The sequence below is a fragment of the Streptomyces sp. NPDC086989 genome, assembly GCF_044745505.1.
GTDB lineage: Bacteria > Actinomycetota > Actinomycetes > Streptomycetales > Streptomycetaceae > Streptomyces.
Map to the genome: position 1 here is coordinate 322,819 of NZ_JBIVAL010000009.1, position 52,887 is coordinate 375,705.

Sequence of the window (52,887 nt, forward strand, 5' to 3'; positions counted from 1 at the left end):
GATCGGCGCCACGCGCCGCCAGGTGGTCCGCTCCCTCCTGTGGGAGGCCGTGCTGATCGGCCTCGTCGCGTCGGCGGCCGGCTTCCCGCTCGGCCTCGGCATCGCCGCCGCACTGCCCGGCCTGCTGAGCACCCCGCAGGACACGCTCCCCCACGGGCCCCTGGTGATCGGCCCGCTGCCCGTGCTGGCGGCGTTCGGCGTCGGCGTGGGCGTCACGGTGCTCGCCGCGTGGCTGCCGTCCCGCAAGGCGGCCGAGGTCGCGCCGGTCGAGGCGCTGCGCGCCGCCGGGCAGCCGCCGACCGCGACCGCTTCCCGGGTCCGGGGCGTGGCGGGTCTGGTCCTGCTGGTCCTCGGCGGCGGGCTGCTGGTGTCGCTGACGGGGGCGAAGGACGCCTCGGAGGGCAACCTGCGGAACGCGATGGCCGGCTGCGCCCTGCTCGTCGTCGCCATGATCGTGCTGGCTCCGCTGCTCGCCGTCCCCATGATCCGGCTGTGCGGGTGGCTGACCGGCCGGTTCGGGATCAGCGGGCACCTCGCGACGAAGAACGCCCTGCGCGACCCGCGGCGCACCGCGGCCACCGCCGCCGCCCTGATGGTCAGTACGGCCCTGGTCGCAGGGCTCGCCGTCATCGGGAACTCCACCGGTCAGGCCCTCGACCGGCAGGCCGCGGCCGGACTCGGCGCGGACTACGTGATCAGCAGCCGCACCACCATGACCGCCGTCGACCCGGCCGCCGAGAAGCGGGTGGCCGGCATCCCCGGGGTGCGGACGGCGGCCGCGGTCGCGGACTCCACCGTGTTCACGGGCGGCGGTGTCCGTACGATCGCCGGCGTCGACCCGGCCACCGCCGGCGACGTCATGAGGCTCGACTTCACCAGCGGCTCCCTGAAGGACCTCGGACCGGGCCGGATCGCCGTCTCCGCCGCCGTCGCCCGGGAACAGGGCCTGCGCGCGGGCAGCGAGGTCAAGGCCCGCATCGGCCGCAACCAGGAGTTGCGGCCGTACACCGTCGTCGGCGTCTACGAGGACAACCCGACGGCGGGGGACGTGCTGGGCGCCCGTTCCGAGGTTCAGCGGGACGGCTACCTGCCGGGCTCCGTCCAGCGGATCCTCGTCCGCACCGACGCGGGCGCGGTCTCCCGGTCGACCGCGGACCGGCTGCGCGCCGCCACCGGCAACAGCCCGCTGGTGCGGGTCAAGGACCGGCAGGAACTCGTCCACGAGGCCGCCGGCTCCCTGGCCGGCCTGCTGACGCTGATGTACGGACTGCTCGCGATCGGCACCGTGATCTCGCTGCTCGGCATCGTCAACACCCTTGCCATGTCGGTCTCGGACCGCACCCGCGAGATCGGCGTCCTGCGCGCCGTCGGCATGGACCGGGCCGGCATCCGGCGGATGATCGGCCTGGAGTCGGTGACCGTCGCCGCGTTCGGCACGCTCCTGGGCCTGGCGGGCGGGTTGTCCGGAGCCTGGGGTGTCGGCTCGCTGACCAACGGGGCCATGAAGGAGTACGCCCTGGCACTGCCCTGGGGGACGCTGCTCCTCGTCTGCCTGGTGTCCCTGACGGTCGGCGCGCTGGCGGCGGCCCTCCCGGCCCGCCGGGCGGCCGCGCTGAGCCCGCTGGAGGCCGTCGCACAGGCGTGAGGCGCGAGCCGCCGGGGGGCAGGGTCCGTACGGCCCTGCCCCCCGGCGCCGTGTCACCAGAGCACGGGCATCCGCTCCGGGATGCGCTTCATGAACCCGGTGCGCCACACGAGTTGCTCGATCGGCACGGCGAGGTCGAGGCCGGGCAGCCTGCCCAGGAGCACCTCGATGGCGATCTGTGCGTGGCGCTTGCCGAGGGCGGTGGCGGGGCAGTAGTGGCCGCCGCCGCCGAACGACAGGTGCGCGTTCGGGTTGGGCCGGTCGAGGCGCACGGTGTGCGGGTCCTCGAATTCGGCGGGGTCGTGGTTGGCCGCCTCGACGAGGACCAGGACCAGTTCCCCCTTCTGCACGGTGACGTCGCCGAGCTGCATGGTCTCGGTGGCGATCCGGGGCAGGCCGTCGGCGATCGACAGGTTGATGCGCAGCAGTTCGTCCACGGCGGCGGGGATGAGCGCCGGTTCGGCGATCAGCCGGGCCTTGAGGTCGGGGTGCTGGATCAGGGAGACGAGTGCCATGGTGAGGAAGCCCATGACGCTGATGACTCCGGCGCCGAACATCGTGACGCCGACGGTGGCGAGCATCTCGTCGGTCAGGTGCGCGTAGTCGGGGTCGCCGCGCAGGGCCGCGAGTTCGGCCATGAGGCCGGTCGTCGCGGGGTCGTCGAGGCGGGCGACCATGTGCGCCATGTCGCGGTCCCAGTTGATGCCGGCCGCGGGGATGGTGCGGGGGCTGTTCATGAACGCGACGTGCAGCGACCGGTAGAGGTCGGGTCCGTCGCTCTGGGGGATGCCGAGGATCTGGCAGTGCAGCCCGGTGGAGTAGGGGACGGTGAAGTCGCGGCGCAGGTCGGCCGGAACGCCCTTCGTGAGCATCGTGTCGACGAGAGCGTTCGCGTGGCCGGTCAGCCACGCCTCCAGTCCGGGGGCCTTCGGGTTGAGGGCCTTCATCACGGCCTTGCGCAGTCCGGCGCCCGTGATGTTCCCCATGTTGTTGACCACCTCCGGGGGGATGGTCAGCGCGTACTGGCGGGGCGCGCCCTCGGCGGAGGTGTCCTTGAGGGAGAACCGGGCGTCGTCGAGCACCTGCCTGCACAGTGGATAGGAGGAGACCAGCCAGGCCTCCGCCCCCGCTATGGTGCGGACCCTCTTGACCGGTTCGTGGGTGAGCAGGTGGGCGATCTCGTCGGGCAGCCGCGTGCCGTTGGCGTCGAACGGGAACCGGGTGAGCTCGTCGGCCGCGGCCGGCGTGGTGGGGTCGATGGTGGTGGTCATGCGGAGCGGTCCTGTTCTTCGGCGGGCGTGATGACGGCGTGGCCCTGGTTGCGCGAGGCGCGCAGGCCCCAGCCGCGTGCGTAGAGCAACTCGGCCAGCGGCAGCGCCTGGTGGTAGCAGTTGAGCGAGGAGGAGACCCCGAGGATCGCCGGGGTGTCGAGGAACAGCGGCACTTCGGCGCACACGTACTTGATGCACACCTCGCGCTGCAGCTCGGTGGGCGGCTGCCCGTTCAGCTTGTCGGCGAGGAACCGGGCTGCGAGCTGGTCGCACACCTCACGGAACTCGGGATCGTCCGTCATGAGGGTGTCGAGCCGGGAGCGGATGCGCTGGTAGGCGGGGAGCTCCAGGAGGGCCGACATGGGGCGGCCGCGCAGCCGCTCGCCCTCGGGATCCAGGGCGGCGACCGCGGAGGTCACCTTGGCGCGTACGCCGCGGAGGTTCTTCACCGCCTTGCGCTGCGCTTCGATCTCGGGGTAGCCGAGGGCCACGAACATCTCGGCCACGTGCATGTCCGTCCAGATGAGGTCCACCTGCCGGAAGTGGTCGAGTCCCCAGCGGGCGAGTTCGAGCACGCGGTCGTGCGTGAAGTAGGAGTTCCCGGAGGAGATGCCGATGACGGCGTGGTCACCCTCGTCGTGGATGACCTGGCAGTGAGGCGTGTAGGGACGGACGGCGAAGATGCCTTGGATGGCAGTCGTCAACGTGAGTAATTCCCCTGCACCGCAAGTCCCGGCAGGGCCGTGTGCCCTGGGTGTGGCGGCGCGAGCACGACGGTAGCCGAGAACATGTCAGATGATCCAGAGCTACCGGGCGGTCACTCTGTGAATGTGGGGCCTACGGAGGGTGTGGTTCCGGTTACTGTGGCGACAGATGCCGCATACCGCACGACACTTCTGTCGAAACGCACCCCAATGCATGAAGGCTCCCACGATCCGTGCACCGCGCCGCATTGTGCCCGTGGGCGCCACGGCCGTCGCCCCGGGCGCATGGGCGCGCACCGCACGGGCAGCCTCAGGGCATGACCGTGCGTGTCGGCACCTCCGGGTGGCAGTACCGGGACTGGTCAGGGGTCCTCTACCCGCAGGGCCTGCCCCGGCGGTCGTGGCTGGAGGCGTACGCGGAGCAGTTCGCCACGGTGGAGAACAACAATGCGTTCTACCGGCTGCCCTCCCCAGAGGTCTTCGCCCGGTGGCGGGAACGCACGCCCCCGGATTTCGTCATGGCGGTGAAGGCCAGCCGATATCTGACGCACATCAAGCGGCTGCACGACCCGGTGGAACCGGTCCACCGGCTGATGACGCAGGCGGCTGCCCTGGGCGACCGGCTGGGGCCGGTCCTGCTCCAGCTGCCACCGACGCTGCGGGCGGATCCGGACGCGCTGGACGCATGCCTGGCCTGCTTTCCCTCCGGCACCCGCGTCGCCGTCGAACCCCGGCACGCGTCCTGGTGGAGCGCCGCCGTGCGCGGCGTCCTCGAGGACCGCGGGGCCGCCCTGTGCTGGGCGGACCGCGGCTCGCGCCCGGTGACCCCGCTGTGGCGGACCGCCGACTGGGGATACGTACGGTTCCACGAGGGGCGCGCCGCTCCGGCGCCCCGCTACGGGCGGACGGCGCTGCGGTCCTGGACGGACCGGATCGCCGGTACCTGGCCCGCCGACGCCGAGGTCTTCGCGTACTTCAACAACGACCACGGCGGTGCCGCCGTCGTCGACGCCCGCGCCTTCACCCGGCTCGTCCGCGCGGCGGGAAGGTGATCGGTCACGCCCCCCGGAAAGGTGATCGGCCGTCCCCCGGGAAGGCGACGCCCACGCCCCCGGGAAAGGTGACCGGCCGTGCCCGCGCGCCGAAGGGGCCTCCCGCTGTGCAGTCGGCGGCTGCCGCGCGGGCCGCAACTACGCCGTTCCGGGGGGCTCGCGGGACCGGACGGGTGGTCGCCGCTGCGCCGACATGCACGGGGGCGGTGCCGCCGTCAGGATGTGCCTGCTCCGCCCATCGACAGGAGGCTTTCCCGTGCTGGAACGCAAGCGCCGCAAGGACCGTACCGAGATCACGTTCGTACTGCCGGCGGACGTACCGCCGGGACCGGTGAGCGTCGTCGGCGACTTCAACGACTGGCAGCCCGGCGCCCATGAGCTGCGGGCCCGCAAGGACGGCAGCCGGGCGGTCACCGTCGCGCTCCCGCGGGAGAGCACGCACGCCTTCCGGTACCTGGCAGCGGGCGACTACTGGTTCGACGACGAGAGCGCCGACGGCCACGACGGCCACAACAGCCGCCTCAGCACGTGACCGGCTGCGTCGGCGCCCGCTGACGCCGGCTCGCTCCGGACCGGGTTCGGACCGGGTTCAGACCGGTCGGATGACGAAACCGCTGCGCGGCCGGGTGGGTACCCGGCGCAGCGGGATCGTCAGGTCCTGCTCGGGGACGGTGTGGTCGAGCCGGCCGAGCCCGGTCGCGAAGGCGGCGAGCACGCCGGCCACGATGTCCTCGCCCGGGCAGCGGTGTCCGGTCCGGGCGTCTCCCCCGCCCTGCGCGATCAGCTCGCCGGGGCCCGGCTCCCGGCCGAGGAAGCGGGTGGGGTCGAACCGGTAGGGCCGGGCGAACAGTTCGGGATCGTGGTGGTGCCCGTACACGTCGAGGAGCACGAGCGTGCCCTCCGGGATCTTCTCCCCCCGGTGTTCGAGGTCGTGGGCGGCGAGGCCGCCGACGAACGGCACGAACGGGTAGAAGCGCCGGACCTCGTGCGCGAAGGCCCTGGCGTAGGAGCCGTCGTCCGTGCGCAGCCGGGCGCGCACGGCGGGGTCTCGCCGGAGCGCGTGCCCGGCGAAGGCGGCGAACCAGGCGATCGCGACCGTGGGCCGGATGATGTTGAGCAGCTCGACCGCGGCGGTGTGCGGGTCGAGCGGCATGCCGTCGGCGTCGTGGTGGCGGGCCACCGTCTCCAGCGCGCTGCGGGCCGGGCCGGGGCCGGCGCCGACCGGGACGGCGAAGGCACCGAGGTGCGAGACGCCCGCGCGTACCTCGGTCACCATGCGCGCCAGGCCGTGCTCCTGCCGGGCCCGGGCCCGGCGGGCCTTCCGGTGCCGGGGGCCCGGCGTGGCGAAGCCGTCGACCATGGCCACGCAGTCCTCGGCGATCTCACGGGCCGCTTCCTGGGGGACGGCCAGGCCCACCCAGTCGCAGACCGCCTCGGCCAGCACGCTCGCCGCCTCGTCGAAGACCACGATCTCGCGGCCCCGGGCCCGGGTGAGGGCCTCGCGCCAGTGCGTCTCGACGCGGTCCACCAGCGCGGCGACGCCGTGGGGGGACATCAGGAGGGAGACGAACATCGCCTTGCGCGTCCGGTGCGCGTCCCCGTCCAGGGTGTGGACGGCGCCGCGGCCGAACAGGGTGTCGAGCACCGGTCCCGGCAGCGCGTCGTGCCGCAGCACGTGCCGTTCGTCGTAGAAGAAGGCGACGTCCGCCGGGCCGTGCAGGACGACCGCCGGCCGCCCGAGCAGTCGGGTGCGGACCGGGCCTTCGCCGTTGCCCGGGCGCCGGCGCAGGTCGGGCAGCCACGCGTAACCCCGGGCCCACAGGGAGAGCGTGTTGTCGATCACCGGCGGGGAGCCTTGCGTACCGGTCCCGGCGCCTCGTGTGCCGTCTCGTCCGGCCGGTCCAGCCGGCTCGCCTCGTCGGTGTCCTCCCGGCGGACGGGCTGCCGGTCCGGGCCCTCGGCCCCGGTGCGGGCGGTGCGTGGGGCGACGTGCGGGGCGCGGCGCCGTTGCTCGTCGTCGTGGCCGTGCAGAGGGGCGCCTCCTGCGCCGCCTTGGTCTTCCATGACGTGTCCTTCCCGGTGCGTCGTACGTCCCCGAGTGCGTCCCCCGGTGCGTTCCCTTACGCGCGCCTGCCCGGTCGCCGCTCCGGAAAACGTGTCGGTCGCGCTCACCGGTTCCCGGCCTTGCCGCGCAGCAGCGTGCTCGGCAGGACGAGCCAGCAGACCGCGAACCAGCCCGTGACGAGGGCCGTCACCGGCCAGGCGATCCAGTGCGAGGTGGCGACCCGCAGCAGGAGCAGCACGGAGAACGTGACCGTCAGGGCGAGCAGCACGATGCCGACGGAGACGAGGTGGCCCGCGGCCCGGACCAGCTGCGGCTTGAGGTGGTGCCCGGCCAGCAGCTGGTGGTAGGCGACCGGGGCGATCAGCGTCCCGGTCGCCAGGGCGCCCAGGGCCACGGTCACGACGTACAGGGCGCGGTCGAAATGGCCCAGTTCCGCGAACCGGGGTGTGAAGGCGACGCTGAGCAGGAAGCCGAAGAGGATCTGAGCGCCGGTCTGGGCGACGCGGACCTCCTGGAGCGTCTCGTTCCAGCGGCGGTCGGCGCGCTCCGCCGGGGTTTCGTCCCGGTCGTCCGGCATCGATCGGACCTCCTGTGCAGGGGGACACGGCGGGGTCACGGGTACCCGCAACGGCGTGGATCATTCTCCCTGCAGCGGCCGGCCCACCGGATGGCCCCACCCCGGCCGGTCATCCGGCCGGGCGCTCACCGCCCACCGGGACGTGGCCCTGTCGCGGCCCCCGGCGGCGTGCGGGCGGGCCGCGAGAGGGCGGCCGCCGCCGCGGCCGACCTCAGACCTCGTGCCGTGATCCCCACGCGGCTCCCGCATGGGCGGCAGCGCGGCGGGCAGGCGCGACGGCATGGGCCACCGCGTCACCACTACGTCATCCCCCACGGCTCCGGAGGGAACATGACCCAGACCGAGGCGAGGACGGGCGGGGCAACCCCCGCCGAACGGGACACCGAGACGCGTCTGACCGTCTGGGTGGCCCTCGCGGCGAATCTGGTCATCTGCGTGGCCAAGGCCGTCGGCGGCGTCTTCGCGGCCTCTCCCGCGCTGCTGTCCGAGGCCGCCCACTCGGTGGCCGACAGCCTCAACGAGGTGTTCCTGCTGGCCTCGGTCAGGCGCAGCCGGCGTCCGGCCGACCGGCGCCACCCGTTCGGCTACGGCAAGGAGCGCTTCTTCTGGTCGCTGCTCGCCGCCGTCGGCATCTTCGTCACCGGCGGCTGCTTCTCGGTGTTCCAGGGCATCGAGGCGTTCCGCTCGGGCGGCAACGAATCCCATGAGGGATATCTGGTCGGCTTCGCCGTGCTCTTCGTGGCGCTGCTCGCCGAGGGGGCCTCCCTCCTGCGCGCCGTCCGGCAGGTCCGCGCCGCGGCCGCGGCGGCCGGGCACGGCATGCGCGAGGAGGTCCGGGCGGGCCGGGACCCGGCGCTGCGCACCGTCCTGGCGGAGGACAGCACGGCCTGCGCCGGCGTCCTGCTGGCGATGGCGGGGATGGGCCTGCACATGGCCACCGGGCAGGTGGCGTACGAGGCGTGCGCCTCGATCCTGATCGGTGTCCTGCTGGTGTACGTGGCGTACACGCTGGGCAAGGGTGCGCGGGCCCAGCTGATCGGGGAGGCGGCCGATCCCGCCGTACAGCGGGGGGTGCGGGAGCTGCTGGGGCGCCAGCCGGAGATCGACTCGGTGACCTCCCTGCTGACGATGCGCACGGGCCCGGACTCGGCGCTGCTGGCCGCGGGCATCGACCTGACTGCCGGGTACGACAGTGAGACCGTCGAGGACGCGATGGTCCGCATCAAGTCCGAGCTGAAGAGGCGCTGGCCCGAGCTGGACCAGGTGTTCCTCGACGTGACGGACGCCGCGTCGGCCCGCCGGGCGGCCGCACCCGACGGAGCCGCGCCGGGGCCCTGACGCCCGCCCGCGCCGGGGGCCACCCGTCCGGGGGCGGATCACGATGATCTGAATTACCACCTTTTTCTGAATTCCGCAGTGGCCGGGAGAGTTCTGCGTGTTCTCGTCGCCGTGCGGTCCGCGGTGCGCGACCATAACGGACGCCCAGCAGTCAGCAGAAGGAAACACCGAGACAGGAAGAAGGGCGGACGTGTCCGGCAGCGAAAGCGAGAACCCAGCAATCCCCTCCCCGACCCCCGCGCCGACTCGACCACGAACGAACCAGGACTGGTGGCCGAATCAGCTGGACCTCCAGGTTCTCCACCAGCATTCGCCCCTTTCCGATCCGATGGGCGCGGACTTCGACTACGCGCAGGAGTTCGCGGGCCTCGACGTCGACGCGCTGAAGCGGGACGTCTTCGAGGTCATGACGGCGTCCCAGGACTGGTGGCCCGCCGACTACGGCCACTACGGGCCGCTCTTCATCCGGATGAGCTGGCATGCCGCGGGCACGTACCGGATCGCCGACGGCCGGGGCGGCGGCGGGGCCGGCGCGCAGCGCTTCGCCCCCCTGAACAGCTGGCCGGACAACGCGAGCCTGGACAAGGCACGCCGTTTGCTCTGGCCGGTCAAGCAGAAGTACGGACCGAAGATCTCCTGGGCCGACCTGCTGGTCTTCGCCGGCAACTGCGCAATGGAATCGATGGGGTTCAAAACGTTCGGATTCGGATTCGGGCGGCAGGACACCTGGGAACCCGAGGAAATCTTCTGGGGGCCCGAGGACACCTGGCTGGGAGACGAGCGCTACAGCGGCGACCGGGAACTCACCGGCCCCTTCGCCGCCGTGCAGATGGGTCTGATCTACGTCAATCCCGAAGGGCCCAACGGAAATCCGGACCCGTTGGCCGCGGCCCGCGACATCCGCGAGACGTTCAAGCGAATGGCGATGAACGACGAGGAGACGCTCGCGCTCATCGTGGGCGGTCACACGTTCGGCAAGTGCCACGGCGCGGTCGATCCCGGGTACATCGGCCCGGAACCCGAGGCGGCCCCCCTCGAACAGATGGGCCTCGGCTGGAAGAACACGTTCGGCAGCGGCAAGGGCGTCCACTCGCTCACCAGCGGGCTCGAGGGTGCGTGGACCACGGAGCCGACGAAGTGGGACAACGGCTACCTGGACAACCTGTTCGGATACGAGTGGGAGCTGACGACCAGCCCCGCCGGCGCCCAGCAGTGGAAGCCCACGGATCCGGCGGCCCAGGACATCGTGCCCGACGCCCACGACCCGGCGAAGCGGCACGCCCCGATGATGCTGACGACGGACCTCGCACTGAAGGTGGATCCGGTCTACGCGCCGATCGCCAAGCGCTTCCACGAGAACCCGGACCAGCTCGCGGTCGCGTTCGCCAAGGCCTGGTACAAGCTGCTGCACCGCGACATGGGGCCGCTCTCGCGTTACCTCGGCCCCTGGATCCCCGAGCCGCAGCTGTGGCAGGACCCCGTTCCCGCGGTTGACCACCCGCTGGTCACGGACGAGGACGTCGCCGCCCTCAAGGGCAGGATCCTCTCCTCGGGGCTGTCCGTCCCCCAGCTGGTCACCACCGCCTGGGCGTCCGCGGCGAGCTTCCGCGGCACCGACAAGCGCGGCGGGGCCAACGGGGCCCGGATCCGGCTCGCGCCGCAACGGGACTGGGCTTCCAACGCCGTGCCCGAGGTGGCTCAGACGGTGCAGACCCTCGACGGGATCCGGCAGGAGTTCAACGACACGGCGGCGGGCGGGACGAAGGTGTCCCTCGCCGACCTGATCGTCCTGGGCGGGTGCGCCGCCGTCGAGCGGGCCGCGAAGGACGCCGGGCACGACATCACGGTTCCGTTCGCGCCGGGGCGTACGGACGCCTCGCAGGAACAGACCGACGTGGAGGCGTTCGCCGTGCTCGAACCCCGGGCGGACGGGTTCCGCAACTACCTCCGGGAGGGCGAGAAGCTCTCGCCGGAGACCCTGCTGCTGGACCGCGCCAACATGCTGACCCTTACCGCCCCCGAGATGACGGTGCTGGTCGGTGGCATGCGGGCCCTGAACACCGGTTTCGGACAGTCCTCGCACGGCGTCTTCACCGAGCGGCCGGGGACGCTGACCAACGACTTCTTCGTCAACCTGCTCGACATGGGCACGGAATGGAAGGCGTCGGCCACCGCCGAGAACGTGTTCGAGGGTCGCGATCACGCCACCGGCGAGGTGAAGTGGACCGCGACCGCCGTCGACCTCGTCTTCGGTTCACACTCCCAGCTCCGGGCCCTGTCGGAGGTGTACGGGTCCGACGGCGGGCAGGAGCGCTTCGTACGCGACTTCGTGCGCGCCTGGGACAAGGTGATGAACCTCGACCGGTTCGACCTCCGCTGAACGTCTGCCCGGGGTCCCGGCCGGCCGCTCCCCGGCGGGCCGGGCCCCCGGGCGCCGCCCGTCCGATCCGCCCGCAGGAGCTCAGTCCTCGGGTACGTGGATGTCCATGACGCACACGTCGTCCCGCCCGACGGGCTGCAGGGCCGCCAGGAGCTGCGCCAGCGGCTCGGGGGAATCCCCGCCCATGGCGCGGGCGGCGGCCTCCGCGAGCCGGTCGAGTCCGCGGTCCATGTACTCCCCCGGTACTTCGATGAGCCCGTCGGTGTACAGGAGCAGGTGGTCGCCCGGTTCCAGCCGCAGCGTCTCCTCCGCGTACGCGGAGTCGAAGGACGCCCCGAGGAGGTTCCCCTCAGGCAGGGGCAGGAACCGTGCCACGCCGCCGCGCACCAGCAGGGGCGGCAGGTGCCCGGCGCGGGCCCAGGTCAGCAGCCGGTCCGCCGGCCGGTACCGGGCCATGACCATGGTGGCGGTGGTGGCGGACGAGGGGTCCGCGGCCGTGTGCAGCAGGAGCGAGTTGAGCCGGCGCATGGCATCGGGCAGGGACGATCCGGTGATGATCATGCCCTTGGCGGTGAACCGCAGCTGGGCCATGGTGCCGACGGCGTCCAGTCCGTGCCCGGCGACATCACCGACGACGAAGAGGGCGCCCTTGTCCGGGAGTTCGATGGCGCTGTACCAGTCGCCCCCGACGTTCACGCCGGTGTCCGAGGGTGCGTAGGCGATGTCGACGCGCAGCCCCACCAGGTCGATCGACTGCTCGGGGATGGGCAGCAGGGCGTGCTGGAGGCGTGCGGCGATGGCCCGTTCGGCCTGCAGCACGCCTTCCTGGATGAGTACGGACCGCTCGCTCTCCCGCAGGGCGAGCTCCGCGCCCCGCTGGGCGGAGAGGTCCTGGAAGAAGCCGTGCACCTCGACGGGGGCGCCGTAGGCGTCCACCTCGGCTTCGGCGACGATGCGCAGGTGCCGGACCCCGTCCTCGGTGCCGATGCGGAACGGCTGGTCGATCGGGGACCCGTCGCCCAGCAGCCGCCGCACGGCCGCGGCGAGCGCCGGCCGGTCCTCCGGTACGACGTGCTCGGGGAGCTCCTCCATCCTCATGGGCCCCCGCTCGGGCGCCCGGTCGAAGATGGCGTACAGCTGCTCCGACCAGTCGATCGTGTCCGTGGTCAGGTTCCAGTCGGCCCAGCCGAGGTTGCCCAGGCGCTGCATGGTGGCGAGGCGGCGGGCCTCGCGCGCTCCGATGTCGTGGCGGACCCACGAGACGACCAGCCGGCCGGCCAGCCGGGTCGCGCGGACGGAGTAGACGGACGTCTCGGGAACGCCCGCGACCACTTCCCGGTACGGGAACGGCTCGCCGTCGTAGGTGACACCGGTGGCCAGCGCGTCGCTGTAGCCCTGCCACAGGGCCGTGCCCGCCACGGTGGGATAACTCTCCAGGACGCGCCGGCCCACGAGTTCCTTCCCGCGGCGGCCCGCCACGTCCGTCGACTCCGGGGCCGCCGCCTCGATCAGGTAGTCCTCCACCTCTCCGGCCGGGGAACGCAGGGGCGAGAGGAGGACGGCCGCCCCCGGCAGGGTGTCGAAGACCGTCTGGACCGCGGCCACCTCGTCCTGCGCCGGATCGGCGTCGCGGCGCTCGAAGACCCGCAGGGAGCCGCCGCACAGCTGTACGGCCTGCCGGAGCAGCTCCTGGTCGGCGTCGTCGAAGGGGACGGGGGCCGCGCGGAAGAACCCGATGGCGGTGGTGACCGGCCGCCCGCCCGGGACGGGGATCCACGCGCGGGCGGGCCAGCGCTCCGGCGGGCCGATGAGCTGGTAGCGCGCGGCGTCCCGTTCCGGGTCCGTCAGCCAGAGCGGCTCACCCGAACCGATCACCTCCAGGGCGGCGACGCCGGCCAGCGGCGGAACGTCGCGCCACTGGGCGGCCAGGGCGGCGTCGATCCCCGCGTGGCCGAGGAGCCGCAGCTTCCCGGCCCCGTCCAGCCGGTAGATCATCACGCCGTCCACGCCGAGCGGGGCGCGCAGTGCCTCGTGCAGGATCTCCGCCGTGTCGCCGGCGCTGCGGGCGCCCGCCAGCGAGACGGCCAGGCCGGCCAGCAGCAGGTGCGGGGCGGCGTTGTCGCGTTCGGCCGGGGGGAGCGGACCCACACCTGTCGGATCCGTGGCCCGGCTCTCCGCGCGGGGCTGCGGGTCGGGCCGCGACCGCACCGAGCCGAGGGTGATCCAGCACTCTTCCAGGAGCGTCCTGTCCCCGCGCACGGCCCCCTGGACCAGTGCCTCGTGGGCGGCCTCCGCGGACAGTCCGTCCAGGGCCATCAGGACGCCCGTGGCACGCTCCAGCACCGCCGCGGACGCGCCGAGGCCCTCCAGGTCCGCCACCTCGGCCCGCAGCCTGGCCACGACCCTCGCCAGGGCGATTACCTCGGGCGACGCGCTGTCGCCGGATGAGGGCGTCGGATCTTTCTCCACGCTACGAGCATGTCATGACCGCGGTGCGGCCGGGACCGGCTGCCCACATACGCGCCAGCCGGGCGGTGCATTCCGGCATCCCGACCTCGCGGAACGCGTCGGGGCCGGAACGGCACCAGGCGCCAAATGAACCAGATGGTGCTAGCTTCATTAGCATCATGTTGCTGAGGCTGAACATCGCGGACAACCGCCCCCTCCACGAGCAGGTGGCCGGGGCCGTCCGGCGCGCCATCGCCGAAGGCGAGTGCGGGCCGGGCGACCGGCTGCCGCCCGCACGGGACTTGTCGCAGGCCCTGGGCGTCAACACGAACACCGTCCTGCGGGGGCTGCGCGCGCTGCGCGACGAAGGGCTGCTGGAGTTCCGCCGGGGCCGCGGAGTGACCGTGGCCGACGGGGCCGACGGGCGGTCGGCGCTGCTGGAGCGGGTGCGGCAACTGGTGGCCGACGGGGCGCGCCTGGGATACGGCAGGGCCGAGCTCATACAGATGATCAAGGAGACGCAGTGAAGGACCACGGGGGATCCACGGGCGGGTTCGCATGGGGGACGGCCGCCTGGTCGGCCGGGATACTCACCTTGCTCGTGGCGCTGCCGCCGATGGCGCGCAGCGGGTTACGGGACCGGCTGGCCACGCACTGGGGGGCGTCCGGGCAGCCCGACGGATCGCTTCCGCTCTGGGCGGCCGTACTGGTGCCGGCCGCGATCTGGACCGTCCTCGTCGTGACTGCCGTGCTGTGGCGGGCGGCGCGCCGCCTGCGCGGGGCGGTCCTGGCCTCCGGCGGGGTGCTGCTCGCCGGGGCGCAGGCCTCCATCGTGTGGGCGAACCTCCGTCACCCCGACTGGCACGACGCGGACCCGGTGACCGTGGGCGCGGTCGCCACCGTGGTGGCCGCGTTCGCGGCCGGCGCGGTGGGGGTGCTGACGAGCCGTCGGCCCGTCGCTCCCGCGGCGCCGGGCCGGGGCCCGCGGATGGACATTCCCGAGGGGGAGCGCCGGGTGTGGCTCTCCCGTACGGCGAACCCGTGGCTGAGCCTGCTCGCCGCCGTCACCGGCGCCGTCGCGCTGGCCGCGCTGCTCGTGGGGATCGGGGGTCCGGCGGAGCCGGTGTGGTCGCTGATCGCACCGTTCGCGGTGGTCTCGATCGCGGTGCTGGCCTGTTCCTCGGTACGGGTACGGGTCGCCGAGCGTGGGCTCGACGTGGCGTTCGGGCCGTTCGGCTGGCCGGTACGGCACTGGGACGCGGCGGACATCGAGTGGGCGCGGGCCGAGGACCGGACGCCGGCGCAGGTCGGCGGCTGGGGCTACCGGCTCAGCGGCCTCGGCGTGACGGTGATGCTGCGCAGCGGCGCATGCCTGGTGATCCGGTCCGGGGGAAGGGACTTCGCGGTCAGCGTGGACGACGCCGAGCGGGGCGCCGCCCTGCTGAACTCCCTGGCCGGGCCCCGGGCCCGCCGGCCCTGAGCCCGTCCGGCTGGTCGGAAGGCCCCACAGACACGGCCCGAGCCGGCCTCTTCCCAAGCAATCACCCGGAGATGGTCGAGCCCTTGCCGCAGGTGCAGGACGGCGCGTGCGCGTGCGCGTACGGACCGCGGAGCCGCTGCCGGAGCAGCCGTACCGTTCGCCGGGGTCAGCCGGTGGTCAGGAGGAGCGGCGCCGGGCTGCCGTCGGTCCAGTCCGGCGGGATGGCGGCGAGCGCGTCGCCCACGGCGGCGCCCCGCAGGAACGCCGAGCGGTGCCCGTCGGCGATCTCGGCTCCGTCGCCCTCCCAGGTGACGGGCACCAGCCGGGTCAGTCCCGGGGCAGGCCGCAGCCGCCCCCGGACGGGGGCGTGCGGCAGGGGGGCGAGGGCGCGGCCGGACAGGCCCGCGATCAGCGGGCCGAGCAGGGTGCGGGCGGCGACCAGGGCGGCGTACGGATTTCCCGGCAGCCCCACCACCCAGCGGCTCGGGGCGAGTCCGACCGCTTCGGCGCGGTTGAGCGCTTCGGCGTGCTGCGGCGGTTCGGCGCGTCCGGACAGTTCGGCGAGCAGCATGGGGTGTCCGGGCCGGCAGGCGACGGTGTCGACGACCATCCGCGCCCCGACCCCGCCGAGCAGTCGGCGCAGCTGATCGGTGGCGCCGACGGAGGTGGAGCCCGTGACCACGACGACGTCGGCCTCCACCGCCGTGCGCAGCGCATCGGCCAGCCGTCCGGCCGGCCGGTCTCCGACGTGGCGCACCGGGCCGCACTCGCCGCCGAGTTCGGCGACCAGGGCCGGGACGAGCGGCCCGAGGGCGTCGCGCACCCGCCCGCGTACGGGGACGCCCGACCGGTCCAGCTCGTCGCCGGTCACCAGTACGGCGACCCGGGGGCGCGGCCGCACCGTCAGGGTGTCGTGGCCGCAGGACGCGGCGAGCCCGAGCAGCGCCGGACCCACCCGGCTGCCCGCCGGTGCGAGGCGGCTGCCCGCCGGGGCGTCCTCGCCCGCGCGCCGGACGTGCCGGCCCGGCGCCGGCGCGGGTCCCGACACCCGGCCGTTCTCCGCGGCCCGCACGGACTCCAGCGGCAGCACGGCACGCGCCCCTGCGGGCACCTGCGCGCCCGTGGAGATCTCCACGCACTCCCCCGCACCGAGTACGCCGTTCCAGGCGACCCCGGCCCGGACCGCCGCCCGCACCCGCCAGGGACCGGAACCGGCCACGGCGTATCCGTCCATGGCGGAGGTGTCGAACGGCGGGAGCGGATGCAGGGCGGCCAGCGCCTCGGCCAGCGTGAGCCCGGCGGCCTCGCCGAGCGGCACGGTCCTGGCACCCGCCGGCCGCGCGGCGCCGTGCGCCAGGACCCGGGCCCGGGTCCAGGACACCGGCCGGGTGTCCGGCGGGATGCGGGGTGGGGAAGCGGGCTGGGCGGCGACGGTAGCGGAGGGCATGCGTCCGACTGTCCACCGCATGCGTTTCCGCCTCCGACCGACCGCGTTGCGCTCGCGCTCCGATCGCCTCACGGTTCCTGCCGCGGCCGCGTGAGGCCGCCCGCCCGCACCCCCCGCCCACACCTGCCGACGCACGTCACCCCGGCCGTGCCGGCGGCCGCCACCCGGCACGGCCGCGGCCGCCGTGGGCACTTCCTCGCCGCCGACCGCACCCGGCTACCGCTCCCCCGTGCGTCCGTCCCCGGGATCTTCTCGGCTTGGGCTGATCGACCACCTCCCCGACCCGCGCGCCGCCCTCCTGGAGCGAGCGCGCATCAGCACTGGCGACGGCCCGCGCTGGAGACGACGGGCCGGCGTCTGGACGCGTACGAGGACACCACGGCCCACTTCCTGGCCCGCGCCGTCCGGCGCGGCCGACGGCTGACGGGCGGAGTCAGCGGCCGTCCGGTCCGCCGCCCTCGCGACGCCTGCGGTTGCGCCGGCCGAGCGCCCCCACCAGACCGATCAGCCCGCCCGACAGCGCGCCGGCCACGAGAATGCGCAGCAGGTCTTCCATCTCGTACTCCCTCTCCTCCGGACCAGGTGCGCCACCGAGACGTACCTGATCAACCCGGAGGGGACGCTATCGACAGCCGTAGGGGGCGGCTTGGAAAAATCTGACCTCGTGCCCCACCTCACAGGGCGATGGCCCCCTCCGTGACACGGGCGGCCGCCATCCGGCCGGGCGTGGTGCCGGCCAGCGCACGGAACTCGCGGTTGAGGTGGGCCTGGTCGTAGTAGCCGCACGCGGCAGCCACCGCGGAGAGGTCCGCGCCCTCACGGGTCAACAGCCGTACCGAGCGGTGGAAACGCAGGACCCGGGCGGACATCTTGGGCGACAGACCCACCTGTTCGGTGAACCGCCGGACCAGATGGCCCTGACTCCAGCCCACTTCGGCCGCGATCCGCCCCACCGGCATCGCCCCGTCGGCGCGCAGCAGCAGCCGCCAGGCCTGTTCCACCTCGGGCGCGGGATCCGGGCCGCGCGCGATCCGCGCCGACAATGCGAAGTCGAGGAGGTCGAACCGGGCAGCCCAGTCGGTGGTGGCCGCCAGCCGCTCGGCCAGCACCTCTGATCCCGGGCCGAGGGCGTCGCGCAGTCCGACCACCCGGTTGGTCAGCTCGCGCATCGGGACGGCGAACAGCCGGTAGGCACCCAGCGGGGTCAACTCGATCCGGATCGCCTCCTGGCCACCGGGGTGGTCACACTCCCGGGGCCCGTCCTCCAGGCCCGCGACCAGCGAGCCGGTCACCTGGCCGTTCGCCTCCGAGGCCCCCAGCCGGCGGACCTGCGCGAACGGCTCCCCCAGGCTGATCAGCACGACCGCCCGCCCCGTGGGGACCAGCCGCACCCGGTAGGACGAGGCCGCGGCCTCCCAGTATCCGGCGTAACTGTGCACGTACGGCCGCAGTGGGGCGGGCCACGGCCGGGTCACCCGCCACCGGTCCCCCACCCGGGTCATCTCGACCCCCCGCGCCCCGGCGGGAACCGAGGGGTCGATGGAATCAGTGCGTCGCATGAGCTGGCTCCCCCCTTGCCGCGACCGGACCGACTCCTGTGAACAGTACGGCCGGACCGGCCTCTCCACCGTCAGGCGCAGGTGACCGTCAGGCGCAGGTGACCGTCACCTGCCCGGTGCCGCCGTTGCCGGAGAAGTCGAGCGTGAAGTGGCCGTTCGGAGGCAGTTGTTCGGCCCTGCCGCCCAGCGTGATCTCCTGCGAGGCGTCCGCGGCGAGGGAACCGCTGCTCGGACTGGCGGTGACCCCGGCGGGCAGCCGGCCGACCGTCCAGTTCAGCTTGCCGCCACCGCTGTTGCGGATCGTGACGGCGTGCGGCCACTCGCCGTTCGCGCAGAACTCCTGGACGCCGGCCGGACGCAGCGTCAGTACCGGTACGGCGACCGGAGCAGGGGAGCCGGACGGCTTCGGCTGCGCCGACGGAGTTGTCCGGGGCGGTGCGGCGCTGCCGGTGCCGCTGCTACTGCGGGCGGAGGGCTGGGCGGCGACGGGCGTCGGCGAGGCGGGGGCGCTCGCGCCGGCAGCGGGCGACGGGCTGCTGCTCCCGGCGGGATCCGAAGGGGCGGGGGCGGCCGGTACGGCGGCGGTGGGCGTCGCCGCGGCCTGCGGCACGAGGGTGGCCGGGTCATGCCCCAGCTGCCGGCCGAGGAACGCTCCTCCCACGGTCACCACCATGACACCACCGATGATCAGCGCCATGGTCTTCGGCTTCTTCTTGGCACGCTTCTGACGCGACTTGTCGTCCGGATGCCCGGTACGCCCGCCCTGGACGATGATCCCGTCGCCGACCGCCCGCGGATCGTCCTGCTTCGGACCGATCGCCCGCGGATCATCCTGCTTCGGACCGATCGCCCGCGGATCATCCTGCTTCGGACCGATCGCCCGCGGGTCATCCTGCTTCGGACCGATCGCCCGCGGATCGTCCTGCTTCGGACCGATCGCCTGCGCCGAGTGGGAGTCCGGCGCCTGGTGCCCTCCCTGCACGATGATGCCGTCGCCGCCCGCTCCCGGGGTGGGGTCGGTGAAGCCTCCGCCGGTGCCCGGGACGTGTGCGTGGGCCGCCGTGTCGTTCTCCGGACGCGGCACGTCCGGCTCGCCTCTGCCGTCACTCATGGCTCGGAATCCCCCTTCGTCACATGACGATCGGTCGGAAACAGGTCTCGGCGTCATGGGCCCGGCCCGTGACGGCGCGCTGTTCCCACTGAGCCACTCCGCGGCGACGGAGTCCAGCCCGGGGACGTGACGGCAACGTCCCGATCCCGTACCAACCACCGGGACGAACGGAACGGCTCAGAGGCGGTGGATACGGTCGATGCCGTACCACTTCGAGACACAGGCGGCGACCCAGTCCCGCGGGTAGGCCGAGGTGAAGAACGGCTCGGCCAGGCTCCCGATGTACAGGGGCCGGTACCCGACGTCGGTGGCGCCGTGTGCGACCTCGGTCCGGATGCGGGAGTCCTGGGCGTCCCAGGCGGCCGCACGGGTGACCGTCGCCGTGGTGAGCTGCTGGACGCCGGGGACGAGTACCGCCAGGCCGGCCAGCGCCAGGCCTGCCGCGGCCACGACGGCGGCCACGACGGCGGACGGCCCCGCCGCGCCGGGGGTCCGCCGGCCGGCGAGCCACCGGCCGGCCCGCTCCCCCAGCAGGGCCCCGTACGCGCAGAGGGCCAGCTCCATCGGGACCAGGTAGTTCGTCCAGGCCCGCGCGTACGTCCAGCCGTTCGGCCCGTATCCGCTGCGCAGGCCCACCACCACGGCGAACGATCCCAGCACGACCACCGGGACGGGGAGCAGCAGTACGGCGGCCCGCACCGTCCGCGGTGCTCCGGCACGCCACCGCATTCCGGGCGGACCCGTCCGCCGGCCCACCGCCAGACCGAGGAGGACGCCGACCGCGGCGGCGCCGAGGTAGGCCCACTGGCCGGTGACGGCGTCCCACATGCGCAGCCAGTCCCGTACGGCTTCCCGCAGTTCGCCCGGGGACAGTGCGGACTCCCCGGCCGGCTGCTGGGCCCGGCGCCACCGGGCGCCGGGGGACGTGTAGAGGACGATCAGACCGCAGACGAGCCCGCCGCACCACAGTGCGCACCAGGTAAACGGATGCCAGGACCGTGCCAGTTTGAGGCGGGGCAGCGCCAGCAGGGCCGCTCCGGCCGCGAGCAGACCGCTGACGAGGGCGAACGGTTCACTCAGGGTGCCGAGCCCGCACCCGATGAGGAACGCGGCGGCGAAGCCGGCCGCACGGACCGCGGCCCGGGGATGGCGGACGGTCCGCACGGCCAGGAGGAGCGCCCACACCCCGATCACGCTGGGAACGGTGTGCGAAATGGTGGCGGGGGCCCACAGCAGTACCTGGTAGCTGCGCGGTCCGGCGTAGTAGAGCACCGCCTGGACGACCAGGGCGCAGGCGAGCACGAGCGGCACCGGGGGGCGTGCACCGAGGAGGCGGACGAACCGGCACCCCAGCAGGACCAGGCCGACCGTGAAGGAGACGGCGATGACGGTGGGCAGGACCTTGACTCCGGCGAATCCGTCGCCGTAGACGACGCCGCTCAGGAAGGCGTTGGCGATCCGGCCGTTCTGGGTCAGGTAGAAGTCGGATGTGATGCCGAGTACGCCCAGGTCACGGGATTTCCAAGCGGCACACCAGTCGTCCGAGGTGGGGCGCAGGTAGAGGCCGAGGAAGCACCCGACGGCGATCAGCGCCCCGGCCGCCGCCACGAGGGTGGCGCCCGCGACGGGCAGCAGCCGCCCGCGCAGGTACGGGCGACGGTCGCCGGCCCGGGCCGCTCGGGGGGAACGGGTCGGGCGGTCCTCGCACTCGGTCGAAACAGTGCCCATGCACCAGTCCTTCGCTGCGGCGTTCGATCGGACCGATGGCCGATGCCCCCGCCGTACCCGGTCGTGGGAGGGCCCGGTCGGTCGTGGGAGGGTCCGGTCGGTCGTGGGAGATCCCGGTCGGTCGTGGGAGGGTCCGGTCACTCCAATGTGCACGGTTCGCCGCACACCGGCATCCGAGAGCCGGCCCGGCCCCCGCCGTGACGGCGTCGTGGTTCCGGTCCGGGGTCACCCGGGCGGCGGTCTGTCGTGGCGGGGTCCGAACGGCTCGTCCACGATGGGGATTCCGGAGGTCCGCGCCGCCCGCCGGCCCGGCGGAAGGAGTGGTGATGCCTGCTCTCCGGCTCGTTCGCTGGACGGTGGCGCTGTCCGTGGCGGTGGTCACGGCGTCCCTCGCGGGCGTCGCTCTTCCGGTGCGCGGCGCGGGAAGTCCGGTCGGACGACCCGCCCGCGAGGCACCGCCGGTGTGGTTCGTGCGGCCCCTGGGACACCAGAGCCACGGCGATGCCGAGGGCAACTACGCGCCTCTGTCGATGCTCGTCACGCCCACCGCCGGTCTGCTCTCCAACACGACCGCCACCGAGGGCATAGCCCCGTCCCTCGCCCAGGGCGCCCGGTACATCGGCGGGAGCAACGTCCTGGTGCTGCCGTCCGGCCGGTGGAAGTACCTCCCCGCCCACAGGACGGCGTCGGCCCTGGTGGCCCCCGACGACGCGGGGGCCCGGGCGCAGATCGCGCAGAGCCGGGCCTGGCTGGCGGCGGGCCGCGTCCCGGGCGGTTCGCCCGCCCAGCGCGAGGCGGCCGGGCGGGCCCTGCTGACCATGCGCGCCCTGCTCCGGCCGAACGGGGCCATGGCCGCGGGATGGACCCCCGGCTGGATGTACTCCTGGCCGCGGGACTCCGCCTTCGCCGCCGCCGCGTTCGCGCACACCGGCCACGATGCCGAGGCCCACCGGATCCTGCGCTACAGCGCCGCGACCCAGCGGGCGGACGGCACCTGGGAGGCCCGGACGAAACTCGACGGCTCCGGCCCGCCGGACGGCAGGCCGTGGCAGCTCGACGCGAACGGCTGGATCCCCTGGGCCGCCTGGCAGTGGTACCAGACGGCGCCCCGCAGCGACCGCCGCGCCCGGCTGACCGCCCTCTACCCGATGATCCGCAGGGCGGCCGACCGTGCGGCGGCCTCCCTGGGGGCGGACGGGCTGCCCCCGGCTTCACCGGACTACTGGGAGCTGATGACGACCACGGCCAACATCGGCACGGCCGCGCCCCTGCTGGCCGGTCTCAACGCGTCCGCGGACCTGGCCCGGGAGGTGCACCGGCCGGACGACGCGGCGCACTGGGCCGACGCCGCCCGGCGGCTTTCGTCCGGGATATCCGCGAAGTTCGCGCCTCTGGGATACCAGCGCACCGTCGACGGACGGCACGGCCGCGACAGCGCCGCGGCGTTCATGGCGCCGCCCTTCAACACGGCGCCGGGCGACCTGCCGCGCGCCCTCGACGCCACGTACGAGGCCCTGCTCCTGCCCAACGGCGGTCTCACGCCCGGAAACGATGCGACGGCGCCCTGGGGCGGGACCGCCTGGACGCCCAGCACCTCGTTCTTCGCCCTCGCGTGGGCCGCCACGGGGAAGACCGCGAAGGCCGGGCGGGTGCTGGACTGGGTCCTGTCCAAGCGGAACTTGCTCGGTGAGCTGCCCGAGAAGGTCGACGCGGCGGGAAGTCCGTCCTCCGTCGCTCCCTTGGCGTGGACGGGCTCGATCGTCGTCCTCACCCTGGTGGCTCTCGACGGCGGGGCGCTCCCCACTCCGCCCTCGCGGCCGTAGAGCGGCGCGCCGAGGGCGCCTCACACGGGCCCGGTCCCGTCACCGGGCGGCGGTGCGGTGCGCAGGCTCTCCAGCGCGGCGAGCAGGCGCCGGTACGCGAGCCGCTCCGCCAGCACCGCCCGCCGCAACGGGAGGTAGTGCGGGTCGTGCCGGATCCGGGCCTCCCGGGCGGCGGCGACGCGCAGCTCCCTGGCCCCTTCCACGTCGTGCATCGCGACGACGTACCCGACGTCGAGCAGCCGGTGGTCGAGCACCTCGGCGAAGGCCCGCTCCGCGAGCACGCCGAGCCGGTCGAGTCCGGCCAGGCAGCCCGAGGGGGCCGTCTCGGCGCAGGCCTCGTCGAGATCGCGGGTCAGGGCGCCGAGGGTCGCGCCGAGCTCCGGGTATCCCCAGGCGGGCGCGGTGTCGTTCCTGCACCCGGTGGCGAGGGCGCCGAGGGCCACGAAGGCGGCGACGGCGCGGAGCGTTCCCCCTGCCCCGCGCACGCGTCCGCGCGCGGTGGGGGAAGGGGTGGAAGGAGCAGGCATGGGAGCCCCGATCGCCCGTGGGTCAGATTCCGGCCGGCCGCACCGGCGGGGTGATCAGCCCGCGTCGCTCCGCGCGGTGGCCGTGGCCGCCATCCTCGCCCGCCCCGGTCCGCCCTGCCACCCGGATCCGGCTCAGCCCTCAGGAGGTGCGCGCGGCCTGGGTGAGGGTCGAGGGCGGGACCGCCCGGTGCCACGGGGACGGGGCCCGGCCGCCGGACGGCTCGGATCCGGCCGCGGGTACCTCCGTCACGATGTGCAGATCGGCGTCCAGGCCGAGGGCGGCCGCGACGGTCGTACCGGCCCGCTCGGCCACGCCGGCCGGGGCGCCCGTGTACAGCATCTGCGATTCCTGCCAGGACTGTGGGGCGTCCGCGCCGGTCACGCTGACCGTGCCCGCGCCCGCCCGGCCGGCGAGCAGGTGGCCGGCGACGCCGATCCCGCCGTACCCGCCGAGGCCGCCGGCCGCGGCGACCCGGGAGAACTGGGGCTCGGGCCCGTCCACGGTGGCCAGGCTCGTGCCGACGGAACCGGAGCCGGGCCGGCGGAAGAACAGGCGGACCCCGTCGCCTTCGGGGCGCACCGAGAGCACGCCCGTCGTCACCGGCAGCCCGGTGGCGAAGGGACCGCCGAACGGGGCACCCGGCGCCGGCTGGACCCAGGCCAGTACCGACCCCGCGGTGGCCGCGTAGACGTGGCGCCGTCCCGACCCGTCGGTCGCGGTCACCGGATCGCCGAGGAGGCCGGCGCCGCCGAGGTCCTGCCAGGTTCCGAACGCGCCGCCGGGGGCCGTCTGGGTCCGGGCGCGCAGTGTGCGCCGGGAGTCGCGTACGTACACGGTCAGCCGGCCTGCCGGATCGACGGCGACGGCCGTCCCGCTGATCGCCGAGGTGCCGGACAGGTCGGTCGTGTCCGGGGTGCCCAGGGACTGCCAGGGGCCGAACGCTCCGTCGGCCTTGGTCTGGACGGCGTACACGACGTCCCGGCCGTAGTGCTCGGGGCCCGGGCCGAGGGTGGTGCGGGTGGCGAACACCGCGATCCTGCCGTCGGGGAGCCGGACCACCGATGCGCCGGTGTCGATGCCGGCACCGGGAAGGAAGCGGGGGCCCTGCCAGGCGGCCTGCGGGCCGCTACGGGTCCAGTACGCCATCCGGCCGTCCAGCGCGGCGAAGGCCCACAGCCGCCCGGAGGCGCCCTCGGCCATCCAGGAGGTGCCGTCACCGCGGCTGTAGCGGATGGTCTGGTTCCAGCCGGCGCCGGTGGGCCTGGTCGCGGTCTTGCGGTCGCCGCAGCCGGCGGGGCTGCCGCACCAGTCCTGGTGGTCCGTCCATGCGTACGTCTTGAGGTAGCCGAGCTTCTCCTCGGCGGTCTGCGGGTCCAGCGTCGGGGGCAGCGAGCTGTTGGGGTAGCTCACGTAGTTCTGGACCGTGAAGTGCGGGCGGTCCGTGGACCGCGCGTAGAGCGCGGCGGCCGCCTGGACGAAGCGGGCGCCGTACATGTGGTCCTGGTGGTCGAGGAAGGTGCCCGCGGCCGTCCTGCCCGGGGTCGGGTCCTGCGTGCGTATCGTGGTCGGCTTGTACCGGGCGAACACGTCCGCGATGGCGGCCGTCACCTGTTCCCTGGTGTACGAGAACTCCTGCCTGACCGGTGTCCCGGACGTCAGCTGGGAGCCCAGGGCGGGGACCCTGCCGTCCCAGAGGCCGCGCAGGCTGTCCGGGTTGTCCCCGGAGATGCTGCGGGCCTCGCGGAGCTCCATCCACACCAGGTTGACTTCGGGCCGGGCGACGAGGACGTCCACCTCGGCGCTGCCGCCGCCGGCGGTGGGGACGGACCTGCGCTGCCACGCGCTGGTGCGGTCGCCGGTGGCCATCTGCGCGTAGGCCCCGCGTATGCCGTTCTGGCGGGCCTCCGCGTAGGCGGCGCGGTCGGCGGGTCCCGCGGCGTCGTCCAGGTGCGGGCTGTGGGCTTCGTTCCTGCCGTCGGACTCGCCGGAGGTCAGGTAGACGGTGGTGACCTTGATGCCGGTGGATATGGAACGGCTCAGGTCGGGGTTCATGAAGAACAGGTCGTCATCGGGGTGCGCGACGATCTGGAGGGTGGAGCCCTCGGTCACGCTCGGCCGCACCACGGCCTCGGGCGCCGCCTGCCGCCGCACGTCCCCGTGCCCGTAGGCCCAGCCCGTCACGCCGGCGGCGGCAACGGAGACCGCGGCGATCAGGGCCGCGAGGCGGGTGCGGCTGGCCAGGGACATCTACAGCGCCTTGGGGGTCGGTCCGGTGCGGAATTCCGCCTGGGAGTCGGTCGGTATCCCGATGGCTCCACTGCTCCCGGTCGACCGGGGCCGATTATGCCCCGCGCGTTTGCGGCTGACACACCATCAAGAGACATATGACCGAAACCCTGTTGAATAGCCGATATACCCGACTTGTCCCTTTTGTTCCAGACGGAGACACCCCCCGCCGCGGCGTGCCGCACCCGCCTGACGTGGGCCGATGGGCGGCCAACCGCCGCAACGCCCTCGACGCGTAGCCCGGCCGCCGCCCCGCCCGGCCGGCGCAGGTGTGAGGTTCCCTACAGCGCGGCCAAGGCCCTCTACCCGGCCGGCGGGGCCCCGACGGCCTCGTCGCCCAGAACGTGAAGGCGGTCAGCCTCTTCCACCACCGGACACGTACGCGGCAAGGTCGTCGCCACCGCCGCCCGACCGCCGCCCGACCGGCTGCGGTCGGGCGGCGGCAGAGTCGGCCAGCGGGTCAGTTCGAGATGTCGATGTGCATGTTGAAGCGGACGCCGGCGATGCGCACGAGCAGGTTGCCCTGGACCTTCCGCTTGGCGAGGGTGTCGCCGACCTGGCCCTTGCCGAGTGCGGCCTTGTTCTGGGGTGCGTGGCTGACGAAGTCGGTGAACACGCCGCCGTCGGCGAGGTCCCCGGCCGCCGACCACTCGTCACGGAGATCGCCGTACGCGCCGCGGTCCATCGGGGCGCCACCGAGGCCGAGATTGACGCGTTCCCCGCCCACGTAGGCGGCGGCGCACTGCTCGAGGACGGTGACGACCAGCGAATCCTTTAGGTCGCGGTCGTAGGTGATCCGAGTGAGCAGATCCGCCGCGTCCGCGTCCAGCTTCGCCTGACGGGCGTCCCGGGCGCCCGCTTTCACCAGGTCCTCCTGGTCGCTGAGGATCGTCTTGCGGGCCTCCACGAAGCCGTACTGCTTCTGCTGGGCGATCCTGATGGACGCAGCCCATTTCTCCGGGTCCACCCACTCCGGGTCGAAATCGATCTTCTCGCAGTACGCGATCAGATCCTTCTCCGCTTCCTCGTCGGAACCTGCGTACTCGGGCATGCGTCCCCCATCCCCTTCGGCGGTCGTTGCACGGACAACTTCGCACGGCCGCGGAAGCCGTGTCAGCCGTTCGCGACGGATCGTGACAGGGGGTGGCTCCAGGGGATTCCGAGACGGCCGGGCGCGGGTGCCGAGCACCCCCGTGACGGGCGCGGACGCGGGGGTGCACAATCGTTTACCCTGAGGGGTGAACAACCGTGCACCCCCCGGTGTCCCGCTCTCCTCCCCCGTCTGGAGCAGCATGCCCTCCGCGATACCCGCCGCCGGTCAGCCCTCCGCGCACTCCCGGTTCGTCGTGCCCGTCCTCGCCTTCTGCGGCATGGTCGTCGCCGTGATGCAGACCCTCGTGGTGCCGCTACTCCCGCACGTCCCCGAACTCACGGGTGCGAGCCCGGGCGCCGCGGGCTGGCTGGTGACCGTCACCCTCCTCACCGGCGCGGTCTTCACCCCGGTCCTCGGACGCGTCGGCGACATGTACGGCAAACGGCGCGTGCTGCTGGCCTCGCTCGGCGTCCTCACCCTCGGCTCCGCGCTGTCCGCGGTCAGCTCCGACATCGGTGTACTGATCACCGGCCGGGCCCTGCAGGGAGCGGCCCTCGCGGTGATCCCGCTGGGCATCAGCATCATCCGGGACGAACTGCCCGCCGAGCGGATCCTGCCGTCCATCGCCCTCATGAGCTCGACCCTGGGCATCGGTGCGGCGATCGGTCTGCCGGTGGCGGCCGTGGTGATGGAGAACTTCGACTGGCACACCATGTTCTGGGCCTCGGCCGCCCTCGGCCTGCTCGACCTGCTCCTGGTGCTGTGGATCGTCCCGGAATCCCCCGTCCGCTCCCCCGGGCGCTTCGACCTGCCGGGGACCCTCGGCCTGACCGGCTTCCTCATCGGCCTGCTGCTCGCCATCACCCAGGGCTCCGACTGGGGCTGGACCTCCGGGCGCACGCTCTGCCTGCTCGGCGCGTCGGTGGCCGTGGGCCTGCTCTGGGGCCGGTTCGAGCTGCGCACCCGCTCCCCCATGGTGGACCTTCGGGTCTCGGCGCGGCCCGCGGTGCTGCTGACCAACGTCGCGGCGCTGCTGATCGGTTTCGCCTTCTACGCGAACTCCCTCGTCACGGGTCAGATGGTGCAGGAGCCGACGAGCACGGGCTACGGCCTCGGCGCCTCCATCGTGGTGAGCGGCCTGTGCCTGCTGCCGGGCGGCCTGGCGATGGTCGCCCTCTCCCCCGTCTCCGCGCGGATCTCCGCCGCGTACGGCCCCCGTACCGCCCTCGCGCTCGCCGCCGTGGTCATGGCCGCCGGCTACGTGATCCGGTTCTTCACCAGCCACAGCCTCTGGATGATCGTGGCCGGCGCCACCGTCGTCTCCTCGGGCACGGCGATCGCGTACTCGGCGCTGCCCGCCCTGGTCATACGGGCCGTGCCGGTGGGCGAGACCGCCGCGGCCAACGGCCTGAACACCCTGATGCGTTCCGTCGGACAGGCCTGCTGCAGCGCCGTGGTCGCGGCCGTGCTGGCCCATATGACGTTCCTGGCCGGCGGGCGCAGCGCCCCGACCCTGCACGCGTACCTGCTGATCTTCCTGATCGCCGCCGGAGCGGCGCTCGCCGCGCTGGTCGCGACGCTGTTCCTGCCGTCGGACCGGCCGGGGCCCGGGGCGCGGGGCGGCCGCGGCGGGAGGCGCGGTACGGTCGCGGTGCCGACGTCCGCGACCGCCGCCCGGGAGAGCGCATGAGCACCACCGACGGATCCGCCCCGCCGCCGGGCGCCGCAGACGACGACGGACGGTCGGGTCCAGGGAACGGGCGCGACGCCATCGTGCGGGCCGCGCGCCGGGCGTTCACGCTGCGGCCGTACGCCGAGGTCACCATGCGGGGCATCGCCGCGGCCGCCGGGGTGAGCCCCTCACTGATCGTGAAGCGGTTCGGCAGCAAGGAGGCCCTGTTCAACACGGTCGCCGACTTCGGGACGGCCGCCGACGAACTGTTCGCCGCGCCGCCGCCGGAGCTCGGGCGGCACCTGGTCCTGACGATGGTCGAGCTGCGGGACCGCCTGCAGGGGGACCCGCTGCTGCGGGTGGTGTTCTCCCTCGGCATCGAGGACGAACGCACCCTGCTCCGGGAGCGCTTCCGCGAGCAGGTCACCGGTCGGTTGGCCGCCACCCTGTCGGGGCCGGACGCCGGGCTGCGGGCCGAGCTGATCGCCGGCCAACTGCTGGGCCTGGGCGCCACCCTGAGCCTGCACCGCCCGGACGGGGCGAGCGCGCACGCGAGCGCCGAGCACCTGGCCGACCTGTACGCGCCGGGCCTCCAGCGCCTCGTCGACGGCACCTGACAGCGGCCCCGGCCGGTTACGGCTAGCCGACCCGGAGTGCGGCCAGGCGGCGTTCGAACGGCACCACCTCGAAGCCGTCCGCCGGATCCACCGACGTGATCGCCCCCGTCAGCGACCGGGGTGCGATCGCGGCGGCGGTGTCGACGTCCGGGGTGCCGTCCGCCCGGGCGGGCGCCATGAAGCGCGCAAGCTCCGCGCCCGCGCGGTCGATGCGCTGCGCCAGCCCGTCGCCGCCCCAGTCCTCCGACGCCGCGTACACCGCGGTCGGCAGGACGAGCGCCCGCAGGTAGGCGAACAACGGGCGCATCGCGTGCTCGGTGACCAGAGAGTGCCGGGCCGTTCCGCCGGTCGCGCCGAGGAGCACCGGTTTCCCCGTGAGGGCGTCCTTGTCGATGACGTCGAAGAAGGATTTGAACAGGCCGCTGTACGACCCCGCGAACACCGGCGTCACGGCGATCAGGCCGTCCGCGGCCGCCACCGCGTCGAGGGCCGCGGCCAGTCGGGCGGGCGGGAACCCGGTGACGAAGTGCTGGGCCGTCTCCGTCGCCAGGTCCCTCAGTTCGATGACTTGAGTCTCGGCGGCCAGGTGATCGAGGGTCGCCGCCGTGAGGCGGTCGGCGAGCAGACGGGTGGAGGACGGTGCGCTGAGTCCGGCCGATACGACGACGAGCTTCATGCCCGGGCCTCCCGCTCCGTGGTGTCCCGGGCCGCCGCGACGCGGGCCGCGTGGGTCGGCGCATCCGGTACGCCGGCCGGGCGCAGGTTCGCGAACTCCTTGCGCAGCACCGGCACGACCTCCTCGCCGAGCAGGTCGAGCTGCTCCAGGACGGTCTTCAGGGGCAGGCCCGCGTGGTCCATCAGGAACAGCTGGCGCTGGTAGTCGCCCGCGTACTCCCGGAAGGACAGGGTCCGCTCGATGACCTGCTGCGGCGAGCCGACGGTCAGCGGGGTCTGGGAGGTGAACTCCTCCAGGGAGGGGCCGTGACCGTACACGGGCGCGTTGTCGAAGTACGGCCGGAACTCTCGGACGGCGTCCTGGGAGTTCCTGCGCATGAAGACCTGTCCGCCGAGTCCTACGACGGCCTGCTCGGGGGTGCCGTGCCCGTAGTGGGCGTAGCGCTCGCGGTACAGGTTCACCATCTGCTTCGTGTGGGAGGCCGGCCAGAAGATGTTGTTGTGGAAGAAGCCGTCGCCGTAGTACGCGGCCTGCTCGGCGATCTCCGGTGAGCGGATGGAGCCGTGCCAGACGAAGGGGGCGACGCCGAAGAGGGGGCGGGGGGTGGAGGTGAAGGACTGGAGGGGGGTGCGGAACTTGCCCTTCCAGGTGACGACGTCCTCATCCCACAGGCGGCGCAGCAGCGCGTAGTTCTCGATGGCCAGGTCGATTCCGTCGCGGATGTCCTTGCCGAACCAGGGGTAGACCGGGCCGGTGTTGCCGCGGCCCATCATCAGGTCGACGCGCCCGTCGGCGACGTGCTGGAGCATCGCGAAGTCCTCGGCGATCTTCACCGGGTCGTTCGTGGTGATCAGCGTCGTCGACGTGGACAGGATCAGGCGCTCGGTGCGCGCGGCGATGTAGCCGAGCATCGTCGTCGGCGAGGAGGGGACGAACGGCGGGTTGTGGTGCTCGCCGGTGGCGAAGACGTCGAGGCCGACCTCTTCGGCCTTCTGCGCGATGGCGAGCATCGCCTTGATGCGCTCGTGCTCGCCGGGCGCGCGTCCGGTCGTCGGATCGGCCGTGACGTCGCCGACGGTGAAGATCCCGAACTGCATGGCTCCCCTTCCCGAGGTGGTTAACAATTCAACTATACCGGGGAACGGGGGCCCCGCCCGCGGTATTCCCGGGCGGAACGCACAGGTCCCCGGTCCGCCCGCCGGACCGGGGACCCTTGCGTCGACACAGGTCAGGAGGGCGTCCCGCCCTCAGAAGCCACAGGACGTCCGCGCGTCCCGGAAGCGCTCCGGGTGCCGCCGCCGGTACTCGACCAGGGACTGGGCCACCGCGGCGCCCTCGCCGACGGCGGCACCGACCCGCTTGACGGACCCGGACCGCACGTCACCCACCGCGAACACGCCGGGCCGGCTGGTCTCCATCGGCAGTGCGTCCGGGCCGGCCCCGCCACTGCCGGTCAGGACGTACCCACGGGCGTCGAGCTCCAGCGTGCCGCCGAGCCACTCCGTCGACGGGCGGCCGCCGATCAGGACGTACAGGCAGTCCGCGGGGACGGTGCGCTCCCCGCCGTCGCGGTCCTTGAGCCGCAGCCCGGTGAGCGTGGACCCGCCCAGGCATTCGGTGACCTCGGTGCCCAGCAGGACCCGCAGGGCCGGGGTGCGCTCGATGCGCTGGACGAGGTAGCTCGACATGGACGCGCCGAGGTCGGTGCCGCGCACCAGCAGGGTCACGGAACGGGCGTAGCGGGCGAAGTAGAGCGCGGCCTGGCCGGCGGAATTGCCCGCGCCGACCATGAACACGTCCTCCCCGACGGTCGAGGGGGCATCGGACAGACACGACCCGTAGTACACACCGGAGTTGAGGAAGCGGTCCACGCCGGGAGCCGTCAGGCGGTTCCACTCCACCCCCGTGGCGACCACCACGGCGGCGGCCGTCACCGAGGCCGTCTCGTCGGTGCCCGCCTTGACGAACTCGACGGCGTGCTCGCCCGTGTCCGTCCGGGTCACCCGGCTGGCCACCCGGGTGGGCTGCCACTCGACGCGGGCCCGGCGGGCCTGCTGCAGGGCGCGCTGGGCAAGGTCGTTACCCGTGAGCCCCACGGGGAAACCGAGGTAGTTCTCGATCCGCGACGTCGATCCCGCCTGGCCGCCCGGCGCGTCGTCCTCGATCACGACCACGCTCATGCCCTCGGCTGCGGCGTACACCGCCGCGGACAGCCCGCCCGGACCACCGCCGATCACCGCGACGTCGTAGTGGTCCCGCTCGGCCGGCCGGATGAGACCGAGCCGCTCGGCCAGCTCGCTGATCGACGGGTCCACCATCTCGGTGCCGTCGCCGAGCCGCACGGTCACCGGGGCCTCGCGCACGTCCTCCTCGGGCACCCAGCGGAAGATCACGCCGCTGCGGCCCAGGAAGTCGCGGACCGCATAGGCGGCGGGCGAGAAGCGGCTCCCGCGCACCTCGGCGGTCGGCAGATCCCCGTGGAAGTCGGCGTTCCACGTGCACAGGGAGTCGTCGAGGGCGCCCCGAAGCTGCTCCGCCGGAGCCTCGTCGGTCCGGACGGGCTCGGTGCGGGCGCCCGGTACGGCGTCGGCGCGCCCGGCCAGCGGCAGCCAGCGGACGCCGGGGGGCGCGGCGCCGGGTTCGGGGGCCTCGTCGGCGAGCACGGCCGCGACGGGCACCTTCCGGTCGGCCAGCGAACGCAGCGCCCGGACCACCTCCGCCGGCCCGCCGACCTGCAGCACGCGGAACGAGGTCCGGTACCAGCCTTGCACCAGCTCGGCCGTCTCGTGCCGGCGGAGCGGGTCCGGGTCGGAAAGAACGATCACCGGCAGTGCGGCATCGGCCATCAAGAGTTCCTCCAGTCGGTCTGGGGGGATCGGCTTCCCCGCCCCGGACAACGAGCGGGGAGGCGATTCGAACCGGCCCCCGGGACGCAACTGCAGGCAGGTGGGCTGAGTACGGCAGGGGAGCACCGGGCGCCCCCCTGCCGCCGGCCCCTGCTCAGAGACGGCCGAAGAACTGGTTCCCGCGGGCCGTGTGGTTCTCGCTCGTGTAGTACTCCTTCATCGCGGAGCTGATCTCGTCACGGCTCAGCTGCCCGTCGCCGTTGACGTCGAGCCGGTCGAACGCCTCGTCGAAGGTCTCCCGCGGCAGGCGGAACATGCCGTGCAGCAGCGAGGTGTACTCCTCGCGGCTCAGCATGCCGTCGCCGTCGCGGTCTCCGAGTTCGGTCCAGGCGTTGCTCATGTTCCTGATGCGTTCCCAGATCCGGTTCTGGTCGGTGACGATCCGCGCCCGGAACGCCGCCCGGAACTCCTGCCGGTCGACGACGCCGTCGTGGTTCTTGTCCATCTTCTGGAAGACGGTGTCCCAGAGGTCCGCCAGCGAATCCCGGAGTCGGTCCACGGCGTCCGGGGCGCAGCCGAGCGACTCGGCCAGCCTGTCCGAGACGCCGATGACGTCCGACTTCTCCAGCCGCCCGTCACGGTCCGAGTCGAAGACGTCGAACGCCCGCTCCAGCTTGAGGTCCAGAACGCTCACGACAACACCACCTTCACTCCATGTAGTCGGCTCGCGACAGTGCGAGGCGGCGCCCAGGTAACCACAAGCCACGGCCCTCCCGCATCGAAGGAGGGGGGTGACTCGGCACATCGGGTGACGTCGCCGACGACGGGTTCGCCCGGCCGCGGGGCGCCGTCCTCAGGCGGGTACCGGGGCCGACAGACGGCCTCCGGTCATCCAGATGCGCGACATGGCATCGGCCAGGGCGGGGAACCGGGCTGCCTCGCAGATCATCTCCGACAGCACGAGCATTCCGTGTGCGGTGCACTTCGGATCGCGGTTCCGGTGCAGCCAGAGCACCGCGTTGCCCAGGGGCCGGCGCCCCAGGAAGACCCCCGAACGCCGCACTGCTGCGGCCGTCTCGAGGTCGGAGCGGCCCCCGCCGAACGGCAGGACTTCGGTCCGGGGGATCCCCGGGGGCGCGACGGCGTCCTGTACGTGGCGGACACACGCTTCCGGCGGGGCCTGTCCGTTCTCGAAAGTGTTGCGGAATCCGGCGATGCGCATTCCGGCACTCTGCAGGCGGAGCTCGATGTAGAGCTCGACGGACAAGCCCCGCAGCTGAATGCGCAGCGGCAGGTGCGCCATTTCTCCCGGCCGGCGCGAGGCTCCGCCGAAAAAGCCCTGGGCGTCCTCGGCCCTCGACCTGATGGTCGAGGTCAGGAGCCGGTAATCGTCCACCGATGCGTCCGTCGGGGAAAACGACAAAGGTTTCAGCATGGCCGCTCACCTCACGGGAGTTCGCCGGACATCGGCATTCCCTGAAGTAATACCGCCGCGTTGGATTCGGTCTCGCCGCACTCACGCATGCGCATTCACCGCCTTCGACATCATCCCCGTCGCAGGGTTCGGATCGATGCGGTCCTTTGTAGTCGCCGTGGTGGCGGCCGGGCGAATTGTTGGCCTGAGGTGCTAAGAAATCGGTGCGTGGCGGGCGCCGGACCGGCTCCTCCGGCCGCGAGGACTTCGCGGCCGGAGGAGCCGAGGGGCACCGTCAGGTGCGGTACGCGTAGTACGTCGCGTTCGGGTAGGACGCGATGATGCTCGCGAGCGACTTCCGGTAGGTGTTGGTGGAGTGGTAGGTGAGGTACGGCATTCCCGCACTGCTGCGGTACGTCACCATCATGGAGTGGTCCTTGGACCCGTCCTTGTTGAAGTCCACCTGCACGATGTCGCCGATGTCCGCCTGGTAGACGTTGGCGAGGTTGGCGGCCCGCTGGTTGGACAGCGTGAACCACGCCCACTCGTTGGCGCCGACCCAGGAGTCGCTCTGCTTGGCGCCGTCGTACCACCAGTTCCGGTAGTCCGTCGTCGAGCCCGGAACGGCCTTCCAGCCGCCCGCGTTCAGCGCCTGGCTGATGAAGTTGGTGCAGTCGCCGCCGGCTCCGCTGAACTTGCGGTACGCCGGGTTGTAGCTGCTCCAGTACTTCTCCGCGTACTTCGCCATGGCGGCGTAGTCGTACGCGCCGCCGGTCTTCGCCTTCGGCTTCGGGGTGGCGGGGTACTTGGTGGACGCGGGCGTGCCGTCCGGGTACTGGTTGCCGTCGTCCTTGACGACGTTCACCGGGGCGGCCACGGGCTCGTTGACCGCGACGGGGCCCTTGTCCTGGGAGGAGATCGAGTTCAGCTCCCAGGCACCCCCCGGCTTGCTGGTGAGCGTCAGCTGGTACTTCGTCCCGATGTCCGTGGTGTCCGGCTCGTCCCCCCGGAGCTTCTTGTACGTGAGCGTGGTCTGCTCGGTGACCTGGACGACCGCCTTGCCGCCGGTGACCGTGGCCTTGTCCACGACGACGCGGGTCTTGGCGTCCGTGTACGCCTCGCCCAGCTCCGCCAGTCGCGTCTTGCGGGACCGCAGCGACGCCAGCGCGGCGTCCTGGTCGCTCTTCAGCTTGGCCGACAGGCGCGCCTTCGTCGCGGTCTGACCGGAATTGCGGTGTCCCGCGTGATCCTCGACCAGGGCCTGCGTGCGCTGGGAGAGCACATCGCTGGCTATGCGGGCGAAGTTGTCGGCGGTGGCGCGATCGGCCTCGCGGGGCCCGGGCACGGCGGTCGCGGAGTACGCGAGCATGCTTCCGGACGCCACGACCACGGTCAGGGCCGCAATGGCGGCGGGCCTGAACCTCTTAGGTATCACTCTGTTTACCCCTTGTCACCCGGTCCGCACGAACCGGGGGACGGAATCTTCGCACAACTACACGACAGGTTGGCAGCGTTCCGCTTCCTCCCCCGCCACCGCCCGGGAGTCGCCCCGCAGAGCGGGCCGTCCGCCTCCGCTTGATCGCCGGGGCGGGGCCCCGCCCCGCGGCGGAATAGCGCCGCCCCTCACACCGGTCTCACAGCAAATGCATCTAGGGTGTGCGGGAAGCACAGCAAGGGGGCACTCCGGAGTGGGACGGCAGGACACGGCCGCTGGACGGCGATCGCGGGGCCGGCTGGCCGCCGCACTGGGAGGCGGCAGGGCCCCGTCGGGCCGCCGGGCGAAGCCCGCACCGCGCCGCGGGCCCCGCATATCCGCCGGGCGACTCGGCGCACTCGCGCCCGCCCTCGAACCGGTCCTGCGCAAAGGCCTCGCGGAGGTGCGCAGGCTGCTGCGCCGCATGCGCCCTGAGTTCCCCAGACCGGGCCGCAGCGGCTGGCGCCGGTGGATACCCTCATGGCGCCAGTGGCTGGGTGCCTGTCTGTACGCGTTCCTGGGCGTGCTGGGCTTCGTCACGATCGCGTACGCGGTGACGGACATACCCGACGATCTCAACTCATTTGCCAAGCAACAGGACAATATCTACTACTGGTCCGACGGCTCCACGATGGCCCGGACGGGATGGGTCAGCCGCCAGGAGATGCCCCTGGACACGGTGCCCCCCAAGGTCCAGGGAGCCGTCCTCGCGGCCGAGAACGCGAGTTTCTACTCGGACCCCGGGGTGTCGCCCTCCGGCGTCCTGCGCGCCGTGCGCGCCGCGGTGACGGGCGGCGAGACCCAGGGCGGGTCCACCATCACGCAGCAGTACGTGAAGAACGCCTATCTGAACCAGGACCGGACCCTGTCCCGGAAGTTCACCGAGCTCCTGCTGGCCGTCAAGCTGGACAACCGCAAGAGCAAGCAGCAGATCCTCCAGGACTACCTGAACACCAGCTGGTTCGGGCGCGGCACCTACGGCATCCAGCGCGCCTCCCAGGCGTACTACGGCAAGGACGTCTCGCAGCTCAACGCCAGCGAGGGGGCCTTCCTCGCCTCCCTCCTCAAGGGCGCCGGTCTGTACGACCCCACCCTCAGCAAGGAGAACCACGAGCGGTCCGTCGAGCGCTGGAACTGGATCCTGGACCGCATGGTGGAGACCGGCCAGCTCTCGCGCGCCGAGCGCGCCACCTACACGACGTTCCCCGAGCCGTCCAGCGCGTCCCTCGTCGGCATCCCCGGCGCGCAGACCGGCTACCTGGTCGAAATGGCCAAGGCGTACGCGATCAAGGCCGGGCACCTCAAGGAGTCCGACTTCGACCTCGGCGGCTACCAGATCTACACGACCTTCGACCGGGCCCGCATGACCGCCCTGACGGCCGCGGTGCAGGGGGCGCAGAAGGACTTCGACGCCGAGAAGCGCCCGGACACCGACAAGTACGCGAAGGTCGGGGCGGCGAGCGTCGCCCCCGACGGACGGCTGCTCGCCGTGTACGGGGGCCCCGACTACCTGAAGCAGGGCTTCAACGAGGCGAACGCGACCACGATCCCGGTCGGCACGGCGTTCACGCCGATCGTCTACGCCGCCGCGCTCGACGAAGGGGTGATGCGCACGCGCGGCAAGGCCCGTACGCCCGTGTCCCCCTCCTCCCCCTACGACGGCAACGACCAGGTCACCGTGCAGACGCCCGAGGGCCCGTACTGGGACCGCAGCGGCAAGGTGGTGAAGGGGCGCAACGACGGCGGCCGTAACTGGGGGCAGGTGACCTTGCGCCAGGCCGTGGCGAACTCCGTCAACACCCCGATGCTCCAGCTCGGCCTCGATGTCGGCCTCGACCGGGTGGAGTCGTTCGCCCGGCGCACGGGGCTGCTCGAATCGAGCCTCGGGCCGCGGGTTCCCGGATTCGCGCTCGGCGAGAACTCGACGCCCAGTGCGATCCGCATGGCCGGCGCCTACCAGACCTTCGCCGCCGACGGCATGCACACCGATCCCTACTCGGTGCGCTCGGTCACCCGCAACGGGGGCGCGGTGCCGCTCGACGGGCCGAAGCCGGCCCGGGCCGTGACGGCCAGGACCGCCCGCGCGGTGACGGACGCGCTCGAGGACACCATGACCGAGGGATCGGCGAAGGCGGTGGGCAAGGCGCACCCCGGCGTGGCGGGCAAAACAGGAAATACCGCCGCGAATACGGCGGGCTGGTTCATCGGCAGCACCAAGGAGGAGTCCACGGCCGTGGTGGTCTACCGGATGTCGCTGACCGACCTGGTGCCGCTGCCGCTGACGGGGCTGGGGGGCGACGCCCCGGGCACGCCGGGCAGCGACCGGGCCATGCGCCTGTGGTCGGACTACATCAAGGCCGCGAAGTAGGCCGGAGGGCCGGAGCGGCCGGGCCGGGGGCCGGGTTCCCCCGGCCCGGCCGGACCGGCTACTTGATCAGATCGGTCCAGTCCGGTGCCTGCGCCGGGTCGAGCGTGCGCAGCTGGGCCAGGACCTTCGGGTCCTGGACGTCGAGCCAGTCCGAGAGCTCCTTGAAGGACACGCAGCGCACTTCCTGGCGCGTGCAGGCGTCCTTCATGACGTCCTCGACGGCCTTCATGTAGATGCCGCCGTTCCAGTCCTCGAAGTGGTTGCCGATGAACATGGGCGCCCGGCTGCCGTTGTAGACGCGGTTGAAGCCGTTCATGTACGAGGCCCGGACCTGCGCCTGCCACGCGGGGAACTTCGCCGGGTCGCCCTGGGTGCTGTCGCCGGACTGGTTGAAGAGGAAGTTGAAGTCCATGGAGAGGACCTGCACCTCCTTGCCCTGGAGCGGCACGAGCTGGAGGGGGAAGTTCCAGATGCCGTTCAGCTTGGACGGCCACAGCTGGAAATCGCCCGAGGAGCTCGCGTCGTAGCGCCAGCCGTACGGCTTGACCGCGGTCAGGAGGTTCTTCTGGCCCTCCAGGCAGGGCGCGCGCCCGCCGACCACTTCCCGGTCCGGGTCGAAGGGCAGGGGCGCCTCTTTGGTGAAGCCGGTGTTGGTCTTCCAGTTCTTGACGAACGCGTACGTCTGGTCGATCTCGCTCTTCCATTCGTCGGGGCTCCAGTCCCCTCCGCCCTTGGGCCCGCAGAAGTGCCCGTTGAAGTGCGATCCGATCTCGTCGCCGTCGGCCCAGGCGCCCCGCAGCTGCTCCAGGGTGGTCTTCACGTGCGGGACGGTCGGGTACGAGATGGCGGCCGAACCCTGGGGGTGCTGGGGCGGCCGGTAGAGCATCTTCTTGCTGTCCGGCAGCAGGTAGATGCCGGTGAGGAAGAAGGTCATGTGGGCGTTGTTCTCCCTGGCCACCTGGCGGAAGTGCGAGAAGAGGTGGTCGTCGCCCTCCAGCGCGCCGTCCCAGGAGAACACCACGAACTGCGGGGGCCTCTCGCCGGGCTTGAGCTTCTCCGGCTTGAGCTGTCCGGGCTGCGGCCCGGTGTACGAGGTGGAGCCGTCCCCCAGGATCTTGACCTTGCCGTCCCAGGCCGCCTCGGGACCCTTGGCGGCGGCAGCCGCGTCGGCGGCGCCCGAGGCGCCGAGCTTCGCGTCGCCCCGGGCGGCGTCGGAGGAGCCGCCCAGCGTGAAGGCGTACGCGCCGGCGGCGGCCCCGCCCACGGCTATCACCGCCATGCCCACGCCCATGCGGCGGCGGTTGCGCGACTTCCTGCGCGCCTTGCGGGTGCTCCGGGATTCCGTCCTGGCGCCCGGAACGGTGTCGGTATCGGCCAACGCAGTCGTCCCCTTGATCACCGCAGCACGGCCGCGCGCGGATGGTTCATACGAATATAGAACTTGTCCGCACTCATCCCACACCCCGACCCCCCGGAGCACCACGCTTCACAGGCAACTCACAGCGCCCGGGCCGCCCCGGTGACGCCACGAACCGGGCGACGCGCACCTCCGGCGATCCTCCCCGGCCCACCCCCCTGAGTCCGCGCCCCGGGGCGGGAGGCCGCGCGAGCCGATGACGGACTGCACAGTGGCCGGATATGGCGACTCCATTCCGCCCCAGAACCATCCTGGTGTTCAAAGGCAGCTCCTGAACCCCACACCACCTTCCATTCGATCACCGATCAATACGGAGAACGCGCCATAATCCTCCTCGCCCTTGATGATCCGGCGCGGCGCGTGCTCCCATGACAGGTGCTGACGGCAACGGGCCGTCTCGGCAAAGGGGAGTGCTGTGCAGAAAATCCTGAAGATGATAAAGGGTGCGTTCTCCGGGTCGGCCAAGGTGGACCCCCAGAAGATGGCGTCGCACGCCTTCCAGTACAAGTCCTGACCCAGAGGCCGGGCCGGGGATCACCGACCCGGCTCGGCGGCGGGGCCTTGAACGGATCCTCTTCCCGTGGAACGAGAAAGACGTGTAGGTGCCTTCGGAGAATTCTGGATCGGTCTTTCGCGACGGCAATTTCCGGCGGCTGATCGTCGCCCAGTTCGTCAGTGACACGGGAACCGCGGTCACTGCCCTGGCCCTGCCGCTGACGGCACTCGACATCCTGCACGCCTCGCCCTTCATGCTGGGCCTGCTGGGGGCCGCCTCGGCCCTTCCCCAGCTGCTGCTCAGCCTGTGGGCCGGAACGGTGGCCGACCGCGGCGACAAACGCAGGCTGATGCTCTACGGCGACGCCGGCCGATGCCTTCTGGTGCTGTCGGTCCCGCTGGCCGCGGCACTGCACGCCCTGACGCTGCCGCACGTCTTCCTGGTCGCGTTCCTGGAGGCTTCGATCGGTCTCCTCTTCGATGCCGCCTACTCCGGTTTCCCGCCGGACCTGTTCGGAAGGGGGCCCCGGCTGGAGGAGGCCCTCGGTAAGCTCAACGCCTCGTTCAGCACGGCCTTACTCATCGGCCCCTCCCTCGCCGGATTCCTCGTTGCCGCGCTCGGCGCCCCCGGCGCGATGGTCAGCGACGGCGCGTCCTATGCCATCAGCTTCCTCTTCCTGCTGCGCATCACCGTGTCACGGCCGAGGGTGGAGCGCCCCCGCGACACCGCAACGGCGCGCGCCGGGTTCTTCGCCTCGCAGGGCGCGGGCCTGAAATTCGTCTTCGCGCACCGCGAGTTCCGCTCCATCGCCTTGGCCAACGGGGTCGACTCGTTCTTCCTCGCCGCGTGGAACGCCCTGTGGCTCCTCTACGTGGTGCGTCATCTGCACTGGACCGCGCAGGCCGCCGGCCTCGTGCTCGGAATCGGCGCCGTGGGTGGCGTCGTGGGCGCTCTGGTCGCGCAGCGGGCGACGCGGCGCTTCGGCATGACGCGGGTGCTGGTCGTCAGCTCGTTCGCCACCGCGCCGTGCGAGGCGGTCACGTTGGCGGTGCACCCCGGCCCGGCCGGGCAAGCGGCCGTTCTGGCGTCGTTCGTCGTGGTCATGTTCTTCGTCTTCCTCTATACGACGGCGGCCCGTTCGTTCCGTCAGACGGCGTGTCCGAGCGACATGCTGGGGCGCGTGATGATGGCCGGCCGGTGGCTCTCGTGGGGAGGCCGGCCGCTGGGGGCCTTCGCTGGCGGACTGGCCGGGTCGACGGTCGGTGTGCGGTCGGCGCTGCTCCTGGCGGTCCTCGGACTGCTGCTGCCTCCCGTGATCCTCATGACCGGTCTTCCCCGGCACGGCCCGGACCGGCGTGCGCACGCCCTTGAAGAGACCTCAGCCTGAGCCCCCTGACCGAAAGGCCGGCATGCCTCTCGACGACGACACCGCCTTCTCCGCCGATCGGATCCTGCATTCCCCGCAGTTCGTCCACGATCCGGAAGCGCTGTTCGCCCCGCTGCGCGACCGGCACCCCGTGTGTCCGGTGCACACGCGCAGCGGCACACCGGTCTGGCTGATCAGCCGCGACGAGGGCGTGCGCGCGCTGCTCGGCGACGACCGCCTGGTCATGACCGGCGCCTACGCCGCCGGTGCTTCCGGCACCGGGAACGCACTGGACCGCAATCTGCTGGATCTCGACGGCGCCGAGCACGCCGCGGTCCGCAGGCCGGCGGCCGGAGCCCTCTCGGCACGTGCGGTGGAGCGACACCGCGCGGCGATCCGGCGCATCATCGCGTCGCACGCCGCGCAACTGCCCGTCGCAGCGCCCACGGAACTCATCAGCGCGTTCATCAGGCCCTCGATGCTCGCCTCGACCTGCACCGTCCTCGGCATACCCGAGGCCGACCGGCCCGACATCGAACGGTGGGTCCGCGCCCTGCTCTCCCCGCAGTCGGCCGCCATGGACGGGGAAACGGCCCTGGCGGCCCTCGAACCGTACCTGCGTGGCCTCGTCCGGCAGAAGGTCACCGTGCCCGGGGACGACGTCATCTCCGCCGTCCTCACCGCCGCCCGCGGCAGTGACATCGCGGAGAGCGACATCGTGTCGCTCTGCGGCATGCTGGTCATCGCCGGATTCGAGAACACCGGCCGCACCATCGCCAACGCCGTCCACCGGCTCGTCACGCATCGGGGCGAGTTCGCCCGCTACGCGCGGGCGGAGCCCGCGGAGCGCCAGGCGCTCCTGGAGGACCTGATCCGCCTGTCGCTGCCGGAACCGCTGTCCTCCGTCCGCGTGGTGGCGCACCCCGTGAAGATCGAGGGCCGCGTCCTGGACAGGGGAGACCGGGTGATGTTCGCCTTCGGGGCGGCCAACCGCGATGACCGCAGGTACCCCGACCCCGAGGCCCTGGAACCCCGCCCCAACGCCCATGACCACCTCTCCTTCGGCAAGGGGCCCCATTTCTGCCCGGGTGCCGCGCTGGCCCGCCTTCAGATCGCCGTCGCGCTCGACGCCCTGACGGAGCGGTTCGACGACATCCTCCAGGCGGACGGCGCCGGGCCGCCCCGGTGGACCGGCACCTACCGCCACCGTGAACTGTCCCGGCTCGACGTCGTTCTCGTCCCCTCCCCGGAAGGCGGTACAGGCCGTGTCTCGTGACGACGTCGCACCTCCGGCGCCCGAGAGCGGCGACGCTTTCGGCGCCCTCCTGTTGCGCTGCTGGCGGGCGAACGGTGCTCCGGGCAGCGCCGCCGAGATCGTGGAGCGGGAGGACGGCTTCATCGGCTGGTCCGACCCCTCCCGCTACTTCGCCCCCTACGCCGACTGGGACCTTCCCGAACGCCTGCTGGCGGACTGGTCCCGGGGCAGGGTCCTGGACATCGGGTGCGGTGCGGGACGCCATCTCCTGGAACTCGCCCGGCGCGGCCTGGAGACCACCGGCATCGACGCGTCCGCCACCGTGACCGGCATAGCCCGCGCGCGCGGGGCGAACGTAGAGTGCGCGGACGTCTTCGACTTCGTGAACGGCGCCGGGGCCGGCACCTTCGACACCTTCCTCCTCGGCGGCGGCAACCTCGGCATCCTCGGCTCCCGCGAACGCGGCCGGTCCCTGCTGCGCGACCTCCGGCGCATCTCACGCCCCGGCGCACGGCTGCTGGGCGTCACCAGTGATCCCCTGGCGACCACCAACCCGGTGCACCTCGACTACGCGCGCCTCAACGTGGCATCCGGACGCATGGCGGGCCAGGACCGCATCCGGGTGCGCTACCACAAGATGGCCAGCCCCTGGTTCGACTACCTCTCGCTCGCCCCCGCCGAATTGGAGGAGTTCACCGCGGGGACGGGCTGGAAGCTCAGCCGCGTCGACGAGGGCGACGGCGGCTACGCCGCCGAGCTGACGCTCGCCTGAGCCGATGCCCGCGCACCGCCCTTCCCCGGACGGCGTGACAAGGAGACCCATGACACCCCGGGAACCCGGTCCCCCGCTCGTCGTCCCCCATATGACGGCCTGGGACCACGAGCAGGCTCCTGAGCTGGAACTGCGGTGGCGGCGCGGGCGGCTCTGCCTGGCGGACGAGACCCCGGCCGACCGTGACGACCGCGGCATCCTGTGGGCCCGGCACACCGATGCCCAGGGCGTCGGCCGCCCGGTCTTCGGCCGGGTCCACGGCGGCCGCCAGCGCCGGGCGATGGCGGCCCTGGACTGCCAGGTGTGCGGCCGGGGCGCCCGGCCCGCGGCGGACGGCCGCTGGACCTGGCTCGTCGACCTGGCCGAGGCGGCCGACATCGGCCGCTACCGCGCGCCCTCCACCACCACGAGCTATCCCCCCATCTGCCGGCCCTGCCTCGAACTCGCCACGGACAGGTGCCCGGCCCTGCGGAACGGGTTCGCCGTCCTGAAGGTGCGAAGGACCAGCCCCTACGGGGTCCGGGGCATACCTTTCGCCCGCACCTGGCGGGGCGTGCGCCCACTCGGCGGCACCACTCACCACATCTCCTACGACGATCCGCGCATCAAGGGGCTCCTGGCCACCCAGACCGTCGTCCGCCTCGAAGGCGTCACCCTCGTCGGCTGGACCTCCGTCGACAGGGGTGCGGACCGGTGAGGGACTGGACGGGGCTCCTGGAGCTTCTCGTCACCGCCGCCCTCGTCGTCCGCATGACCGTCGTGGGATTCGTACGGCGCCCCGGCGCAATATTCAGCTGGCCGATGTTCAGCCACGGCTGTTCCATCGTCGTGGACCTGACGGGAACGAAGGACGGGGTGGCCGAACAGATCAACGTCTTCGACCTCTTCCCCACCGGGGACAGCCTCGCGCTCACGACCACCGAACTGCAATCGCTCTGCGACTACCTGATGGGCAGGTACGACAGCGTCGACGGACAGGGACACATGTGGTACGCGGACGGAGAGACGACGATCGAGGTGGTGGCCGGACGTGTGGTTCTTCCACTCCCTGACTGACCTCTTCCACAACCCTACGCAAGAGGCGCACCTCCAGCTCTTCCGGATCGCCCTCGGCTTCGCGTGCGTGGTGAAGTTCCTGGGCGAACTCGTCCAGGGCATGTGGAACTTCCTCGCCGTCGGGACGTACTCGCGCCACGAGCTGGGGCAGCGCCGCGGCCCGGATGCCGTGGCGCTCATCGCGGCACTGCACCACCCCGTCACGGTCCTGCGTCTGACGGCGGCGCTGGCACTGACGCTCGGACCGTGGCCGCACGCGGCGGCCGCCGCGGTCACGCTCGGGCTCGCCTTCGAACTGACGTACCTCTACCGCTTCAACACCGTCTACCTCATGCTGTGCGCGGCGTGCCTGATGTTCGCCGGCGCTCCCGGCCGGGGGCTGAGCGTGACGTACGCGCAGTCGTCCGCGAACACGTTCGCACAGTTCCTGATCGTGCTGATCACCAGCCAGATGTACGTCAACAGTGCGTGGATCAAGGCGCGTTCCCCGCACTTCCGCTCCGGACTGCGGGTGGCCCAGTGGATCGAGGCGGGGGCGGCCGTCCGTCCGCTGCTCCCCCGCCGCGAGTACTTCTACCCTGCGCCCCTCGTCCGCCTCCTGGGCAGCGGGTCCCCCCGCGCACTGCGGATCGGCCGGCCCCTGGCGGTGCTGGTCATAGCGATCGAGGCCCTCCTGCCGCTGGGGCTGCTCGTCCCGGAGACGCGCCCCTGGGCCGTCGTGGTCGGGATCTGCATGCACCTGTGCTTCTGGGGGCTCCTCCCCCTCATGTTGGCAGGCTTCTCCCTGGCCACGACGGCCAGTTACCTCCTCTTCGCCGGTTGACCGGCGAGCGCGCCCGGTCCGGCCCGGAGGGGCTGCGAGGGGCTGCGAGGGGGTGCCCGACCCGGGAAAACTGCTCGTGAATTGACAGTCGGGGCCCTCCGGTGTCCGGGCCGGTGAAGGATGGGCCGACATGGCAGGAGCCCGTGCAGGGATGCGCTCGTGTCCGCAGCCCGAGCGGCTCGGCGGACGGTGGCTCCGGGCTGCCGTGTTCACCGCGCTCAGCACCGCACTGGCGGTCGCGGGCCATCACCTGGCGGCCGGGGCTCCCGTTGCCCGGGAGCGGGTGGCGGCCGGGGCGGCGTGCGCGTGCGCGCTGTCGTGGCCCCTGACGCGCAGACCCGCACCGTGGTGGCACGTGGTCACCGCCACGGGCGTCGGTCAACTCGTCCTGCACCGCGCCCTGTCCGTGGGGCGGCCGGTGCATCACGGGCACGGCGGAGCCGGCGGTGTGGTGCCGCACGCCGTGGGCGCCGCACACCACGGCGCGTGGGCCATGACGGCGGCCCACTGCGCGGCCGTATGCGTCGTGGCCCTGCTCATGCACCGCGCTGACCAGGTGCTCAGCCGTCTGCCGGAGACAGTGGGCCGCTGGGCCCAGAAGGCCGTCGCGGCCGGGGCCGCGGCGTTCGGTGCCCGCTGCCGGCCACGGCCGGGGCCACGCCCTCGAACCGGGCCCGTACCGCCCGGCGGCCCCGAGGTGCGACCGGCGGTGACGACGATGCTGTGTGACGCGGTGGTACGCCGGGGGCCTCCTGCCGAGCGGGCAGGAGACGTTCCCCTGATCCCGGCGGGCCGGCACCGGTGCGGTGCGGCCCGTCCGCGTACCGAGAGGTTTCCCACCGTGAACACCGCACACCCCACCCCGCACGCCCGCCCTGTCCGCCGCAGTCTGGGCCTTGGAGCAGCCTGCTCCCTGGTGATCCTGGGCCTGGCGGCCGGGCCGGCCGCGGCCCACACCGAGGTCACCGCCTCCGATCCGCGAGCCCTCTCCGAGAACGTGACGCTTTCCTTCACCGCCGAGGCGGAGTCGGACACCGCGGGCATCTCCGAGCTGCGGGTCGTCCTTCCGAAGGGCATCACCCCGGACGCCGTGACGCTGAAGGAAGCCCCCGAGGAGTGGAAGCTGACGGCGACCCCGGACGGCTACACCGTCGGCGGCACTGCTCTGCCCAAGGGCACCGATGCCGAGTACAGCATCACGGTGCGTCAGCTGCCCGACGAGAAGTCGCTGGCGTTCAAGACACTGGAGACGTACGGCGACGGAAAGGTCGACCGGTGGATCGAGGTGCCCACGGGCGGGGAGAAGGCCGACAACCCGGCCCCCGTGCTGGAGCTGAAGGCGGCGGCCCCCGGGGCCAGGCCGGTCGCCGCGGGCGCGGCACCGACGCCGGGCACCGTCCCGTCCGGGCCGCCGTCGACGGCGGCTCCCGCCGCCTCCGCCGCCGCGCACACCGAGGCGGCCGGCGCGAAGGGGACGGGCGGCAACACCGCAGCCGTCGTCGGGGCGGTCGCGGCCGTCGCCCTGCTCGCCGCCGGTGCCGTCTGGTGGCTGCGCCGCAGCCGCAGCCGGGCCTGACCGCACCGGCCGGGGCCGGGGTCGGGGGTCGGGGTCGGGGTCGGGGCACGGTACGCGGCCCGTACCGTGCCCCGGCCCGGCCGTTCCGCACGGTGCGCGGCGCGGGGTGGGCCGGGTACCGGGGCGCCTACGACGGCGACGTGATGCGGACGGTTCCGCGCACCGTGACCTGGTCGATCTCACTGGTGCGAACCGTGATGTTCATGGTCCACTCCCCGGGCATGGGCAGCCGCAGGTCGTAGGCGGCCCAGTATCCCTTCCGGTTCTTGAGGCCGGCGTCGAGCGGGCCGACTCCCAGCTTCTCCTGGGTGAGGGTCAGGCGGAGTTCGGGGACGGTGGCGAGACCGCCGTCCGCGGTGAACACCACGGCCTCGGCCGTGTTCTCCCCGACGCGTCCCGGCGCCAGGGTGATCTGCACGGTGCCCTGGTGGTTCGCCGTCCCCATGTCGAACGGGACGGTGACCACCTGCACCGGAGGCGCCTGTCCTGCAGCCGCCGCGGCGGTCGTGGCTGCCGCCCGGCTGGGCTGGGTTCCGGTGAGCACCGTGGTGACCGCCAGGACCGCCACGCCGAGCAGGGCTTCGACGAACACCGTCCGACGCAGGCGTCGTCGCAGTGCGTCGGCCTCGGGGACCGGCCGGCCGGTGTCGCCGCCGTCGGTCCCCGCCACATCGGTCGTCTCGCCGCCGGACCGGCTCACGGGGTCCGCCGCCCCCGCAGCGGACGGCGCGCCCACCAGCTCGCGCACGGGCACGGACACGGGCACGGGCACCGTCGGCGACTGCGCCGCTGCGGGCGACTGCCGCACGAGGCCTGCGGTCCACCGACGGGAGAGGGACGCCACGCAGAGCAGCAGGACCACGGCGGCCACCTTCACCATGAGGGTCCTGCCGTACGGCGTGCCGGTCAGTGCCCCCCAGGAGCCGACCTGCCGCCAGGACTGGTACACCCCGGTGCCGCAGAGCACGGCGACGGCGGTGAAGGCCAGTGCCGAGAACCGGCCCGTCGCGGACGCGGGAATCGCGGGGCTGCCGTCGCCCGGGCTCCGCAGGAGCGGCACCAGCGTGATCAGCCCGCCCAGCCAGACCCCCATGGCCAGCAGGTGCAGCACGGCGGCGGGAACGGCGAGGGGCACCTGGATCCCGGCGGAGGCGTGCTCCGCAGCAGCCCAGGTGAGCGCCAGCCCGAGGGCGAGTGCCGCCCCGGCCCAGCGGGCGCGCGATCCGAGGCCCTGCGGCTCGCCGTCGTCGTCCAGGCCGCGAAACCGTACGGCCGACCGCTTGACGGCCACCGCGGCCACGCCCAGCAGCACCAGCCGGACGATCAGCGCTCCCCCGGGCCGCCCGGTGGCCGTCCGGCCCAGCCCCGCCGGGTCGAACGCCGACGTGAGCCGGCCGGCCGTCTCGTACGGGCCGCGCAGCAGCAGGAGCGCGACGGTGGCCACCACCAGCATCACCCACCCGGCGGCCAGCTGCCGGCGCACCGGACGAAGCGCGCCCGCGGCGGGCCAGCACACGATGACGAACGCGGCGACGCCGACGAGGAGAGCGAGCCCGCCGTACGCGACGTAGCGGAACAGGCCGTACAGACGGCCGACCGCCGTCGCGTCCGGCGAGCCGGCCGGGACGACGACGGCGGTCCCGGACGGCTTGCCGACGGAGAAGACGAACGCGCCGGAGATCGGGTGTCCGTCGGCGGACACGACCCGCCAGGCCACCGTGTAGGTGCCCTCGGGCAGTCCGCCGGTCAGCTCCACCCGACCGGTGTTCCCCTTGCCGTCCACGTGCCGGGCCGGACGGGGGTTGACGCGCTCGTTGGCCGGCGACAGCACTCTCAGCGAGTCGTCCGAGAAACCGACCGACTCGGTGAAGGTCAGCGTGACCTGCTGCGGTGCCGTCGTGAGGACGGCGCCGTCGGCGGGGTCCGAGCCGCTGAGGCCGGCATGCGCGGAGGCCGACCCGGCCGCGCCGACGATCAGGGCGAGTACGGCGGCGAGCAAGGCCACCACGGTCAGCGAGGTGCCGGTGCGAGACGATCCCGGGCGCATGGGCAGGCAGCCTCCAAGGCGGCGACGGTGACGGCGCCACCGCCCGGTACTCGGTCATGCGGGGACAGCAGCGGAACGGCGTGGCTCTCCGGAACGACGGCCGTGGCCCGGCGGACCACGACGCGTGCCGGGATGGGGACGATAGTGCCGCCGGCCGCGCCGGGGGGATTGTTGAGCAACTTCCGCTAAAGCGCGGGGAACCCCTTGCGCGTCCGGGACGGTCCCGTGCGGCTCCCGCCCTGGCTCTCGGGCGCTGCCGGACCGCGGTTTCGTGGAGGGAGAGGGGTGTGTACCGATCCGATGCGGTGGCGTCGACCGCCGGACCGAGCCCTCGCCATGGCGGAGGAGGGCGGAACATGTCGGCACCCGGTCCCGCAGCCAGCGGGCGACGCCGTGCGGCCGTCCTCACAGCGGCGCTGGCCTGCTCGGTCCTGCTCGCCGGGCACGCACCGCCGCAGCGGACGGCGCGTCCCCGGCACCCGCACCCCGCTCGCCCTCTCCTTCGGTGACCGGTCCGCGGCTGGACTGGAGCCCGTGCAGACCGGGCAGCCCCTGGGACTGCGCCACGGCGAAGGCGCCGCTCGACCACGCCGCCCCCGCAGGCCGCACCGTCGACCTGGCGGTCGTCCGCCGGCGGGCCACCGGTCCCGGCCGGCGCATCGGCACCCTGTTCGTGAACCCGGGCGGTCCCGGAGACCCCGGGACCGTCCAGGTGCCGCAGAACTACGACGCCTTCCCGAAGGAGTTGCGGGAACGGTTCGACATCGTCAGCTGGGACCCGCGCGGGGTCGGCAGCAGCACCGCCGTGAACTGCTTCGGCACCCCCGGGGAGGCCAGGGCCTGGGCGGCCCGCCCACCTGCCGGCTTCCCCGTGGGCGCACAGGAGCGGAAGGCGTGGACCGATGCCTAACCCCGGCGGGCCGGCTCCAGGAGCTGTCGCAGGGCCGCGCCCCCGAGCCGCAGGCGTACCCGCCTCCGCCCCCGGTGGCCGAGCCGAACCCGTACCTGGGGGACGAGCAGGCGGCGGCCGTGTGGTGCTCCGACAGTCCCAACCCCCGCGACCCCGCCGCCTACCACGGCCTGGAGGAGGCGAGCGCCCGACGGGCCGGCGACGCGGGACGGTTCTGGACGTGGGCGGCGGAGGCCTGTGCCACCTGGCCGGCCCGGTCCGCCGCCGGGTACGACGGCCCGTGGAACACGCCCACCGCCCGTCCCGTCCTGGTGATAGGAACCCGGTACGACCCCTCCACGCCCTACGCCGGCGCCCAGGCCATGGCCGGTGAGCTGTCGGACGCCCGCCTGCTCACGAACGACGGGTACGGGCACACCGCGCTGTTCAACAACGGCAGCCGCTGCATCAGCGGCTACGAGAGCCGCTACCTCGTCGACGGGACGCTCCCGCCCCTCGGCACGGTCTGCCGCCCCGACAGGATTCCGTTCTCCTGACAGGTCCCGGAACACGGGCCGGCACCGGCCGTATGCGCCGAATTCGTCGATGCGTGTCCTGCGACTATGCTCCGGACAGTTGCCACCGCCTCGCGTAAGAACGGCGGATGCCGCCAGAGCGTGAGAAGGTTCGGGAAATACCGTGTTGATCGGGCGTCACGACGAACGGGCGGCCGTGGCCGCGGCACTGTCACCGGAAGCGGAGACGGCCTCGCTGCTGCTCCTCGGTGATCCCGGGGTCGGCAAGACCGCGCTCCTCGACACGGCGGTCGCCGAGGCCCTTTCCGCCGGGACCAAGGTGCTCCGGGTCCGGGGCAACGCGGCGGAGACCGAGCTCGCCTTCGCCGGTCTGCACCAGCTGTTGCTGCCCGTCCTGGACCGGGTCGACGGGCTGCCCGCCCGGCAGGGCGCGGCGCTGCTCGGCGCCTTCGGGCTCGGCGACGACCCGACGCCCCCCGACCACATGATGATGAGCCTGGCCGTGCTCACCCTCACCTCACAGGTGGCATCGACCCAGCGCCTGCTGCTCGCCGTGGACGATGCGCAGTGGGTCGACCCCGGAAGCTGCCAGGTGCTGGGCTTCCTCGCACGCCGCCTCGCGGGGGAGCCGATCGGCCTGCTCGTCGCGGCGCGCGGCACCCACCGACCCGACTGGCTGGACCGGTCCGTGCCCGAGCTGGTGGTACCGGCGCTGTCCTCCGCGGAGGCCGAGGCACTTCTCAGCACCCAGCCGGACCCGCCCACCGGCTCCGCCCGGCGGCGGGTGCTGGCCACCGCCGCGGGCAACCCCCTGGCGTTGGTGGAGCTCTCCCGTTCCGCGGCCCGGGACGGGTCGCTCCTGACGGGCCGCCAGGTACCGGTCACCGATCTGCTGGAGCGGACGTTCGCCGCGCAGGTCGACGCGCTGCCCGAGGCGACGCGCGAGGCGCTGCTGGTGGCGGCGGCGGCCGAGGGCGCGGGCCTCGCAGCCGTGTCGAGGGCGCTGCCGCCCGGTACCGACCTGGACGTCTGGCTGCCCGCGGAGGAAGCGGGGCTGATCCGCCTGCACGCGGACCGCCTGGACTTCCGGCACCCGTTGGTCCGTTCGGCGATCTACAGCGCCGCCCCGTTCACCGTACGCCGCCGCGCGCACCTCGCCCTGGCCGCCGCCCTGGAGGGCGACCCCGACCGCCGCGCCTGGCAGTTGTCCGCGGCGACGGTGGCCCCTGACGCGTCCGTCTCCGGCGCCCTGGAGGCCACAGCCATGCGCGCCTTCGCCCGGGGGGCCATGTCGGAGGCCGTCGCCGGTCTGGAACGGGCCGTGCAGTTGAACCCCTCCCCCAGCGAGCAGACCCGGCTGCTGGCGACGGCCGCCTACGGCGCGATCCTGGTCGGTGACATCACGCAGGCGGAGGCGCTGGGCGCCCGGGCCACGGAGCTCAACACCGATCCGGCGGCGGCCCCGTACATCGACGCGCTCACCGGCCTGATAGCCATGCTGATGATGCGCATGGACTTCGCGTTCGCGCGGGTCGTGCCGGAAACGGTGCGTGACGCGGCGCAGATCGACGCGAGCACCTCGACCATCGCGACGGGGATCGTCTACCACTCCGGCGACCCCGCGCAGAGGGAGCGGATCCGCGCGGTCCTGGCCACGCGCCGGCCGGAAACAGAGCCTGCGCACGCCTTCCACCTGTGGGACATCGGCGTGACCGACCCCTTCGGTGGCGGGAGCGCCGTACGCGGCCACCTGTCGGCCGCCGCGTCCGCCCCGGGTCGGGCCCCTACGGAGACCCACACGCTCGGGGTGCTCAGCATGGTCCTGGACGAGACCGAGACGGCGGTCACCCTGCTCCGCGAAGTGGCCAACCCCCAGTGGGAGGACGCGGACGCCTTCCATGCCGGGATGACCGCCGCCGACCTGGCGTGGGCCAACCTGGAAAGCGGTCGCTGGGCCGACGCGCGCCTGGGTGTCGAGCGGTTGGCCGGGCGCTTCCTCGCGGGTGAGCGCAGCCACGGGGCGGCGCGCGCGCTCGCCGTGCTGGCCACGCTCCGTGCGCTGACGGGAGAGCCCGAGACGGCCTTGCGTCACGCGACGGCGGTGCTGGCCGTGACCGAGCCGGCCGGGGTGCTGGGCACCGTCGTCCGGGCCCGGCGGGCGGCGGCGCTGGCGGCACTGGCGCTCGGTGACCCCACGACCGCCTTCCACCACCTGCGGAGCCTGTTCGACCGGTCGGGCGCTCCCGTGCACTACCACCTGTCGTGTTACGCCGTCGCGGACTACGCTGCCGCGGCCGTGCTCACCGGCCGCGCCGAGGACGCGGCGACGGCCCTGGAGTACGTGTCCGCGGAGGTCGCCGACGGGGCGTCGGTGCGTCTGCGCCAGATCCTGGACCGCGCCGGCGCGCTGCTCACCGCGCCGGACGAGGCCGGTTCCCGGTTCGAGGCCGCGCTGGCCGATCCGGCCGGCCGGCGGTGGCCCTTCGAGCGGGCCCAAGTGTGGCTGGAGTACGGCGAGTGGCTCCGCCGCCGGCGCCGGATCGCCGAGGCCCGGGACGCCCTGTCCAAGGCGCGCGACCTGTTCGAGGGCTTGGGCGCGGTGCACTGGAACCAGCGGGCCCAGGCCGAACTGCGCGCTGCCGGGGTCGATGTCGAGTCCGCTCCCCGCGAGGGCCTGAACACCCTGACCCCGCAGCGTCGGCGGATCGTTCGGCTGGCCGCCCAGGGGCTGACCAACCGCGAGATCGGCGAGCGGCTCTTCCTGTCGCCGCGGACCGTGGGGACGCACCTTTACCAGGCCTTCCCGGTCCTGGGCGTGACCTCGCGCAGCCAACTGCGCGACGTGGTCGATCAGGACGCCACCGACTGAGGCGGCGGTGACGGGCAGGACGGCGCCGTGCCGGCGGTGGGCCCCGAGGCGGACGGCGCGCGGCGGGCACGTCGCACGGCAGAGCCTAAGAACTCCTAACGAAATAATCTTCAAGATGGTTGGATCACTCCGGGACGGATTATCCGGGGGTGCGGGGTGGCGCGGCCGAAGCCATGGGAAGTC

Annotated in this window: 43 protein-coding genes (1 of these 43 only partly in view); 21 read left to right on the top strand and 22 right to left on the bottom strand. The window is 73.0% G+C overall.

Features of this window, described 5'->3' with window-relative positions:
• A protein-coding gene (locus ACIPK4_RS23870; RefSeq protein ID WP_402315712.1) for an ABC transporter permease crosses the window boundary here: on the top strand, window positions 1-1,645 show its 3' portion. 917 nt of this gene lie to the left of the window's left edge; only the last 1,645 of its 2,562 coding nucleotides appear in the window; its start codon lies beyond the left edge, outside the window; it ends in the stop codon at window positions 1,643-1,645.
• Window positions 1,646-1,698: 53 nt separating this feature from the next.
• Here the strand turns inward: ACIPK4_RS23870 and ACIPK4_RS23875 are convergent, their stop codons facing one another.
• The gene (locus tag ACIPK4_RS23875) at window positions 1,699-2,916 is read right to left on the bottom strand and encodes a cytochrome P450 (RefSeq protein WP_402315714.1); all 1,218 of its coding nucleotides are present in this window, start codon (window positions 2,914-2,916) and stop codon (window positions 1,699-1,701) included.
• Window positions 2,913-3,620, bottom strand: a complete 708-nt coding sequence (locus ACIPK4_RS23880) for a tRNA-dependent cyclodipeptide synthase (protein WP_402315716.1) — start codon at window positions 3,618-3,620, stop codon at window positions 2,913-2,915. The genes ACIPK4_RS23875 and ACIPK4_RS23880 overlap by 4 nt, the downstream gene beginning before the upstream one ends.
• 317 nt (window positions 3,621-3,937) lie before the next feature.
• Between ACIPK4_RS23880 and ACIPK4_RS23885 the strand changes: the two genes are divergently transcribed.
• Both ACIPK4_RS23885 and ACIPK4_RS23890 read left to right on the top strand, forming a co-directional pair.
• Window positions 3,938-4,672, top strand: a complete 735-nt coding sequence (locus ACIPK4_RS23885) for a DUF72 domain-containing protein (RefSeq protein WP_402315718.1) — start codon at window positions 3,938-3,940, stop codon at window positions 4,670-4,672.
• Between the two features lie 256 nt (window positions 4,673-4,928).
• Entirely contained in the window at window positions 4,929-5,204 is a 276-nt protein-coding gene (locus ACIPK4_RS23890; protein ID WP_402315720.1) for an isoamylase early set domain-containing protein, read from the top strand.
• A 57-nt stretch (window positions 5,205-5,261) separates the two neighbouring features.
• On the opposite strand, the gene ACIPK4_RS23895 is transcribed toward ACIPK4_RS23890, so the two are convergent.
• The 3 genes from ACIPK4_RS23895 to ACIPK4_RS23905 form a co-directional block, all read right to left on the bottom strand.
• Window positions 5,262-6,515 (bottom strand): cytochrome P450, encoded by a 1,254-nt coding sequence (locus ACIPK4_RS23895; RefSeq protein WP_402315722.1) that lies wholly within the window; start codon window positions 6,513-6,515, stop codon window positions 5,262-5,264.
• A complete protein-coding gene (locus tag ACIPK4_RS23900) occupies window positions 6,512-6,736 on the bottom strand; it encodes a hypothetical protein (protein ID WP_402315723.1) in 225 nt (74 codons plus the stop codon). Before ACIPK4_RS23900 ends, ACIPK4_RS23895 begins: the two co-directional genes overlap by 4 nt.
• A gap of 104 nt (window positions 6,737-6,840) precedes the next feature.
• Window positions 6,841-7,314 carry a DUF6328 family protein gene (locus ACIPK4_RS23905; protein ID WP_402315724.1) on the bottom strand — a complete coding sequence of 158 codons (474 nt, stop codon included), beginning with the start codon at window positions 7,312-7,314 and terminating at the stop codon, window positions 6,841-6,843.
• Between the two features lie 330 nt (window positions 7,315-7,644).
• Here ACIPK4_RS23905 and ACIPK4_RS23910 point away from each other — a divergent pair, with 330 nt between their 5' ends.
• Together ACIPK4_RS23910 and katG are read left to right on the top strand one after the other, a co-directional pair.
• Entirely contained in the window at window positions 7,645-8,652 is a 1,008-nt protein-coding gene (locus ACIPK4_RS23910; RefSeq protein WP_402315726.1) for a cation diffusion facilitator family transporter, read from the top strand.
• A 190-nt stretch (window positions 8,653-8,842) separates the two neighbouring features.
• Window positions 8,843-11,032 (top strand): catalase/peroxidase HPI, encoded by a 2,190-nt coding sequence (gene katG, locus ACIPK4_RS23915; protein ID WP_402315728.1) that lies wholly within the window; start codon window positions 8,843-8,845, stop codon window positions 11,030-11,032.
• 81 nt (window positions 11,033-11,113) lie between these two features.
• Here the strand turns inward: katG and ACIPK4_RS23920 are convergent, their stop codons facing one another.
• Entirely contained in the window at window positions 11,114-13,501 is a 2,388-nt protein-coding gene (locus ACIPK4_RS23920) for a SpoIIE family protein phosphatase (protein WP_402315730.1), read from the bottom strand.
• A 158-nt stretch (window positions 13,502-13,659) separates the two neighbouring features.
• Between ACIPK4_RS23920 and ACIPK4_RS23925 the strand changes: the two genes are divergently transcribed.
• Window positions 13,660-14,007 (top strand): GntR family transcriptional regulator, encoded by a 348-nt coding sequence (locus ACIPK4_RS23925; RefSeq protein WP_402315732.1) that lies wholly within the window; start codon window positions 13,660-13,662, stop codon window positions 14,005-14,007.
• The gene (locus ACIPK4_RS23930; RefSeq protein ID WP_402315734.1) at window positions 14,004-14,960 is read left to right on the top strand and encodes a DUF1648 domain-containing protein; all 957 of its coding nucleotides are present in this window, start codon (window positions 14,004-14,006) and stop codon (window positions 14,958-14,960) included. The genes ACIPK4_RS23925 and ACIPK4_RS23930 overlap by 4 nt, the downstream gene beginning before the upstream one ends.
• 166 nt (window positions 14,961-15,126) lie before the next feature.
• Here the strand turns inward: ACIPK4_RS23930 and ACIPK4_RS23935 are convergent, their stop codons facing one another.
• The 5 genes from ACIPK4_RS23935 to ACIPK4_RS23955 all read right to left on the bottom strand — a co-directional run bounded on the left by ACIPK4_RS23935 (window position 15,127) and on the right by ACIPK4_RS23955 (window position 20,805).
• Complete coding sequence (locus tag ACIPK4_RS23935; RefSeq protein WP_402315735.1) at window positions 15,127-16,407, bottom strand: molybdopterin molybdotransferase MoeA; 1,281 nt, start codon at window positions 16,405-16,407, stop codon at window positions 15,127-15,129.
• Window positions 16,408-16,840: 433 nt separating this feature from the next.
• On the bottom strand, window positions 16,841-16,963 hold the full coding sequence (locus ACIPK4_RS23940; protein WP_376201066.1) for a hypothetical protein: 123 nt from the start codon (window positions 16,961-16,963) through the stop codon (window positions 16,841-16,843).
• Between the two features lie 118 nt (window positions 16,964-17,081).
• Window positions 17,082-17,966: a helix-turn-helix domain-containing protein gene (locus tag ACIPK4_RS23945; RefSeq protein WP_402315737.1), complete on the bottom strand. Its 885-nt coding sequence runs from the start codon at window positions 17,964-17,966 to the stop codon at window positions 17,082-17,084.
• 88 nt (window positions 17,967-18,054) lie between these two features.
• On the bottom strand, window positions 18,055-19,077 hold the full coding sequence (locus tag ACIPK4_RS23950; protein ID WP_402315739.1) for a hypothetical protein: 1,023 nt from the start codon (window positions 19,075-19,077) through the stop codon (window positions 18,055-18,057).
• A 177-nt stretch (window positions 19,078-19,254) separates the two neighbouring features.
• Window positions 19,255-20,805: a DUF6056 family protein gene (locus tag ACIPK4_RS23955; protein WP_402315741.1), complete on the bottom strand. Its 1,551-nt coding sequence runs from the start codon at window positions 20,803-20,805 to the stop codon at window positions 19,255-19,257.
• Between the two features lie 326 nt (window positions 20,806-21,131).
• On the opposite strand from ACIPK4_RS23955, the gene ACIPK4_RS23960 reads away from it, so the two are divergent.
• Complete coding sequence (locus ACIPK4_RS23960; RefSeq protein ID WP_402315743.1) at window positions 21,132-22,628, top strand: hypothetical protein; 1,497 nt, start codon at window positions 21,132-21,134, stop codon at window positions 22,626-22,628.
• Between the two features lie 20 nt (window positions 22,629-22,648).
• Here ACIPK4_RS23960 and ACIPK4_RS23965 read toward each other — a convergent pair whose 3' ends face one another.
• The 3 genes from ACIPK4_RS23965 to ACIPK4_RS23975 form a co-directional block, all read right to left on the bottom strand.
• Window positions 22,649-23,113: a hypothetical protein gene (locus ACIPK4_RS23965; RefSeq protein WP_402315744.1), complete on the bottom strand. Its 465-nt coding sequence runs from the start codon at window positions 23,111-23,113 to the stop codon at window positions 22,649-22,651.
• Window positions 23,114-23,294: 181 nt separating this feature from the next.
• A complete protein-coding gene (locus ACIPK4_RS23970) occupies window positions 23,295-25,403 on the bottom strand; it encodes a PIG-L family deacetylase (protein WP_402315745.1) in 2,109 nt (702 codons plus the stop codon).
• 499 nt (window positions 25,404-25,902) lie between these two features.
• On the bottom strand, window positions 25,903-26,493 hold the full coding sequence (locus ACIPK4_RS23975) for a hypothetical protein (RefSeq protein WP_402315747.1): 591 nt from the start codon (window positions 26,491-26,493) through the stop codon (window positions 25,903-25,905).
• 241 nt (window positions 26,494-26,734) lie between these two features.
• Here ACIPK4_RS23975 and ACIPK4_RS23980 point away from each other — a divergent pair, with 241 nt between their 5' ends.
• Both ACIPK4_RS23980 and ACIPK4_RS23985 read left to right on the top strand, forming a co-directional pair.
• A complete protein-coding gene (locus ACIPK4_RS23980; RefSeq protein WP_402315805.1) occupies window positions 26,735-28,225 on the top strand; it encodes an MFS transporter in 1,491 nt (496 codons plus the stop codon).
• Window positions 28,222-28,824 (top strand): TetR family transcriptional regulator, encoded by a 603-nt coding sequence (locus tag ACIPK4_RS23985; RefSeq protein WP_402315749.1) that lies wholly within the window; start codon window positions 28,222-28,224, stop codon window positions 28,822-28,824. The genes ACIPK4_RS23980 and ACIPK4_RS23985 overlap by 4 nt, the downstream gene beginning before the upstream one ends.
• 22 nt (window positions 28,825-28,846) lie before the next feature.
• Here ACIPK4_RS23985 and ACIPK4_RS23990 read toward each other — a convergent pair whose 3' ends face one another.
• The 6 genes from ACIPK4_RS23990 to ACIPK4_RS24015 form a co-directional block, all read right to left on the bottom strand.
• Window positions 28,847-29,500 carry a CE1759 family FMN reductase gene (locus ACIPK4_RS23990; RefSeq protein WP_402315751.1) on the bottom strand — a complete coding sequence of 218 codons (654 nt, stop codon included), beginning with the start codon at window positions 29,498-29,500 and terminating at the stop codon, window positions 28,847-28,849.
• A complete protein-coding gene (locus tag ACIPK4_RS23995; protein WP_402315753.1) occupies window positions 29,497-30,597 on the bottom strand; it encodes an LLM class flavin-dependent oxidoreductase in 1,101 nt (366 codons plus the stop codon). Before ACIPK4_RS23995 ends, ACIPK4_RS23990 begins: the two co-directional genes overlap by 4 nt.
• A 150-nt stretch (window positions 30,598-30,747) precedes the next feature.
• Window positions 30,748-32,346: an FAD-dependent oxidoreductase gene (locus tag ACIPK4_RS24000; RefSeq protein ID WP_402315755.1), complete on the bottom strand. Its 1,599-nt coding sequence runs from the start codon at window positions 32,344-32,346 to the stop codon at window positions 30,748-30,750.
• Between the two features lie 154 nt (window positions 32,347-32,500).
• Window positions 32,501-33,040: an EF-hand domain-containing protein gene (locus ACIPK4_RS24005; protein ID WP_402315757.1), complete on the bottom strand. Its 540-nt coding sequence runs from the start codon at window positions 33,038-33,040 to the stop codon at window positions 32,501-32,503.
• 159 nt (window positions 33,041-33,199) lie between these two features.
• A complete protein-coding gene (locus tag ACIPK4_RS24010; RefSeq protein WP_402315759.1) occupies window positions 33,200-33,781 on the bottom strand; it encodes a ribosome-inactivating family protein in 582 nt (193 codons plus the stop codon).
• Window positions 33,782-34,055: 274 nt separating this feature from the next.
• Complete coding sequence (locus ACIPK4_RS24015; protein WP_402315761.1) at window positions 34,056-35,195, bottom strand: amidase domain-containing protein; 1,140 nt, start codon at window positions 35,193-35,195, stop codon at window positions 34,056-34,058.
• Between the two features lie 463 nt (window positions 35,196-35,658).
• Here ACIPK4_RS24015 and ACIPK4_RS24020 point away from each other — a divergent pair, with 463 nt between their 5' ends.
• Window positions 35,659-37,602, top strand: a complete 1,944-nt coding sequence (locus ACIPK4_RS24020) for a transglycosylase domain-containing protein (protein ID WP_402315763.1) — start codon at window positions 35,659-35,661, stop codon at window positions 37,600-37,602.
• A 58-nt stretch (window positions 37,603-37,660) separates the two neighbouring features.
• Here the strand turns inward: ACIPK4_RS24020 and ACIPK4_RS24025 are convergent, their stop codons facing one another.
• On the bottom strand, window positions 37,661-38,893 hold the full coding sequence (locus ACIPK4_RS24025; protein WP_054224320.1) for a hypothetical protein: 1,233 nt from the start codon (window positions 38,891-38,893) through the stop codon (window positions 37,661-37,663).
• Between the two features lie 728 nt (window positions 38,894-39,621).
• Between ACIPK4_RS24025 and ACIPK4_RS24030 the strand changes: the two genes are divergently transcribed.
• The 7 genes from ACIPK4_RS24030 to ACIPK4_RS24060 all read left to right on the top strand — a co-directional run bounded on the left by ACIPK4_RS24030 (window position 39,622) and on the right by ACIPK4_RS24060 (window position 46,363).
• Complete coding sequence (locus ACIPK4_RS24030) at window positions 39,622-40,902, top strand: MFS transporter (RefSeq protein WP_402315764.1); 1,281 nt, start codon at window positions 39,622-39,624, stop codon at window positions 40,900-40,902.
• 22 nt (window positions 40,903-40,924) lie between these two features.
• Entirely contained in the window at window positions 40,925-42,157 is a 1,233-nt protein-coding gene (locus ACIPK4_RS24035; RefSeq protein ID WP_402315766.1) for a cytochrome P450, read from the top strand.
• Window positions 42,147-42,908: a class I SAM-dependent methyltransferase gene (locus ACIPK4_RS24040; protein ID WP_402315768.1), complete on the top strand. Its 762-nt coding sequence runs from the start codon at window positions 42,147-42,149 to the stop codon at window positions 42,906-42,908. Before ACIPK4_RS24035 ends, ACIPK4_RS24040 begins: the two co-directional genes overlap by 11 nt.
• 49 nt (window positions 42,909-42,957) lie before the next feature.
• Window positions 42,958-43,605 (top strand): hypothetical protein, encoded by a 648-nt coding sequence (locus ACIPK4_RS24045; RefSeq protein ID WP_402315770.1) that lies wholly within the window; start codon window positions 42,958-42,960, stop codon window positions 43,603-43,605.
• Window positions 43,602-43,964, top strand: a complete 363-nt coding sequence (locus tag ACIPK4_RS24050; protein WP_402315772.1) for a hypothetical protein — start codon at window positions 43,602-43,604, stop codon at window positions 43,962-43,964. Before ACIPK4_RS24045 ends, ACIPK4_RS24050 begins: the two co-directional genes overlap by 4 nt.
• A complete protein-coding gene (locus ACIPK4_RS24055) occupies window positions 43,939-44,787 on the top strand; it encodes a hypothetical protein (RefSeq protein ID WP_402315774.1) in 849 nt (282 codons plus the stop codon). The genes ACIPK4_RS24050 and ACIPK4_RS24055 overlap by 26 nt, the downstream gene beginning before the upstream one ends.
• Window positions 44,788-44,917: 130 nt before the next feature.
• Window positions 44,918-46,363: a DUF1775 domain-containing protein gene (locus ACIPK4_RS24060; protein WP_402315776.1), complete on the top strand. Its 1,446-nt coding sequence runs from the start codon at window positions 44,918-44,920 to the stop codon at window positions 46,361-46,363.
• A 127-nt stretch (window positions 46,364-46,490) separates the two neighbouring features.
• On the opposite strand, the gene ACIPK4_RS24065 is transcribed toward ACIPK4_RS24060, so the two are convergent.
• The gene (locus ACIPK4_RS24065) at window positions 46,491-48,410 is read right to left on the bottom strand and encodes a copper resistance CopC/CopD family protein (RefSeq protein WP_402315778.1); all 1,920 of its coding nucleotides are present in this window, start codon (window positions 48,408-48,410) and stop codon (window positions 46,491-46,493) included.
• Between the two features lie 505 nt (window positions 48,411-48,915).
• On the opposite strand from ACIPK4_RS24065, the gene ACIPK4_RS24070 reads away from it, so the two are divergent.
• From ACIPK4_RS24070 to ACIPK4_RS24080, 3 genes are all read left to right on the top strand, one after another.
• On the top strand, window positions 48,916-49,320 hold the full coding sequence (locus tag ACIPK4_RS24070) for a hypothetical protein (protein ID WP_402315780.1): 405 nt from the start codon (window positions 48,916-48,918) through the stop codon (window positions 49,318-49,320).
• A complete protein-coding gene (locus tag ACIPK4_RS24075) occupies window positions 49,305-49,856 on the top strand; it encodes an alpha/beta hydrolase (RefSeq protein ID WP_402315782.1) in 552 nt (183 codons plus the stop codon). Before ACIPK4_RS24070 ends, ACIPK4_RS24075 begins: the two co-directional genes overlap by 16 nt.
• Window positions 49,857-49,998: 142 nt before the next feature.
• Window positions 49,999-52,704, top strand: a complete 2,706-nt coding sequence (locus ACIPK4_RS24080) for an AAA family ATPase (protein ID WP_402315784.1) — start codon at window positions 49,999-50,001, stop codon at window positions 52,702-52,704.
• Window positions 52,705-52,887 lie beyond the last annotated feature (183 nt).

What these genes read in the sequence shown, in the direction of transcription:
- ACIPK4_RS23905 (WP_402315724.1), bottom strand. Translation starts at nt 7,314, where the DNA reads ATGCCGGACGACCGGGACGAAACCCCGGCGGAGCGCGCCGACCGCCGC.
- ACIPK4_RS23950 (WP_402315739.1), bottom strand. Translation starts at nt 19,077, where the DNA reads ATGAGTGACGGCAGAGGCGAGCCGGACGTGCCGCGTCCGGAGAACGAC.
- ACIPK4_RS23875 (WP_402315714.1), bottom strand. Translation starts at nt 2,916, where the DNA reads ATGACCACCACCATCGACCCCACCACGCCGGCCGCGGCCGACGAGCTC.
- ACIPK4_RS23925 (WP_402315732.1), top strand. Translation starts at nt 13,660, where the DNA reads ATGTTGCTGAGGCTGAACATCGCGGACAACCGCCCCCTCCACGAGCAG.
- ACIPK4_RS23900 (WP_402315723.1), bottom strand. Translation starts at nt 6,736, where the DNA reads ATGGAAGACCAAGGCGGCGCAGGAGGCGCCCCTCTGCACGGCCACGAC.
- ACIPK4_RS23885 (WP_402315718.1), top strand. Translation starts at nt 3,938, where the DNA reads ATGACCGTGCGTGTCGGCACCTCCGGGTGGCAGTACCGGGACTGGTCA.
- ACIPK4_RS23985 (WP_402315749.1), top strand. Translation starts at nt 28,222, where the DNA reads ATGAGCACCACCGACGGATCCGCCCCGCCGCCGGGCGCCGCAGACGAC.
- ACIPK4_RS23960 (WP_402315743.1), top strand. Translation starts at nt 21,132, where the DNA reads ATGCCTGCTCTCCGGCTCGTTCGCTGGACGGTGGCGCTGTCCGTGGCG.
- ACIPK4_RS23940 (WP_376201066.1), bottom strand. Translation starts at nt 16,963, where the DNA reads ATGGAAGACCTGCTGCGCATTCTCGTGGCCGGCGCGCTGTCGGGCGGG.
- ACIPK4_RS23945 (WP_402315737.1), bottom strand. Translation starts at nt 17,966, where the DNA reads ATGCGACGCACTGATTCCATCGACCCCTCGGTTCCCGCCGGGGCGCGG.
- ACIPK4_RS23990 (WP_402315751.1), bottom strand. Translation starts at nt 29,500, where the DNA reads ATGAAGCTCGTCGTCGTATCGGCCGGACTCAGCGCACCGTCCTCCACC.
- ACIPK4_RS23910 (WP_402315726.1), top strand. Translation starts at nt 7,645, where the DNA reads ATGACCCAGACCGAGGCGAGGACGGGCGGGGCAACCCCCGCCGAACGG.
- ACIPK4_RS24045 (WP_402315770.1), top strand. Translation starts at nt 42,958, where the DNA reads ATGACACCCCGGGAACCCGGTCCCCCGCTCGTCGTCCCCCATATGACG.
- ACIPK4_RS24020 (WP_402315763.1), top strand. Translation starts at nt 35,659, where the DNA reads ATGCGCCCTGAGTTCCCCAGACCGGGCCGCAGCGGCTGGCGCCGGTGG.
- ACIPK4_RS23935 (WP_402315735.1), bottom strand. Translation starts at nt 16,407, where the DNA reads ATGCCCTCCGCTACCGTCGCCGCCCAGCCCGCTTCCCCACCCCGCATC.
- ACIPK4_RS24000 (WP_402315755.1), bottom strand. Translation starts at nt 32,346, where the DNA reads ATGGCCGATGCCGCACTGCCGGTGATCGTTCTTTCCGACCCGGACCCG.
- ACIPK4_RS24025 (WP_054224320.1), bottom strand. Translation starts at nt 38,893, where the DNA reads ATGGGCGTGGGCATGGCGGTGATAGCCGTGGGCGGGGCCGCCGCCGGC.
- ACIPK4_RS24060 (WP_402315776.1), top strand. Translation starts at nt 44,918, where the DNA reads ATGGCAGGAGCCCGTGCAGGGATGCGCTCGTGTCCGCAGCCCGAGCGG.
- ACIPK4_RS23955 (WP_402315741.1), bottom strand. Translation starts at nt 20,805, where the DNA reads ATGGGCACTGTTTCGACCGAGTGCGAGGACCGCCCGACCCGTTCCCCC.
- ACIPK4_RS23980 (WP_402315805.1), top strand. Translation starts at nt 26,735, where the DNA reads ATGCCCTCCGCGATACCCGCCGCCGGTCAGCCCTCCGCGCACTCCCGG.
- ACIPK4_RS24010 (WP_402315759.1), bottom strand. Translation starts at nt 33,781, where the DNA reads ATGCTGAAACCTTTGTCGTTTTCCCCGACGGACGCATCGGTGGACGAT.
- ACIPK4_RS24065 (WP_402315778.1), bottom strand. Translation starts at nt 48,410, where the DNA reads ATGCGCCCGGGATCGTCTCGCACCGGCACCTCGCTGACCGTGGTGGCC.
- ACIPK4_RS23995 (WP_402315753.1), bottom strand. Translation starts at nt 30,597, where the DNA reads ATGCAGTTCGGGATCTTCACCGTCGGCGACGTCACGGCCGATCCGACG.
- ACIPK4_RS24035 (WP_402315766.1), top strand. Translation starts at nt 40,925, where the DNA reads ATGCCTCTCGACGACGACACCGCCTTCTCCGCCGATCGGATCCTGCAT.
- ACIPK4_RS23970 (WP_402315745.1), bottom strand. Translation starts at nt 25,403, where the DNA reads ATGTCCCTGGCCAGCCGCACCCGCCTCGCGGCCCTGATCGCCGCGGTC.
- ACIPK4_RS23975 (WP_402315747.1), bottom strand. Translation starts at nt 26,493, where the DNA reads ATGCCCGAGTACGCAGGTTCCGACGAGGAAGCGGAGAAGGATCTGATC.